This is a genomic window from Croceitalea sp. MTPC5 (genome assembly GCF_036985505.1).
Classification (GTDB): Bacteria; Bacteroidota; Bacteroidia; order Flavobacteriales; family Flavobacteriaceae; genus Croceitalea.
Genome location: NZ_BTGQ01000003.1, coordinates 1 through 56,647, shown reverse-complemented (window position 1 = coordinate 56,647; position 56,647 = coordinate 1). Strand labels below are relative to the sequence as shown.

Below are 56,647 nucleotides of genomic sequence, written 5' to 3'. Positions count from 1 at the left end.
TTAGTAGCGCAAATATTACAACATCCAAACCGTTATTTAGAGAACTCGGTAAGCAATCCCTCTCCACTAAGTGGATACACCAACTTAAAAAATCGTTTATAGTTATTGGCGAAGACGATTACGGCCACTATTGCAATAAAGAGAATTAGTATCGGCCATAAGTTAATAGCACTTCTAAAAAGTGTATTACCAAAAATTAGCATTAGCGAACAGGTCCCCATAAAAAACATCCCGATAAAAAAATAAAACATCGATTTCTTCAATCGAGATGCCACCTCCTTTTTATGGGCATGGCTATTATGGATTTTCTTCATTAAACTCCTTTCAAAGTCATTGGTCAAGCTTTTACGATTTGCATTTTCAAGCACTGATTCGATAAAATCATCTTTGAACTCCAATCTTTCGTTTTCCATAGCTATTTATGTTGTTTCTTTCCAGATTTTCCGTGTGTTCTTTCTGGCCCTATGTAGAATCACTTTTACGTTTGCCCTAGTCCAACCCGTAACATCCATAATCGTATCGATATCCAGTTCTTGTAAATAGAAAAGCTCTAACGCCAAACTTTCTTTGGTATTTAATCGTGAAAGCACCTGTTGGATCTTATCATTATAATCTTCTGATATGGGCTCAAAATGTTCGTGCAAAATAGTGTCGTCGCCTTCGTCTACCGAAATAAAGGTTTGGGTCTTTTTGAGCGACCTTAACCTCAAGAAGGCCTCATTGACAACAATGCGATAAAACCAAGATTTAAACTTTGCGGTTCTTTTGAAGGCCTTAAGTCCATGGAACGCTTTCATAAAGGCATCTTGGGTAACTTCTTCAGCATATTGTTCATCTTTTACTATTGATAAGGCTATATTAAATGCCATGTTCTTGTAGGTTTTGATGAAATAGGTAAATGCATCAACATCGCCAGAGAGCACCTTATCAATATAGATTTCCTCCATATCAGGTCCTCTTCTTTTTACTTATAAAATTTATGGTGAAAAATGAAACGCTTAAAAAAATACCAATGGTAGCGGTTATCAAAAAACCTTTAAATAATTCAAGATCGTTGTCTAGATACCGTATGAGAAAACCGATAGCCACAAAAGCTATACTTAGACTGCTTGTAACAATCGCCAATTGCAACCACGGAAATATGAATTTAACGCCATACTCTTTTTGGGCCTTTAAAATGTCTGAAAATTTCTCTCCTTTTTTAATGAGATAGATGCGTTCCCTATCCCTAGCTTTTTGATAGAAATACCATGCTAAAAATAAAGCAGTGATGGCGGCTACGGCTATAATGCAAAAGACTATCGATTCAATCATAATGTTGCTGTTTAAGTGTATTGGAATGTAGTTTATTTTCTTTCTGCCGTCATTTCCATTCCAGAACCTTTCATGAGCAGCCCGGTAACGGTACCTTTTTCATCTATCAGAAACTCAAGGTCATGGGTTTGGCCATCATCAATGAATTTGTGTTCTTCATAACAGTTGATCTTTACTTCTTGACCTTGGGAACCGCCATACAATTGTGCATCCTTTACGCGTATTGTCAAAACAAACTCTGGGGAGAATTCATACTCGCCTACATACTGGTTTAAGGCAGCCTCAGAAAGAGCTATCCTATTATTTTTTAGGTCAACTTGATTTTGATAGTGATTATAGCTCAACACCCTTGAAAGCTTCCATTCTTCTTTTTCAAGGAGCCATAAATGTGAATATGTGGCTTGCGTTTGTCCAAAACTATGCGAGCCATTTTGTATGGCACCATAAAGTTCTTCACCCCTGTACAATGGAAAAACCGCAACACTCCCTTTATTCAAGACCCTTTTCAAGACATTCGATCCGGTGCTGCATAAGTTATTTTTTATTGAAGCGATGAACTTTTTGCGTGATTTGGTAATACCATCCTTGTCGTGGTAGAATTCGATATCGTCCATAGTTAGTTTTTCTATTTGAGGTAGGTTACATTGATTGAACCCGACTTCGAATAGTAAACTGTCCTTTGCCATTAATACTCGATATAAATCGGTATTTTCTTGAGCTTGCGAATTTACTTTTACGACTGTCGCAATGAAAATAAGTGCTATTAACGTTTTGAACTTCATGATTTCTTTTTTAAAGTTTAGATTATTCTTTACCCTTAGGATACAGATTTGAGTTGAAAGGTTACATCTGGTAGTAATTATTTGTGTGTAATTGTATTTTGTTTCACAGGTTATAATCAAAACTTATTGTTAGAAAGAATGCCGTATCTCGTTTGAAGTGCTATTCCAAGTTGATTTACAAGACTGATTTTTTAGGCGATTACATAGCGTAAAACTTTGTGTATCTTGGCTTTTCAGAGTAAGACTTCCTTAAAAAATAAAAAGACCCTATGTCCGAATCCCATAAATTGTCAGAAGCATTTAAGCTCTTTGATAAAGCCAATAGCAAAGACCCGAATACCGTGATTATTTCTAAAAAATCGTTTCCAAAAGAGTTGTTATACGCTCAAAGAATGACTGAAACGCTTTCTGATTTTGCACCTGAGGCCTCAGAGGCCATGAAACTCACCGCACGTTGCCAACATATTAGCCGTTGGGAAATTAGCCGTAGTTCTTATGAAATGAATCGTTCAGGATATTTGAAATGGCGACAAGAATTGAAAAAATTCCATGCCGAAAAGGCAAGGGAGATTCTTTTAAAAGTAGGTTATGATAAAGAAACCATAGCCCAAGTTGAATTTCTTCTTTTAAAAAAACAATTGAAAAAAAATAAGGAGACCCAAACCCTAGAGGACGTTATCTGTCTAGTTTTTCTAGAATATTATCTTGAACCTTTCGCAACGAAACATGATTCTTCCAAAATAATCGATATTTTGAAAAAGACGTGGCGTAAAATGTCTGAAAAAGGACAAAAGGCTGCCCTCAACATACCATTTTCCAAAAAATCTTCTGAATTGATCCGTCAAGCCATTTCAACAACATAAAAAGGTTTTGATTCCTTTATGGGATTACTATTCAGGGCGCTACGCAAGAAACCGTCAACGATTCCGTCATGTATGTCGAAGCAAACCGTATGATACAGACCATCAATTTTCAAAATACTCTTTTGAATATTGGTATTAATGGTGCCTCCCTAGAATGTAGAACAAAAAACGAAGGTGAAAGTGGTACGGGGTATTCCATATAAGAACATATATCAGTCATATTGATGATAGATTATTCATAAATTCGGTACTTGGGGGCTAAAACCAATGACACTACAAATTATAATTTAAAGAGAATTGAAACGGATGGAGCGCAATGAATTGTACCCTGTTTTTCTAAAAGTGAGCAATTTAAACGTATTGATCGTGGGTGGCGGACTGGTAGCTGAGGAAAAGTTGACCTTTCTTTTAAAATCAAGTCCAAATGCCAAGGTGACCATGATCTCCCCCATGTATCGTGAAGGTACGATACGACTTGCCACAAAGCATCAAGTTACAATGCACCACGGCAAATACCGTCAAAAGTTTTTAAAGAACAAACATGTGGTGGTCGCTACAACCGATGTACCAAGTGTTAATGAAAAGGTATATCACGATTGCAGAAAGCATGCTATTTTGGTCAATGTAGCCGATAACCCACCCCTTTGTGACTTTTATATGGGGGGCATCGTTACGAAGGGCAATGTGAAAGTGGCGATTTCCACCAATGGCAAGTCCCCTACAACCGCAAAACGGTTACGACAATTTTTTGAGGATGTGATTCCCGAGAATATTGATGATCTCGTGAAAAACCTTAACGAATATCGCAAGACCATTAAAGGTGACTTTGAAGAAAAGGTGGAAACACTGAACGAGTTCACTAAGGGCTTGGTCAATAAAAAAGAAAGCAATGAAAATAAGGATCAAAAATAATTCGATACGGCTCAGGTTGACAAAAACCGAAGTGGATATGTTCGCCAAGACGGGAAAATTTACGGCGACCACGCAATTTGGAACGAAAACACTTACCTATGCCTTGAAAGCTAAGCCAAACATCTCAGAGGTCGAAGCCGATTTTGTAGGAGATGGGATTGTTGTTTACTTTCCAGAAGCTGCAAGCAAAACTTGGGCGACAAGCAACCGCATTGGCTATGACAACAACGTCGATTGGAACGATGAAACGAAACTTTCGGTATTGGTGGAAAAAGACTTTACTTGCCTTGACAATACCATCGAAGACCAGTCAGATAACTATCCAAATCCCAGATTAAAAAACAATTGAACGCCGTACTGAAAACTTTGAGCTAAAAAGCTATTGCTATGTACGAATACACTCTGGCCATGCGGCCTATTTCTGATGAAGTGAGTGATACGCTATAAAGTAAATAAAAGCATTGCATGTCATATTGATATTTCAGGCCCCAATGAATTGCAGACTTGTGCAACCCAAATGAAGCCCTTAGAAAACCTCATCTTCCAACTCTAGAATAAAAGCGGCGTTACAGGTAATGGAACACATTTCAGTATCTTAGTCAAACAAACCTAGTATCATGTGTTTTCGTTTATTTGGCCTTTTTATATTTTTCTTTTCGTTTTCTTTAGTAAAGACCTTTGCCCAACAACCGAACTATTGGCAGAACGAGCCCATTGTTCTTGATTTTTCCGTCGATGCCACTTCTGAAACAGCACCTATTAACCCGTTTACCGATTATCGCTTACAGGTAGATTTCACCCTTGGCAGCACTAGTTTTTCCGTACCGGGCTACTATGCCGCCGATGGCGATGCCGCGCAGACAAGCGCCTCGATAGGAGGGATTTATCGAGTCAAGTTCGTGCCTGACTCCCCAGGGGAATGGCAATATAGGGTCTCTTTTAAACAGGGCAAGGATATTGCCATATCGGCTGATGTCTATTCTGGAGATCCCATAAGACCGCACGACGGAAAAATGGAAAAATTACAGGTGCAACCAGCTAGGGAGAACGGTGGGTTTTTTACCACGAGAGGTAGGCTAATGCATCATTCAAGCGGCTATTTTCATACCCAAGATGGACAACCTATATTAAAATTCGGCGCCAACTCCCCAGAAAATTTTTTGGCATATGCCGATATTGACGGTACCTACTCGTATGATTCAGAAAAAAATTTCTTAAAGCAATGGCAAGCCCATGTCAAAGATTGGAGGGAGGGAGATCCTACTTGGCAGAACGGAAAAGGCAAAGGGATCATTGGTGCCCTCAATTACCTCGCATCAGAGAAAATGAACGCCATTTATGCCCTTAGTTTAAATATTGAGGGGGATGCCAAAGATGTATGGCCTTTTCTCAGTCATGAAAGAAAAGATTTTTTGCGGTACGACGTCAGTAAGTTGGCCCAATGGGACCTCATTTTTTCACATGCCGAAAAACTCGGTATCATCATACAATTGGTTACCCAAGAAAAAGAGAATGAACTCCTATTGGATAATGGGGATACCGCCCACGAGCGAAAACTGTATTACCGTGAACTTGTGGCACGATTTGGATACCACAAGAACATCATTTGGAATATGGGGGAAGAAAACGGTTCCGCGCCATGGTGGCCCCAAGGCCAAAGCGACCAACAACGTTTTGCCATGATACGCCATTTAAAGGATATTGATCCCTATAACAACCCTATTGTCATCCATACCTTGCCCGAAGAAGGACAAAGGAGCCCCATTCTTGACAAGCTTGTTGGTTTTGATAGGCTTGACGGAATTTCCATGCAGGTTTCCAACATAACCGATATTCACGAAGACATTAAAAAATGGATTGCCATATCGCAAAAATCCGAGAGATCTTGGGTCGTAAGCATGGATGAAATTGGCCCATGGCACACAGGCACCCCTGATGATGCCAATAATACCCGATTGGATTCTTTGCGAACCGAAGTATTGTGGTCTACATTGACCGCGGGCGGCGCTGGGGTAGAATGGTATTTTGGTTGGTTAAGGCCCCCAAATGACCTTAATGCCGAAGATTGGCGAAGTCGTGGCAAAGTCTGGCAACAAACTGCCATTGCCAAAGATTTTTTTGAGACCCTTCCCTATACCGAAATGGTCAATCTTGATGACAAGCTTAAAGGGAGTCCTGCCTATTGCTTTGGTCGAGAAGGCGATGCTTATCTTATTTATATAAAACATGGGGGTAAGGTGTCCCTTGATCTGACTGGTTTCCGATCCGATTATGAAATCCATTGGTTTGATCCACGTTTGGGGGGCAAATTGCAAAAAGGTTCCGTACGGCGTGTGGTCGGTGGTTCATGGTCAGATATTGGAAATCCGCCTTCAAAGAAAAATGTAGACTGGGCCGTGTTCCTCAAAAGAGTGCCCGATTAAACGCCCAATAACCAAATAAGCCAATGAAAAAACATTGTGTCCAAAAAATGGCACCCCTATTGGTTAGTGTCATTTGGGTCATGGCCTGTACTACCGGTACCGATACGTTGCCCATGGTTTTTCCGGACAAAGAATGGCAACAACGAAAACCCGAAGAACTGGGTATCGATCCAGTCAAGTTGCAAGACGCCTTAGCCTATTTGGCCTCAGAATCAGGTGAGGATGGTCTCGAAGAAGTATTTATAGTAAGAAACGGCTATGTGATTTACCAAGGGGATAGTGTGCATAAAAAGCACAACATATACTCTAGCAGTAAATCGTTTACCAGCACCGTATTGGGTCTTTTGAGCGACCAAGGAATCGTGTCTGAAGAAACCTATGCCAAGGAAATCGATACCGCCCTCACCGAATGGTACCCCGACCTCAAATTAAAGCATTTTTCCAGTATGACCTCAGGCTACAGTGCCCAAGGTGATAGCAGGTGGAATGAACCCAGCAAAGATTGGTCTTGGACGCCGTTCGCTATAGATTGGCCCTCATTTTCACCCGGAAACCAATATGCCTATTGGGATGAGGCACAAATGATGTTCGGTAGGCTATTGACCGTAAAAAGTGGAAAAACCTTAAAATCCATTTTTATGGATGGTATCGGTAACCATATTGGTTTCGGCGATTTTGAATGGTGGGGGGATTCGCAATTTGAGGGAATTTTTTTAAATAACGGGTGTACCGGGGTGACCATAAATGCGGAACAGCTCGCGAGGTTTGGACACTTTTATTTGAACCGGGGACAATGGAACGGTAGGCAATTACTTTCTGAGGAATGGATTGAAAAAGCCACCAAAAATCAAGTTTTTGCAAAAGAGGTCGCCGACACTGATCGCAATACCGTTGATGGCCGCGGCTGTTACGGATATAATTGGTGGGTAAATGGAAAAATGCCTAACGGTACATTTCATATGCCCGATGCCCCTCAATCCCTTTTTTATGCAAGCGGATTGCACAACAACATGTGCTTTGTCATCCCAGAATGGAATATGGTCTTTGTTCGAAAGGGAGAAGATGGAAACCCAAAAAAGGGAAAGCCTTACGTCTATAATGAATTCTTTAAAAGAATGGCATTGGCCGTCTCGGAGCTTCATTAATTCTTAAAAGTGGATATATTATCCTGGGAAGAGATCACCTTTTGCTTCTCCGAACTTTTGATATAAAATATTACAGCTTTAAAAAAACATTCCCCCTTTAAAAGTAAAAGGTTTATCCTGAATGTGCTATTCAAATGGGAGGCGGGGTAAGCACGTTACTATAAGGTTATGCTAAACCCTTAGTAGGTAATCAGGCAATAAAAAGTGCTTAAATTACTGCTCTTTTTATTTTTTCTTGTCCAAAGTGTTTTTCCCAACATTGTAGGCATAAGTAGCATAAAGTACATATTGCAGGGTGACGCCATGAAACTCTTTTTGAGATTTGATATCGATGGCAGTTACCAATGCAGACGTCGGCTTGTTCAAATTAAAGAAATTAATATTGCTATCAGCCAAATCATACCTCATACCTCCTTTTGTATACTTCTTTCCGCTTTTTGTATACTTTTTTTAGCTTTTTGTTAAACAATTTTGTACCAGAAATTAAAAGTAATGGTACCAAAACAGCTACATACAATAACCAAATCGACAATGACGCAGTTCATTGCCGGTTTTTTTGTTTTGTACCTATTTGCAAACCTCAGCTCAAATAATTTATCTACTTACCACAGCGAGGGTTTTACCATTCACCAGATCACTCAATCCTTCTCGAACGTCTTTATCGTTGAACAATACGATAAGGTTTTGATGATAGATGCCGGTAATCCGGAAAAGGGGGATGTATTGGCCTCAAAATTAATGGACATCGGCATAGATCCAGCTGACATTGATTACCTGATTTTGACCCATGCCCATCCCGACCATGCCGGAAATGCCCAATATTTTAAAGAAAATTACGGGGTCAAGTTATTGGTCGGCACCGATGAGATGGAAATCGTAAAAGCTCAAGGTAAGGATAACCATCTATGTCCGCGCGGACCATTAGGTCTCTTAATACAACAGACGCACGCCAAGGCAACCTATAAAAATTTTGTGCCGGATATTCTAGTCAAAGATAGTTTTGACCTTGCCTCAATTGGTTTCAAAGGATTGGTTCATACCCTGCCTGGGCACACTCCCGGTTCGCTATATATCGAGATGAACAATATCATTTTTGTAGGTGACTTGATCCGGGGGCAGGTTTTAAACAAAAAGAAGCCGGCATACCATCTTTTCATGTGCGATTTGGCGGATAATCTAAAGAATATCAGAATGCTTGCCGATAAAGCCCATATAAAATGGTGGTACCCTGGTCATGGAGGACCTCTATCGGCCCAAAAAATAAAAGAATTTATAAGAAGTAATTGACACAAAAACAACATCAACAAAGAAAAGTAAAATGAAAAAAGTTATGAAAATTACAGGAATCAGCCTGTGCACCTTGGTGGCCCTATTCGGTGTCTGGCATTTCACACAGGGCCAGTCCATTGCACCTTCACAAAAAGTATCGCCAAACTTTAAAGGACGTTTCTTGGCCATCTCCGATGCCGATATGATAGCGGGTGCCTATGCCAATGGGGAATTGAATAAAGTGCCCGGTATTGAAGATGAATTGGTATTGTTCGATGATAAGGAAAATACATCAAGCTTGACGGAACCATTACACATTAGCAATTCGGTCATCTCGTGGCCAGCTATCCTTGAATGGAACCCCAAGTATCAATTTGCCTATATCGCAGAGACCCGGGCCGTTCATAAGGGAGAGGCTCAAAAAATGAAGAACGTGTTTACCGATTTTCCGATTGGAAAGAAAATCACCGTTGTCGATTATTCCAATCCCACAACACCAAAGGTCGTACAAGAGAAACAGATTGGTGAAAACATTCAGGGAGTTAGCATCAATGCAAGCGGAACGCTATTAGTATCAGGCTCTACTGAAAAAGGAAAAGAATTGGTGGTTATGGGATTAAAGGATGGGCTCGTTCAAGACGTGCAGTCTTTCACCCATGAAGGTATTTCTGCGAAAGACACTGGCAATGGAGGCATACGAACTATAGAATTCCATCCTACCAAGAATATCATCGCCGTCAACCTCAACAATACCGATTTGGTATTTTTCAAGATTATCGAAAACAATGGTACGGTTACCCTCTCACAACTGGGCGACACCATGGAAGTGGCAAAGCGCTGGAGCGTAGGCAATTGGCATCCCTCAGGTAAATATTTTATCCTTTCCGATTTGAGATGGGGCGATGGGTTGGGCCAAATCACCCACGGAAAGGGAAAGTTGGTATCCATCGGATTCGATGAAGGGGGAAACCATACGATAATCGATAAAGAAAAGGTCGGTCTTAGCCCAGAAGGGTTCGATATCAGTCCTGATGGCAACTACGCGGTCACGGCCAATATGAGACGAACCTGGGCACCCAAAAAAGGATTCTGGTTTGTACCTGCACGCAAGGAGTCGTCACTGTCACTGGTGAGAATTAATCCAAATACCGGCGAATTGACCAAGGTGGGCAAAGATTATGGCTTTGAGGGGGCTCTGCCCGAAGATGCCGTCTTTGACCAAGACAACAACACCATAGCGGTCGCGGTATATCACGACCGCAACGAAGAATTTCCCGAAGAGGGATGGATTGACTTTTGGGAACTCAAGGATGATCGATTGATCAAAACGGAAAAACAATTAAAAGTGGCCCGCGGGGTACACAATCTCTTATTAATCAAATAAAAATTGCTATGAAAAAGTTACAATTAAAGGTATTAGGTTTATTAATGGTGTCGGCCCTGTTCGTTGCCTGTAGCGACGATGACGATTCGACCCCAGAGGTAGTCGAAAACAACGGACAACGGAATTTAGAGACCGCCATGGAATTCTTGGATGGCTTCGAACAGGAAGATACTGCCATCTTCAATGTATTTTCAGATGATTATGTTGGATTTAATAGATTTAACCCCAGCGGGGCACAAGACCCTGTTGTACTGCCCAATGCCCAAGCACAAATTGATTTTTTTACTACCATATTTCAAGTGTTCGATAACATTTCGTTTATCGAAAGGCGTTTTACCATATCTGAAGATGGCAATTCCATCTTTTTTCAGGCCATTTCAGACAGTTGGACATTTGTACCTACCGGGGCACCTTATAACCAAGTCTATGTCTTCCGTTTAGATTTTAACGAAGCCGGAGAGGTGACCACCATTGAAGAGTACATCAATTGGGTAATCAATAGTGAAGTGGCATTTGTACCTCTGGGCAGTTGCCAACAGGTTCTTTGTCAAAACCAATAGAAAATGAAAAAATGGGCCAAAATAACCCTGATCGGTTTTAGTAGCTTGGTGCTGGTAGCACTCGGTAGCTATAGCTACCTGATGTGGGACACCCCTTATGAAAAACTATCCACAAAAGGTTTGGCGTTTGCCACTAGTGAAAGAATACCCCTTGTGAGTACCCCTTTTGTACAAGACACGACAAATCAAAAAAATATTGTAACCGATGGTATTTGGTTCGCGGACCACACAGGAAGGAAGATGGTGCTTAGGGGATTGAACCTGGGCGGCGGAACCAAACTTCCCAAGACCCCCAACCTTCCCTCACATGTGGAAGAAGGTTTTTTCAATGCCACCGATATCTCTTTTGTAGGCAGGCCTTTTCCTTTAGAGGAAGCTGACGAGCACTTAAGACGGATAAAGCATTGGGGTTTTAATCTCATTCGCTTTTTGGTTACCTGGGAGGCCATAGAACATAAAGGCCCCGGAATATATGATCAAGAATATCTGAGTTATGTAAGGCAGGTTATTTTAAAGGCAGGCGATTATGGGCTGAATGTTTTTATTGATCCCCACCAAGATGTTTGGAGTCGCTTTTCAGGGGGATCAGGTGCACCAAAGTGGACATTTGACAAAGTAGGATTGAATGTCACTAAATTTAAAGAGAGTGGCGCTGCCGTGGTGCACAATACCCACGGCGATCCTTACCCTAGAATGATATGGCCAACAAACTATGGCAAGTTGGCTACCGCTACGATGTTTACCTTGTTTTTTGGGGGCAATGATTTTGCGCCCAACGTTACCATAGATAGCATTCCAGTACAAGAATACCTGCAAAGTCATTTTATCAATGCGATGAAACAGGTGGCGCTTCAGGTAAAAGACCTTCCCAATGTAGTTGGTTTCGAAACCATGAACGAACCCAGTATGGGATATATCGGGCAGCATCTTGAAGATTGGTCATTTGTGAAAAATGGGGATTCACCCAATTTTTATGAAGGTATGGTAGCCGGTGCAGGACATACCATGGACGTGGAATATTGGGCGATCAATACCACTGGCTTTGAACAGGGCCCCAATGTCAAGATCAACCCCAAAGGCATCTCTGTCTGGAATGAGGGTCATGAACCCATATGGAAACGTCATGGGGTTTGGGGGTTCGATGACCAAGGCAGCCCAATGTTGTTGCAGCCGGACTATTTCAAGGTCAGTGATCCGAATGGCACTTATTTTAAGCCTTTTGTAGACCGCTATTCTGATACGATCCGAGCTGTGGATGACCGTCTCTTGATCTTTGTGGAACCACCTTTGACCACTGAAATGCCTTCTTGGAAAGGAGAGAAAACGGGACATTTTGTCAATGCTACCCATTGGTACGATGTTGTCGCCCTTTTTACCAAGAAATATGTACCCTTTTTTACTGTGGATGAAGAGGATCTAAGCTTGGTAATCGGCAGAAAAAATGTGCGCCAATATTTCGAGGGACGAATGGCAAAAATCAAATCGGAGACAGAGCATACCATGGGTGCTCGACCGACCATCATAGGGGAATTTGGTATACCCATGGATTTGAACAATGGAGAGGCCTACGCCACCAGTGATTTCACGGAACAGGAAAAAGTGTTGGACCGGAGTTTCAACGCCATAGAAAATGAATTACTCCACTATGCCCTTTGGACTTATGTGGAAGACAATACGAATGAAAGGGGAGACCAATGGAATGGTGAAGACTTGTCCATTTTTTCAGAAAGCCAACAATCCGATACCTCGGACATCAATTCAGGGGGTCGTGCATTGAACGCCATGTTACGTCCGTACCCACACAAAACAGCTGGCATACCGCTGTTCCATCAATTTAACATGGAAGCGGGAGAATACATTTATAAATACCGGGCCGACACATCAAGCAAGCTACCAACCGAGCTATACCTACCTGATTGGCACTATGGTCAAGGTTTCACTATACATCATTCGGGAGGAACACTTGCGTATGACAAGGGAAACCAATTACTCCTACATTATGCCGACACCGTCGGAGAAAATATAGTAATAATTAAAAAATTGTAAAAATGAAAATCCTAAGAATAACACTGACGATAATAACGGTATGGGCCACTATTGGTATGGGCAATTTACAAGCACAGGACCAAGACCCCCCTTTGGATAAAGGAAGTTTTGGAGTCAGTACCAACCCTACCTATTTTGCCCTGGGCGGCTATAGTATAAGAGGTATTTATCATCTACCAAAACGATGGTCATTTGGCCTTAATGTCGAAGCGGGCTTTGAATTGCCCGATGATTTTAGGGACCTCTTCTTCAATGACAATCAGGCCATTGACGTGGATTGGGATTATTTGATGGCCGTTGAGGCGCGCTATCGCTTTAACAAAGAAAGCTATGATGCCGGATTTTACGTAAATGGTAGTGTAGGCTTTGAAGGCTGGACGGTCAATGAAATTTCTTCTGATGCCGACACCTCTTTCGACAATTGGTTCTTCTCATTTGGGGTTGGTTATACCTGGTATCCCTTCAAAAAGAAAAACTTCAATATTGGTGTGAATTACAATATCATTTTTATCTTGAACAACTCCGATGAGCAATTAGTGGGCGATACCGTTTTTAATATCGAGCGTGTAGTGCCTCCTACATTTATTCCGTCCAATATTCTTATTGGTTGGAGGTTTTAAATATAAAAACATGTCGAAAAAAAGAAATATCACCCATATCCCGAAATTCATTGATCTTTGTAAATTAGCCGATGTAGAACCTTTGCATCCCCTCATTGGCATTATACGTCTTGAAGATATTCCGGCCTACGCCAAGGAATTAGGCACACTATCCCTCGGGTTTTATAGTATAAGCCTCAAAAAGAAATTGAAGGGATATATTGAATATGGTAGAAAGACCTATGATTTTCAAGAAGGGGTATTGGGTTTCGTCGGGCCGAACCAAGCCATCTCATTTGATCAGTGTGACGCCAAGGAGTCGATAGGTTGGGAACTGTATTTTGATCCTGAGTTATTGGCCCATTCAAAATTAGCCGACGAAATCAACAGTTATGGTTTTTTCAACTATGAGACCAGTGAGGCCTTGCATGCCTCTAAAAAGGAAGAAGAGCAAATAGAGCAGATCTTTCAAAATATTTATGATGAATACATCCTTCCCATAGATCAGTTCAGTAAAGAGGTCATTCTATCGAATATTGAATTGTTGTTGACCTATAGTAAGCGCTTTTACAAGCGGCAATTTATAACCAGAAACGATGCGGATTCATCCATAGTGGCCACTTTTGAAAAAGAACTAAAGTCTTATTTTTCACAAAATGACTTACCAGAAACGGGTATTCCAGAAGTGAGCTACTTTTCAGGTAAACTCAACCTTTCTTCAAAATATCTTAGTGATATGTTGAAAGACCTTACAGGAAAGACCACTAAAGAACATATTCAGTTTCAATTACTGGAAAAGGCGAAACACCTCTTATTGGGCAGCGATAAGTCCATTTCAGAAATTGCGTATCAATTGGGTTTTGAATACCCTCAGTATTTTAGCCGTTTTTTTAAAGAAAAGACTGGTGAAAGCCCAAAGAATTTTAGAAAATGTCCTTAAATATAGAATGGGCATCTAAAATAGAAGTCCTTAATTTTTGAAGAAATAATATATTTTGGTTTATATAGTAGCAATTTAAAGGGCAAGAGAATCTTTGGGGTCGTTTAGTGCTTTCATCTATTCCGATTTTAAGGTTTTAGGCACCACCATTTGAGATTGGGGATAATGTATCCAACATATCACATACTTTCTCAAAAAATGCGTAGTGTACGAAACAGTATTAAAATGGGTTCAATCCGTATCAAATAATACCAAGCTTAATTCAAAATAAGATTTACATGAAAATTGTGCGCAAATGAAAAAAGCTTCAAAAGTCAATAACTCTTGAAGCCCTATAAAACTTGGTGGAGAATACCGGAGTAACTGCGTTGCTCCAAAGAATCTCCCGTCCTGCAAATGCAATTGGCCATTCTTATCAGCATGGGCCTTTTAAAAGCAAAAAAGCCGCTCAAATAAATTTAGCGGCTTTCTTTGTTTTAAAACACAATACCAATTGCGCTTGATCGTGGAGAATACCGGAGTCGAACCGGTGACCTCTTGCCTGCCAGAAAGAGGATTACTATACTATATCGAATCAAAAAATCACATATTTATTTGTTTTTCAGTATTTTAAAAAATTTTATGTTTATTTGATTTCAATTAAAACCACCTATTTGCGTGCAAATTGCGTGCAAATTTTTTTTACCTTTGATTAGGATGAATACTAATATAAAACTTTCTTTAGATACGCGTAGGAAGAAAAAAGATGACTCCTATCCTATTATTTTACGGTTAACCCATTTTCGAAAAACAACTTCCATAAGCTTAGGTCAATCAATAAAAAAGGAATTTTGGGATAATAAAAACGAGAAAGTTAAAAGAGCATTCAAAGGAACTTCATCAGTTAGTAAACTAAATAATCAACTCTTAAAAGAAAAGACCAGAGCGGTCGACATAATTAATGACCTGAACGAAAAGGACGAGCTTAACTTTTTATCCATTTTGCAGCTTAAGAAGAAGATTGTAAAAACCGCATCATTGGATTCATTTTTTAAGTTTAGCGAGGATATTGTCGATGAGTTAAAAGCAGCTGAACGTTATGGTAATGCAAACACATACTACGCGGTAATTAAGGTATTGGAGAAATTCGTTGATGGAAATGATATCAAATTCAACGAAATCAATTATGATTTTCTCAAAAGATTTGAGAACTGGCACTTTTCCAAAGGTAATTCTGTTAACAGCCTATCGACGTATATGAGAACAATCAAAGCGGTCTTTAACAAGGCCATTAAGTCTGATGTTGTTTCCAGAGATGCTTATCCTTTTACACATTATAAGATTAAAACTACTCCTACAGAAAAAAGAGCGCTTGACATTAAAAGCATCAAATCAATTATGCTTTTAAAACTGGAAGAAACGGATAGTCTGTTTCACTATAGAAATTATTTCCTTGCCTCTTACATGCTTTATGGTATTTCCTTTATGGACTTGGCTTTTTTAAGGGTTCAAAATATCATTGACAACCGAATTAAATTCCAAAGAAAAAAAACATCAAAACCGTATGATATTAACATTACGCCTCAGTTAAAGGAAATCCTCTCGTTTTATCTTAGGGATAAAGAGAGGTCTGAGTTTATATTTCCAATAATTAAAAGAGCCACATTTGAACTTCAATATAAAGACGTCTTATGGGCACGGAAGAGATATAATAAAGGACTTAAAGAAATTGCAATAAAATGCAAGATAGAACAGCGGTTGACTTCATATGTATCTCGTCATAGTTTTGCAACCCAAGCTATGCTGCAGGACGTTCCCTTACAAGCTATTTCTTCAATGCTTGGCCATAATCGACTATCAACTACTCAAATATATCTGAAGTCCCTACCGAATAATATACTAGACAATTATAATCAGAAGTTGGTTAAACTGTAGCCTTAACCCTTTCTAGTCCCAAATCCTTACCTTTAACTTCAGCGCATGGATCCTGGCCTATTTTTGTAGCGTTTGGGAAGATAAGCGTTGAACAAAAATAGGATAGGGCGCTGTCCTACTTTTGGCCATTATCCTCCAACCATTTTTGGTATAGTACCTTTGCCTCTGGGTTTTCTTTAAAGAATGTCCCGTAGTGTTCAATGGTATCATGCTGACCTTTTAAATAAGCAGCCTCTTCCTTCTTGGCTATCCTTGATACCTGATGGATTGAAAAACCAAGGACCAAAAGGACCGCGACCAACAACCCCCAAGTAAGTTTTATGGCCCAACTGGGCAAGAGAACGGACCGCTCTACTTTATGAAGAATCCTTTCCATCAGTCTTTGTTGTTCCTTAATGTTGTTATTTTGGTTGTTGTCATACTCTTTTAGAAGAGCATTTAACCCGCTGGTATCTGGCCTTAATGGATGGTTTTTGAAATCCTCATGAACCTTTTCCAATCGGCTGATACTCTTTTCAAACCCGTTGATCTCCTCTGTCAACAGTTCCGCTATTTCATCCAGTTTTGCCATGATGTTATGTTTAGATTCCTATTCCTGTGTCCCTGACCACCTTGATGGCCAATTTGATGGTTTTCTTTATGATGGTCTGGGACAGACTTGTTGGGACATTCACGGTCCTGCCCAAAAGCTGCATGCTCCTGTCCTTGGCAATCCGCTGTGCCATATTTCTTTCAAAGTTCATGTGACGGGCGATCCGGCCCATGGACATGGACCGGTGCACCTCGCTTCCCTTGAGATTGGTTCCCTTATGCTCAAAACGGAAACCCTGCAATTGGTTCTGCCTGTTAATGCTCGGGATGACCTTTACATTGTTCTGCTCCATGGACTTGATGTACTGGTCAAAGTCCCTTGGCCGCTCCCTGGCCATGACCTTTTCATGGATCTTCTGTATTTCAGAGCGGACATGTTGCATCCGGTAGAGTTTTTCCTGCTGTACCTCCCTTACCGTGGTCAGGTCCATTTGTTTGGCCACCCGCTCCGCTACTTGTTGGCTACGCTTCCCGATAAAACTGTCGTTATAGGCCTTCCCCTGAAAGTTTATCCGGTTGGCATACAGGTGGACATGCACATGTTCCTTGTCCCTATGGACAAAGGCAACGGCCTGATGCTGCTTGAGGTTCATTTCCTTAAGGAACCTTTCGGTCATTTCCTTGAGCTGTTCCCTTTCCAGTTTCCTCCCGTCCTCAATGGTGGGACTCAGCACAAAGCTCAGCGTGTTCTTCCGGCACAGTTCGTTCTGCTCTTGGATGACCTTGAACTCCTCGGTAATCTCCCGAGGGGTCTCCCCGGCCAGATATTGGCTGTGGACAATCTCCGATCCTTTCTCCTGGTTCATCCCATAGCTCATCGAGGCTGCAGTGTGCGATATGGATTTGCCCATGCCAATCATTTCTTAAAATTTAAAAGGTGTTGTCGTATCTCTTTGGCCAGTTGAGCAGTTTCCTCTGCCAACTTGGGGTTCCGCTTCCGGAACATGTTCGTGATTAATTTGAAGTTCCGCTGGTATTTGACCAATAGTTTATAGGCCTCTATCTGTTCGTCCGTCATCCGCTCCACTATCCGGTCTTCGAAGGCCGCACGGCGGCAATACTCACTGATGGAAAGACCGCTCTTCCGGGCCTTGATCTTCAGCAGTTTCTTCTCGTAGACCGAGCACCGGAACTGGACGAACTCTTTCTTCATTTTTCCATCATCTTTTGCGACCTTCGGGAGCAAAAGCAAGATTTGTCATGACAATGACACATCTTGAATTCGTTGCCGAACTTCATCCTTCGCGCTTTTTACCTTCCATTCGTTCATGTCCTTAAAATCCTCATAGAGAAATGACATATCCCTGCTGTTCGGGCACTTTTCCAATAACAGTTCCGCCATCCCCAGTCCCGTTTTGTCCCTATCAAGAAACAGCTCCACATTTTCATATTCCCCTATCTCTGTGGTCATCCGTTTTACAAAGGCCGTGGTGTTCAATATCAAAAGGTCATGGCTATTCCCGATATCCGGTATCAGCTCCATTAGGGTCAGCATATCGAACATGCCTTCTGTAATGGCCAATTTCTTGAATCTCTTCCCGATCATCGAAACATCCTTTGGCGATGTGGACCCTTTCCAATATCTGTTTCGCAGCTCCCAGCCTCCCGACCTGTTCCTGAGTCCGATGGCAAAGTATTTTCGACCACCTATTCGATAATGGATTTCCTTGCAAAGTTTTCTTGCGGTCTTGGTCGAGATCTTTCTGGAGCTCAGATAGTTTTGTAGGGCCTGGTGTTCGATTTCCTTTACCTCGATGATTTCAATAGGATTGGCCTTATGTTCAGTTTTGGTTGGATTCGACCGCCGGTGAAAAGAAAAATGGTCCATATTTCCGGACAAACGCTCCAATGCCTCCTTTACCGAACAGTTCTCCATTTTCATGACCAGGTCTATGGTACTGCCCCCTTCGAAGGTCCCGAAGTCTATCCAATAGTTTTTCTTCAATGATACCTTGAAAGAGGCTTGGGTCTCGCTCCGGAACGGGCTGAGGAACCAAGCTTCTTTTTCCGTTTTCCGGACTGGAAAGTGCCCCGACTTGGCCAGCGTGGAAACGATGTCAATGTTGCGGGCTTTTTCGCAGTCCATTCTCTTTTCCTTCATGGTTCTGTTTTTAATCGATTTTTGATGATTTGATGACAAATCTCTGGGAGACCCTGTAAATACTGGTTGTTCCCCCGTCATCACTTTGTCATCGTTTCATCACTTTTGTTTTTTTCTTCATTGTCCCTGTCATCATTTTTTATTTTGATGACAGAATGATGACAAAGTGATGACAGCCTGAACCCTTATAAACACTGGGCTTATATCAATCTGTCATCAAATCATCAAAATTTTGGATCAAAAAATTCTTTTTTATGGTAAAGTACCTTCCCTTGGCGTCCTCGATGTTGATCTCACCGGTGTTCCAGATGGTAATCTTTTGGTACTTATTGGAATTGGGCTGGTTGTCCAGTTTCCAATCATTTTTTAGCAACCGCCTCAGTTGGGTAAGGTCGGTCTTGACCCGTGTGCGGTTGAGCATGTGCAGGGCATCGATGGGACAAAGGTCCACATAGTCCATCTCGAACTTTTCCATGGCACTGAGCAATAGGCTGGCCAGTTCCTTCTCCACCCTGTTCCGGTTATTGTTCACCAGTTTCTTCAGTGCTGTGGTATAAACCTGTTTGGGCGTGAACCACATTCGGGTTCTTTGTTTTGTGCTGTATTCCCTTTTTGACAGGAAATCCAAAAAAGCGGGCACTTCCTTGGACAACTGGTCCAAGAAATCGGTGTCCTCCCTTTTAAGTGAAGGAATCTTCCTAACCCAGAACCTGGTCTCATGGGCATCGATCTTGATAAAACTGTCCTCGTTATTACTACAGAGGATGAACTTCCCGAAGAACTCCACTTCCCGTTTGTCCTTTCCCTTGGCCTCCAGTTTGTTCCGGTTGGTGGTGCTCAGATATTTGATGCGCTCAGTAAGCTCCTCTTTGTTGAACAGTACCTCGTCAACGCATATCAGCAGCTTGTTAGCCCAGTCCGCATTGAATTGGCTTGCAAAGCTGTCATTGGTCAGATAGGTAAGGTTGTTTCCAAAGATTTCCTTGAGCCATTTGAGGAACGTGCTTTTCCCGGTGTTCCTTTCCGTGGAGACCAGACAGAGGATGGGGAGCACCTGCACCGGTCTTTGGTACAGGAGTTTCAGATAGTCCAATCCCAGCTCCAGCTGGTTGCCGAAGATATGCCCCAAAAAGGCCCGTGTCCTTTTGATGCTTCCCTCTTTCGGTTGGTGCGACAATGGGGAATAGGTGTTGTAGAAACCATGGTGCTCCTTTTTAAAATCCACATGGCAGGGAATACAGGCGAACCCATCATATTTGGGCACCTTGCCCAGATAGTCCTTGCCATGGTCCTGCTTGATGATATGCTCGTTCCAAGGGACCAGCTGCTCGTTGAAATGTCCGGAAATGGTCGGAACCCTGACCAACTTGTAAAAAGTGGTCCCGACCCTTATGTATGGTACTGTTTCCATATTGGTGCTTTTTGGAATTTTGTGATTACTTCCACTTTTGGTGAATCCACAAATAATTTAAAAATGATTCCGTGGCTAAGGATTTGAATCCACAATCGTATCGCTTTCCGGCAATGGCTTACGTTGGTTCTGTAGCAACCAACTGACTATCTTTTCCCTTTCAAAGAATATCAGTTTTCCATTGGGCTTGGAGTGCGGGATATGCCCCGCAGCGGTAAGCTTGTACAGATAGCTTCTTGATATGCCGGTGTAATCACAGGCCTCATCAAATGTGAGCACCTCTTTGTTGGCTATCATTAGCCTTTCCAAACGGTCGAGCCGTTCGAGTATCAAAAAATTGTCCATTTTGTTTCTTTTTATAGATTAAAAATGAACAAAAGCGCTTTTGTTTTCTTTTGAAGAATTCTTTGGATAAAGATAAAGAGAGGATTAGGGAAAAGTAAGATTGGACGACATATTTTATTCACAAATATCTGATTTACTGTTTTTTACATCAAAATAGTTCAGATTAAATAGCATTGATGAATCCTTAGATTTATTTGGTTTTATTTGATACCAAATCAAGCTATTTTTAATATGGGCAAATAGGTGGTTGAATAGAAGAAATTGGGGTTATCAACAATTAAGACTAGCAGAAGTTGAAAACTGGTGCTATAGAAGAGGTGGATTTTTGTGTTTGTTTATTTCAAGTTTTAATGCCTCTGATAGAAAGCTAAACATTTCTGGGAAAAACTGTTCTAAAATTCGTTCTTATTGTGATACTCATGAATATCAATTAAAACGGGTAACTCAATGAAAACAAAAAAACAAACCATCCCTTTAAATACTGGATTTAAAATACGGCTAAGAAAACTGTTAAACCAATAAATTTCATTCAATCTGCTTACAAACAAACTTTAATGATGATATTCCCTTATTTTAGTTATATACTACTAGAGGATAATCAAAAGCATTCCAAAATGGGCCGTAAGTTTTACAAAAAACCCCACAACTGGCGTTGGCAACGACTTTATGAATTGAAGAATTCCCAGACTTCTTTGGAGCAAGAACTGGAACAATACCATTTAGACAAATCTGGAGGCCATGTCCATGATATGTACTGGAACAACCTAAGGGACCCTTTGGCCGCTTTGAATGGTTATATTCCCGGTTTCCACTGTTGTGTTGATTGCTATTATAGCGACATTGGCATGGGAAGCCAAGAAGATATCTGCGAATACAATTATCAAAGGGTGTACGAGAAGGTCATCAGCCAGGAAAGGACGGTTCAGAAGTTAAACATCGGTGATATGCTGCCTTGGGATTCACGTCTACAAGAACTTCAAAAGACTTTGGTGCCGGGGAACCAAATCGAGGAAAGACTGCACTCCTATTTTAAGGATTTAAATAATCTACCAGACACTATGGACAAGACCGTGGAATACCTACGAAAAGCGATTGGTGATCTATCAAATATCGAAATAATCAGAAAGGCGGTAGGCCCAGAACATGGGGAGTTTATTGCAAAGTGGTGCAGTTTGTTGTCCCCTTTTTGGTTGAGAGGTCCTGAATCTTGGACACCGGAAAGCGGAGCACACATCCTTGATCACCTTTTCACAGCATACTATGTGCCCAGTTTTCTCAATGAACAATGGTTCCCAAATCACAATGGCGGCTTTGGAAGAGACTACATTCCCTTCAAGTGGATATGCTGGTACTTGATTATTGGACAAGGTGGAAGTCTTAAGAAGGCGTCAGAATACTTTGGATGGAATATTTCCAATAAATTCCAGCACTTTCTTAAAGACGCACCCAACACCGATTACCCCATGGAATCATGTCTCTATGCAGAAATACGAAGGTTGGGAGGGAACCAACAGGACTTCATGCGCATTATGTACAGTCGTTCACTGGTGATTGACCCGACGGAACGGACGTCCGATGAGCCTTATCGCAGATTTTGGAAAAACACGGTGGTATGGTTGATTAGAAACCGAGAGTCAATAAGCGACGAGGAAAGCAACCTAATAATTGATTGGGCTCTTCATCGATATACCGAAGCGACTCGTAATGGTATTGAAGCGGAATTTACATGGAAGGGGAGGACGGTAAATAACGTGCTCGCGGCCAGCGAGGAATATTTGGCCTCCCGATACTTGCCCTCATGGATAGGATACCAATGGGAGGGGCATTATTGGATTGGACCTTTACGGACGGGAAGGACAATACATGGGATTTTGTGGAACTGACCAACGGCAAACAATTGTATGAAGAAGGACGGATTATGCGTCATTGTGTGGGAACCTATGCAGGAAGGTGCGCCTCGGGCACTTCGGCAATTTTCTCCCTGAAAAAGAATGGAAACAGGGTCATTACAATCGAGATAAGTCCAAAGTTCCGCATATTGGTACAGTGCTTGGGCAAAGGCAACAGAAGACCTTCGGAGGAGGAATCCAAAGTGACCAAGCAGTGGTTGTCAAGTGTCTGTAGCAAAGATTTATAGGGAAATTTTCCACTTAAAAGATGACATTTGCTACATTTGGTTATATACCATAAAAACAAGATGAAACCAACCCTTTCCACTCTTCTAGTCATTCTCCTTTTTAAATGGTCCGGTGCACAGGAACTGCCCTTGGATAAACTTGACGAAGCTATAGCCGTCTACACCTCCAAAGTTGAAGATGCAGCCTTGTTGAACAACTGTGGCCATGCATTTGATGGCCCCGCCTTTCTATTGAAACAGGCGGAGAACAATTGGCTTGATTTTGCACTCTATATCAGCAGTAATTCCAAAAGCTCCATCGGCAGGGAAATTTACAGCCGATACGTCTTGTTGGGCCAATTGGACAACACCCATTTTGCCAGGGAAAAGGTCGAGGAAATCCTACAAGAAATCTCAAAGAACGTTTCCCGTAAAGGGGTAAACTACAAATTGAGCATACTTAAATCGGATGAAATCAATGCTTTCGCCACTCTTGGTGGCTATCTCTACATCACCACCGGACTATTGGACTTTGTGGATTCCTATGACGAACTGGCCTTCATCATTGGTCATGAAGTTGCCCACGAGGACCGATTGCACACCCAGCGTAAAGTGACCAAGCTCACACTCTCCACTGATCTAGGGGATATGACCCGAATGGACGGTTTTACGGAAATAGCCAGTAAAATCAACAGAACACTGGCCCCGCCCTTTGATCAAATTGACGAATATGAGGCCGACAAAGTCGGCTTTGAGCTTGCCAAGGCCGCAGGGTACAATGTTAACCGATTTGCGGATTTTTTCAAAAAATTGGAGCGATATGAAAAACAGGATTTGCTAAGAAAGCTTACTTCGACACACCCCTTTGCAGAACATAGAAAGAACTGCATACACTCCTATATAGACAACAATAGATAAAAGAGATGTATTTAATTTACAATACGCGGTCGATACCCCTTGAGCCGGGGAAAAAGCTGACCATTGGAAGAAATGGACACGGTGCGGAGATTGAAGTGGACGGTAGAAGGGTCTCCCGGGAGCATGCCCAAATTGAACGAAGATCAGAAGGGGTCTTTATCATCGACTTGGAGAGTGCCAATGGTACCAAGGTGAATAAAAAACGCCTGCAGCCTAATGTTTGGTCAAGTTTGAAACCAGGGGACATGGTCAATATCGCTTCTTTAACCTTTTACCTTTCCACTGAAAAACCTACCAAAAAAAAGGAACAAGAAGAAATTGAAAGACAAGGTCCATTCGATTTCAAACAAAAAATAATGGCGAAAGGGATTTTAAAAGTTGGACGCCAAAAAAGTAATGACCTTGTTTTGGAAGACCCTACGGTGACCCGTGAACATGCCCTGCTGTCATATTCCCAGGGAAGTTTTTGGGTTGAGGACCTAGGGTCTACCAATAAGACCTATCTAAACGGAAAAGAAGTAAGGACCAAGACAAAGCTGAACGACAGTGATACTATCACCATATCCTTTTACAGCATAACACTTGGTAACGGTCCCAGAGACCTAAGAAAAATCAAAAGTGCCATTATGGCCCGTGCCATACAAAAAAAATACCCGAACAACAAAATCGGGCTCCAAGATATGTCACTGGATATCCATCAATCCAAGTTCGTGGCATTGATGGGTCCCTCAGGTTGCGGAAAATCAACTTTATTAAAATGTCTCAATGGGGAGAATCCCGCCACTTCTGGGGAAGTACTGATTCATGGACTTTCGCTGACAGAAAATTTTGGCTTAATCAAAAAAAAGATAGGATACGTACCACAGGATGATATTGTCCATAGGGAACTGACCGTTTACAAGACCTTGTTCTATGCCGCCAAATTGCGTTTGCCGGATGATACGACCAATGAAGAAATCAATGAAAGAATAGACAAGGTAATCTCCGATCTAAATCTGGACCAAGACAAAGAGAAAGATATTCGGACTATAAAAGTAGGTAGTCTATCTGGCGGTCAACGCAAGCGTGTCTCCATTGCCGTGGAACTTTTGACCGAACCTACTATCCTCTTTTTGGATGAACCCACCTCTCCACTGGATCCTGAAACTATAGAGGGTTTCTTGACCAGCTTAAAAGAATTGGCACACAATGGGACTACTATAGTCATGGTCACTCACAAACCAGAAGACCTCAGTTATGTGGATGAGGTCATATTTCTGGGAGTACAGGGGCATTTGGTCTTTAAAGGATCAGCGGATTTATTGACAGCCCATTTTGAAGTGGGCAATATTGTAGAGGTTTACAGCAAAATGAGCGATTTCGAGGTGGTTGGTAAGTTTTATCAAAAACCGCCCAAGCAAAGTGTGCCTAGGACGATTAACCAGGAAATCAAAAAAGAGCGGAAAGACTCCCATTGGCTGCAATTGTTCTGGCTGATTTCCAGGTATTTCAGAATCAAGGTCAACGACAGGGAGAACCTCGGACTTCTCTTGGCACAACCTGTTATTATAGGGGGGCTTGTTTGTTTGGTCTTTGACAAGTTCCAGGTAGGGGTGCTGTTCTTGATGGCCATTTCAGGGATTTGGTTCGGAGTCAGTAATGCCGCCAAGGAAATTGTCGGGGAACTCCCCATTTACAAAAGGGAGCGCATGTTCAATTTGGCCATCAATACATATATTCTTTCCAAATGGGCGGTTCTTGCGCTCATCGCACTGATTCAGACCCTGATTTTTGTGGGCATTGTGTATGTTAACTTTAAATGGAATTCCCACCCCGACTTTGAAGAGATATTTCTTCGCTCGTTTTGGGGAAGCGCGGCATTCATGTTCTATATCTCCGTTTCGGCGTCACTCATAGGGCTTTGGCTCTCAGCGACCTTCAACAATACAGAAAAGGTGATGACAGTGGTACCCATTGCATTGATGCCACAGATTATGTTGGCAGGGGTAATGACCAAAATAAACAATACCCTTGTGGAACTGTTGAGTTTTTTCACTCTGGGAAGATGGGGCACCGAGGGATTGGCACGGGTACAGGACAAAGTATCCCCGAATTTGGAAGGCACTGTCGATACCACACAATCCGTAATTGCTACAGTGGCACTGCCCCCTCCTGCCAACGGGGTACGGGATGCCCCCTCCTCAGCCCTTCGAATATTGGACCTTTATAATGAAAAACTGGTGGACCAAGGAAAATTGATAGGAAGTCTCTTTGATGGGTTTGATAGGAACCTTCTAGCCATCGCCATTCTCAGCATGCTTTTTTACCTGCTGATTTTCGTATCACTTAAAAAGAAGGATGCCCTATGAAAATAACAACCGAAATAAAGGCAACAGTCCTGTTTGCCGTCCTTTCTGTCATTATCTCATGTGCCAAGAGACCGGAATTCGTGGCCATCGACAACATTGCCATTTTGAATTCCAAAAATGACACCCTTATGGTAGGGATGGACTACATTGTTTACAACCCAAACAATGTCAGGACAAAATTGCGCCAATCCAGTATGGAAATCTACTATAGGGACTCGTTGGTGGGCAATGGATTCTTAAAGGAACAGATTGCGCTAAATGCAAATGATACCATAGGAATCCCTGTAAGCTGCAAAATAAGCCTAAAAAGGTTAAGCACATTTTATCCCGAACTGCTTACCTCGGACTCTTCGACTTTTGAGCTCAAGGGAAACGGAAAGGTCAGCTTTATGTTGAACTCTTTCAGTATAGGATTGGATGACCAAATTCATCTTAATACCAAAGAAGCTATTCTGACCCAGATTGAGCAAAACTTGGACTATGGTAAAAATTTTAAGTTACGCTCCATATCCAGTGACAAGCTACCTTCTTTAAGAAAAACGCAACTCAGACTCGAAATGGAGGCCATCAACCAAATGCCCATTGCATATCAAATCGATAGTTTGGAGCTGGGCTTTTATCTGGATAAGGCTAAAGAATCCGTAGCACATTGGACGTTGGAAGAACCATATGATCAGAAACCCATGGGGTCACAAATAATTCCTTTACAGGTTACTTTTAACAATCTGGACTTGTTGAAACAAATGAAATTCTCTTGGCTGACCGATCAAAAAGTGAATTTTGTTATTTTGGGGGAGGCACAGGTACTTATAGAGGGGTATAGGTTCAATGTGCCCATAGAAGACCTACTTGAAATAAGTTTTTAAGAAAGCCTTTTGACTAAATGACTGACCACGAACTTTTACGCCAGCTAAAATCAGGTAACGAGGAATGCCTTGGGCAGTTATATGCCCATTTGGGGATGGTAAAAAGCTGGATTTGCAGAAACAATGGGGACGAGGAAGATGCCCTCGATGTGTTCCAAGAAGCGATAATCGTCTTTTACAAGAATGTCATGTCGGGAAAATACGAGCAAAGAAGTAAAATAAGCACATACCTGTTTGAAATTTCTAAAAGACAGTGGCTCAACCAACTCAACCGAAGAAAGCGCCACGAACAACCTAGGGAAGCCAATGGTTTTGAAAGCAAGTTTGAAGAAGAACTGATCTATGAGGTTACCCACCCAGGGCCCAGATTAAAGGATTATTTGGGCAGGGCCATGTCACGCTTGGGGGAACCGTGCAAATCCCTTCTGGAAACCGCTATTTTTTTTGGCATGCGCATGGAGGATATCGCCGAAAGGTTCAACTATTCAAGCGCCAGGTCGGCAAGCCAGCAAAAATTAAGATGTCTCAAAAAGCTAAGGTCCAGCATTTCGTACGAGGACATAATCGCTTTAGAACAGTAAAATGATAGAGGAATTAAAGTACATAGCATTGATAGACAAATACCTTCGAGGTACACTGGCCCCATCGGAAAAAGATGAGGTAGAGGAATTAATGCACCACAATCCCGATTTTGCCAAAGAGGTAAGGGTCTATGAAAAAATATATGAGGGAATAACCAAGAAAGAAAAGGCAGAATTAAAGAACCGCTTACGAAAGTACTATAAAGAGTATCAAGAAAACCAAGAAACTCCAACTTCAGACCGACCAAACGGAAGATATCGAAGACTTTTCATTTATAGTGGGGCAATAGCAGCCTGTTTGATAATCGGTGGGGCCATTTTACTGTTCAATCAGTACGGCCCTTCAACATCAAACACCGAACCCACCGTGGTGGACGTGGATACAACATCCACAATGAAGACCGATTCCATTTTTGATCTGGATGAGGGAAAACTGGTCGAAGAAAATAAGCTGGATAAGCCAGATATTGATAGAGTGCAGGATAATGACAATCTGGTCAATCGAGAGAATACCGATGGTTTACAAAAACACGACAGTGTTCAAAATCCCAACACAGAGAGCGAGGTACAATTGGCTACTGGTGGTTACAAAACCCTTCCAAGCAGAGCGGTAAGAAAATATCAATCCTCTAGGTCCCTTTCCTATACTTTTCATGACGGTGTTTTCAAATTGTACGGTCGTCCATTGATGGGGAAATTGGAAGCCCTGTCCCTTAGGATTTTAAAGAACAAGGAATCTGGCTATTTTCTTAAGTATAAAAACGACTACTATGATCTGGAAAAAACAAAACGGAGGTTACCGTTGATAAAGGTTGATGCAAAGCGCAACAACAAGGGGGTGAATACACTTTTCAATAGACCCATTAAATCAGTTCCATCCCAAGAAGAGGTAACCGTGAACATTGTTGGCGTCCAAAATGCTTCAACTGTCCTATCGGAATTGTTGGTTAGGTTTGATAATGACAATAGTGGAGAACAAACATATTTTTTCAATAAAGAAGAACGGCAGTTGGAACTTATAATCCAAGCCGATCTGGATTTGGAAAAGGCAATGGTATACCGTGTGGAAGAAGCTGGACGATATTACTATTACCTGGTCCAGGACAGTCAAATTTATGCTTTGGATGAAGATGCAAAAGATGCGACGCCCTTAGTTACCGTTGATATTACCAAGAACAGATTGGCACGACTTTTTATAACAAGGGAACCCATAAAAACAGTAGTTTACGAAGAAAGATAAATGGGAATGGAAAAAAGAGACAAAATCCTTGCCCCGGCTCTCGTTCGCGGAAAATGGGGATATATCAATAAAGCGTGCGATTTTGAAATACCGCTCCAATTTGATAGGGCCTTTGGTTTTTATGAAGGCTTAGCGAAGGTAGTGCTTGGAGAAAAATGCGGCTTCATAAATACTGTGGGAGAATTCGTGATTCCTCCCATTTTTGACATAGATGGTTCCTATAATTTTTTTAATGATGGTTTTGTCAAGTTAAAACTAGAAGAGAAGTCCTTCATAGCAAATACAGATGGAGAAGAAATCGACGTAAGTAAATTTGAAGAAATTTATGGGTTTTCAGAAGGTCTGGCCGCGGTCAAAACAAATGGAAAATGGGGATACATCAATAAACTTGGCGAAATGGTCATACCCCCAAAGTATAGCACTACCTACGAATTTCAAGAAGGTTTGGCCGAAGTCGAATTAAATGGGAAATGGGGCTACATCGACAAAATAGGTAACGAGATCATTTCTTTAAAGTATACCGATGCCTCGGAATTTTCAGAAGGTTTGGCCCGTGTAGAATTTGGAAACGGTTATGGTTTTATAGACAAGAGGGGCAATGAAACAATTCCTGGCAAATATGAGCATGCCAGTATATTTTCTGAGGGCAGGGTTGCCGTGGCGAAAGATAAATATTGGGGATATCTTGATTCCCAAGGAAATCCCATTACTGAATTTAAATATAATGAGGAATCCCCATTCCATTATGTGCTCAATGAACCCCAAGCTTTTTCTGAAGGCCTGGCAGCGGTTCAATTCAGTAACAAATATGGTTTCATCAATTCAGATGGAATCGAGGTCATACCATTCAAGTTTTCTATGACTCATGGTTTTAAAGACGGGTTTGCTTTCGTTGTCAATTCCCTTGGAGGCTTTATAAATAGTGATGGGGATGAGGTAGTTCCTCTAAGGTACTGGGAAGCCAAAAGGTTTTCCTACGGTTTGGCCCCGGTCAAATTTGAAAAAAAATGGGGCGCGGTGAATACCGACGGCGATGAGGTCATTCCTGTAAGCCTTGATTATTTGGGAATTTTCAGAAAATGCAGCTCACCCTTTGAACGGATAAAAGAATAGAGGTCGTAAAAAAGATGACATTTTCATTTTATGGTTATACATGTATGTAAACATGAACCAAACAGAAGATGAAGACCTTAAATTACATAAGCTTTAAATTACCCCCACTTTTATTGATTATTTCCCTCGTATTCTGCTTCCTAATATCAGGGATGAAACATGGATATACCCAAAATGCACAAGAACAACGGTCAGTCATAGGATTTCACTGCTCTTTTTTCGGCAGACCAACAAAGTTGGTTTTGGAAATGGAGTTGGCCATAAAAAGATCGGAACATGAAAAGATCCGTAAGCTGCTTTTCTCGAATGATACCGGAAAAAGATATTTGGCGGTAGTGCTATGTGAGGCATTGGAAGAACAAAAAGTTATCAAATTGACCAATTTGGAGAAACTTTACGTTAAAGGTCTCTATGATTCGGAAAGCGAGGTATCGTTTTGTGCTGGTTGTGCATTTTTCGAATCGCACAGTTTTAGGGACTTGCTCGGAGAGCATACCCGGTTTGGGGAAGAAGCCAGGAAATGGGCTTTCAAAAAAGTAAGTAGATCAAACTCTAATTATAACCATAAAAGCTGAAATAATGAAAAAATTTGTTTTGATAGTATTCTTAATGGCCCTCGTTCCAAACATAGCCATGGCCAAAAGGGTCAGGGGTCTTTTCGGAAAAAGCGAACGCATAGAAAAAATTATGGATGTAGACATAAAGGGTTCGAATGGGGAAGATCTTTATTTAGGATATAAGACCACTTCCCAATTCTTCTTTATGGGAGTATACATAAAGGATGATGGCTACGTTTTGGGCATTAGGGGAAAGTTTGGATCGTACTATCCACTGGATAACCAACAACTTTTATCCTTTCAAGAAAACGGTAGTCTCCCGAATCCTATGCCGTCTTACGAAATACCATTTACGGATTGGCTATGGGGTTTTTCTCTTTGGATATTAATGGTAATATTGGCGGTGATTTGGTTCTTTCCAAAAAGCGGAAAGTCCCTTTTTGAAAGGGGTTGCACATACTATTTTGGGAAAAATGTCAAAGTGGACTATTCCAAGGCTTTTGCATACTTTCAAAAATCGGCAAAAAAGAAATATGCCCCGGCGATATTCAATTTGGGAATCATGCACCTCAAGGGCCAGGGAGTGCCAAAAGACATCCAGCAAGCCGTTCCGCTATTTGAACAAGCATCGGATATAGGAAACACCAATGCAAATGTGACATTGGGCAACCTCTACTATGAAGGGGTGGAAATTCCGAAAGACTTGGGCAAGGCGAAGGTATGGTTCAACAAAGCTTGTGGACAAGGCCATGATGGGGCATGCAAAATGGTGGCTCATATCCAAGAACAACATTGATTTTTAGTACATTTAGAAAACGACCGAACAAACAACAAAAAACCTATGATACTATCACATTATGAGTGGGACCCTGAAAAAGACCTAATCGCGGAAGGTGGATTTGCCGAGGTTTTCAAGGCACGTGATTTAAATACCGAAGGCAGGTATGTGGCACTAAAGATTTACAAAGAAGCCGTATCCAGGGGTACACAAGGGAGTACGGGACAGAAAAAGTACAGTCTGGAACAGGAGTTCTCCAAAATTGATGGGCTTTCTCATACGCATCTGATCACTTATTATGATCTCGAGTACATTGTCCACAAAGATGCCATGGGAAGAAATGCCAGCTATCCAGTTCTTATTATGGAATATGCTGGGGAGGGCACCTTAGCCCAGGCCATACAAAAAGGCCTGTCCCTAGAGGATTCCGAAAAAATCATTTTGGAAGTCGCCCAAGCCGTGGATTATCTTCATGGACAGGGTATCATTCATAGGGATTTAAAGCCTGGCAATGTTCTTTTCGGCAAGGATAGAGGCGGAAATAGAGTTTCCAAAATAACGGATTTTGGTATCAGTCAAGATGTCCTATCCGAAAAAACCATCCAACAGTCCATGACCGAGGGGGTAGGAACACCCCATTATATGGCCCCTGAGCAGTTCTTCAAAAAGAAGTTTGGATTGAATGGTGAAATCGGTGAACGAACGGACGTTTGGGCCTTGGGAATCATGTTTTACAAGATGTTGACGGGTAAATTACCTTTTGGTCATGGCAGTAAGGACTATGAACTGACCAGGGATAGTATCATTGGTGAAGAACCGGATTACTCGGAAGTTCCAGAAAAATATAAAGCCATTTTACGCACCAGTCTTGAAAAAAATGCCATAGATAGATTTTCCTCTGTCTCCGGCTTCGTACGTGCGGTGAACGAAATCGATGATGGCGAGGGCACCATTTTTATTCCTTCAAATATATCCAAGGACAAAGGTAAAAGGGGAAAAAGGAAAAAGGTCTGGCCTGCCCTGATAACATTCTTTTTGGTTTTGGGACTGGGCTTCGGGGGCTACGCTTTTTATCGCTCCAATAAGATAAATACGCTTTTGGCAGATGGGTGGAACCTTTATAAAGAAGGCAAATTCAAAGAGGCCTATGACATCTTTATTAAGGCCTCCGACTATGGGTCCGGAGAAGCCTTTTATTTCCTTTCCAGATTCAATCAAAATGGGTACGGGACAGAGGTCGATTACGAAAAGGGCTTTGAATATGCGGATATGGCCATTGATGCAGGATATGACCTGGCGAACTTTAATCATGGATGGGCCTATCAGAACGAACTCGGTGTGGATATGGACACGGTCGAGGCCAAAAAATTCTATGGAAAGGCAAAGAACAGCATTGTGACTCTAAGCGATGATGGCAACCCAGAGGCTCTAAATCTAAGGGGGTTAATGCACTTTTTTGGTTTTGTTATGGAAAAGGACGCGAGTAAGGCAAAACTGTATTATGAAAAAGCTTCTAGTAAGGGCCATCCAGCTGCAATCGAAAACCTAGCAATCCTCAATACGTCTGAAAAAAATTATAAGGAAGCGTTCGAGGGGTATGAAAAATGCGCGTCCATCGGCAGGTATTCTGGATATCGGGGCATGGCAAATATGTACAGGTTTGGTCAGTATGTGGCCAAAGATACTGTGAAGGCTTTGGAACTATTTACAATCGCTGCTGAGAACGAGGATATTATTTCCCAATTTAATCTGGGCATTTTCTATAAAAATGGAGTATTGGCTAAAATGGACCGCATAAAGGCAATACAATGGTTGACCAAAGCGGCAGATAAAGGACATTTGGGAGCTCAAAATGAATTGGGCACTTTATATTTCACCGACAAGAATTATCAAGAGGCCAAGAAATGGTTCCAATTGGCGGCCGATAAGGGAAATACGTTCGGAATGCACAATATGGGTCTTCTGCACTATTATGGATGGGGTATTACAAAAGACATAAAAAATGCAAAAGGTTGGTACCAAAAAGCCGCTGACAAAGGGTATGCCAACTCACAATACATGATGGCCAAAATCCTTGAATATGGGGAAGCGGATGGAACCATAGACCTGCCCAAGGCAATAAAATATTATGAGCTTGCCGCTGGTCAAAATCAAGGTTCAGCTCTTTACGCTTTAGGCAGATTATATTATGAAGGAAAAGGAATAAACAAGGATTACGAAAAGGCCAAAGAATTTTTTACCAAATCAGCGGCCCAAGATATTTTAGCTGCAGACTTCATGTTAGGCACTATGGCTGAAAAGGGTTTGGCTGGGCCTGTAGACTATTTGGAAGCCGAAAGAAGGTATCTCAATGTAGCTACTAAAGGCCATCTCGAAGCCCAAATAAAATTGGCTGACCTGTATTACGACCTCAAGTTGGGCAAGGACAAAAAAGGAAATGCTACCCCGTGGTATTTGAAAGCCGCAGAAAATGGTGACTTGCACAGCCAATACAGGGTGGCGGTGATGTATTACAATGGCAAATATTATTACGCTGCCAAAAAATGGTTCCAAAAGGCGGCCGATCGAAATCATGCCAATGCGCAAAGTTATCTCGGCTATATGTACGACAGTGGCCTCGGAGGGTCTAAAAACATGAAACGGGCTTTTGAACTATATCAAAAGTCTGCCAAAAATGGTGATCGAGTCGGAATGTATAACCTAGCCTCTTGTTACTATAGTGGCCTTGGAACCGGAAAAAACACCTATCTGGCAAAAACCTGGTTTCAACGATCTTGTGAAAAGGGGTATAAAAAAGCCTGTGATTGGGTTGTTAAAAAATATTGAAGAAAATGGAAATTCAACTACCGGTCCGTTGCAATGAAATAGGCAGTAGGGAATCAAATGAGGATACCATATACCCTGCAATTCCAACCAAGGATTCCCGTCTGTTCATGGTATGTGACGGTGTCGGTGGCCAGGCCAAAGGTGAATTGGCATCCCGTCTGGTGTGTAACGAAATGGCTTCCTTTATCAAAGATAACCCTTCCAGGGGAGTGCAAGATCCAGCCTATTGGTCGAAAGCCCTAGAATTTGTGGAAAATACCTTCCGTGAACATTTAAGAAACTTTCCGGAATCAAAGGGCATGGCAAGTACATTGAGTCTTTTGTATATATCAGACCAAGTTGGAAAAGTGCAGATAGCTTGGTTAGGTGATAGCAGGATATACCATATTCGTGATGGAGAAGTGCTCTACCGCACCAAGGACCATTCAGTTGTGGAGGCAATGTTGGATATGGGAGAGATTACGCCGCGGGAAGCAAGGAACCATCCCAAACGGCATATCATTACGAGGGCAATCAATGGCCTGAACCCATCCAAAGTAGATGTGAAAACCATCGAAAATCTTCAAGAGAATGATTTCTTTATGCTCTGTTCCGATGGAATCCTCGAGAATATAGACGAGGAAAAAATTGGAAAGTTGTTTAAAAAGGAAATTCCTGTTGAGAAAATATCAGCAATGATAACGGCCGAGGCAAAGGGAAACACGAAGGATAATTACTCCTTTTACCTAATAAAAATTGATAAGATATAGGTACTGCTTTGAGCCTTAAAAACTTCTATAGAAAATTTGAACCGATGAAAAATACGTATTTAAAAAATTCAGTCCTTATAATGATAGTTATGTTCCTTAGTTCCTTTGATTACCCTGTTGAACAACATCCAATCAATATTAAAAAGAGCGGCGATTCCATGGAACTGAATACAGAAGGATTATACTATGCAGAGTTCTTTGACTATATCTTTCGGGGGCATTTTGAAAACATTGAAATGACCAGGGAGGACATGGAATTCCTATCTTTATTCAGTCAATATCTAAGGGCTTTTGGAAAGCATTGCCCTCAAGCACTACCCTATGATAAAGTTGAGATTATGGAAGATGTTTGCGTTAGGGAACGAGTCAAAACCGATGTTTTCGGGGTGGAGACGGATAGGACATGCGTACAGTGGGAAACCGTGGGTACAGGAATCTATGCACGTCCTCAACTTTACGGGGCTTATTTGACCGTTCGTGACATACAGAACAGAAACGCACTAAAGACTACTATTGAGATTATGACCGATCCCAACGCCATGGGAAATACCGTTGATATGGCCCATAAAGCCAAAGGTCTGGCAACGGATATGACCATGATCTTCAATCTTAATCCCTGTTCCAGTCCCTCTATTGAGCGCCTTGAAGAGAATTTGCGATTGTTTGCATTGGACCGGCCGGCAATTCGAATGAAGGAGCGCAGCAAATATGAAAAAATAAAAAATTCAGGAGGGCCAAGTGGTGACCAAGACTTTGAAAGATTGATAGACGACCTAGTGGACGACCAGGCAAAAACTTGGGCATTCAATCGTTACGTTCCAAACAGTGTATCCGGTGTAAAAAAATATACAAATGCCAGAGGAAGACCCACAGAGCTGGTCGCAAATTATAGATACAACGGGTTCAAAACCAACAGTCCAGGAACTGTTAGGATCACCTTTGAAAAAGGTATTCCGAAATGTATCTATTTCTCCGATTTCCCGAATAATTGTAAAACACCAAATGCATCCATATTGGCTTCTTATGCGAAAGGAGAATATTCCAGGTAGATTTTTTGTGGAGATTCCTTTTTTAATGAAATTTATCAATATACTCCTATGGTTCAAAACATGAAAACCTGATTGAAAGAACATCTATGCCTCCATCCACTAGTAGTTGGAGAATGATATAAATGATATTCCCATTGGTTTTGGGAAGCAAAAAGTGAAAAAGAATCAGGATATTTACTCAAGTTTTAATGTAATGACTATTTGGGTTTTCTCTTTTCTTAAAACAAATTTTGAATTCCTTGAGAAGGTGACCATAATTCTCCAAAGACAAAAATAGACCATACAATTATGGATATACTGGAAAGAACAAAAGACTACGCTATCAGAAAACATAAAAGTGTAAATCAAAAATATGGCGAACATGATTATGATTTTCATTTAAACATGGTGTTTGAAACAGCTTTGAAATTTATACACTTGATAGAATTTGATGAACGGGAAAATGTATTGGCTGCTTGTTGGGTACACGATATTATTGAAGATGCAAGAGAGACCTACAACGATGTCAAGAGGGAGACAAATGAAACAATTGCTGAACTTGCTTATGCCTTGACAAATGAAAAGGGACGGACCAGGCAGGAGCGGGCCAATGACAAATACTATAAGGGAATCAGAGAGACCAAAAATGCTTCATTCATAAAGTTTTGCGATAGAATTGCCAATGTAACTCATTCAAAAAATAATGGTTCAAGGATGTTTGAAAAATACAAAGTTGAGAATGAGGCTTTTATAACCAAAATATTTGTTCCCGAATGCGAAGAAGTCTCTGAATACTTAAAAAAAATATTGGAGGAGTAATATGATATCAACTATAAAAAAACGGAACACTCACTTTTTTGTTTAAGATTGATATTTTTTAAGCTGATTCAATTAGTCCTACAAAAACGGTAAAAGTTGGCATTAAGGCTATTTTAATATCATATTTTTCTTTAATAGTCATCGTGAAGATTTAAAACATCAATGTTTTTATTTCGTAAAGGACTCGCCGAATCCGTTGAAATCTTTCCTTTTAATGGAAAGGTGTGTATAAGGGAGAACAGCCACAGTGGTGAACATTTGTTATACATCCCAAAGAATAAGGAAGAATATTAGTTGAAAAACCTGAGGTAGAAAAATCTTCTAAAAAGATTATTTCTATGGATAAGGAAAGAGAAATTGTCCCAAAAGCAACTGAAGGAAAAACTTATTGCACAATTAACCGAAACCTTCTTTTACAATGACAAAAATCCTATGGTAAACAATCATTTCTTTTTCAAGAAGTATGAGCTTAAATTGGACGAGGAATATTGGCCAGATTCGGATAGGTTATAAAGGAATATTTCTTAGAAACCTTACTCAAATATTTTTAAACCTTACACAGTGTTGTAGTCGTTCGTGCTCACCTAAGAATTGAACTTCTTTTTGAAGTTTTTTAAAAGATTTCTTGGTCCGAAGAATTTAAAGGAATCTGCTGGTTTTTCACTCCAGTCTTTCACAACGGGCGATTTAAGGAACGGTTCTCCAATAATTACTACTTTCCCAGAGTTAGTCTCAATGGTGGTTTCTTTCATGGTTTCGTAAATTCACCTTTTATGGGACATAGCTTTTTAAAGCTAAGAAGAAGTTAAGAATGTAATAGATGATGTGATACTCTTTCAAAAATATACTCCAAAGAGTGAAAAACATCAAAACAGACCAGTTTATATCATAAAAAACTAAGTTTAATTTGAAACCAAAATTGCGTGCAAATTGCGTGCAAATGAAAAAAGCTTCAAAAGTCATAAACTCTTGAAGCCCTTGTAAACATTAGTGGAGAATACCGGATTCGAACCGGTGGCCTCTTGCCTGCCAGGCAAGCGCTCTAGCCAGCTGAGCTAATCCCCCATTTGGCTTCGGCAAAGGAACTACTTTTTAATGCAATTTCAAAATAACGAAAGCTTAGTCTTTTTTTACGCTCAACACCAAAACGGGTATCGTGGCATAGAACTCTGATTTTAAGATGGTACTTTTCTCCCAAAGTTTCTTAAAGAAACCCCGCTTTCTTCTAAATACACAGAGTAAATCAGGTTGTTTGGTTTGAAAATGTTCCAATACCCCATGATAGGTAGTGGCATTTTCTGAAATGGTCAAGTTGCGGCTAACATCCAATAATGCCGTATTGATCTTTAAATCATCCTCAGTGTAACCAGGGGTCTTTACCAGCAATAAATTCACGTCTGCACTATGCTTGTTCATTATTTCAATAAGAGGGTGCAATACTTTACTCCTTTTTAAAATACCTGATTTGAAAGCGGCCAGAATATTCTTGATGGGCTGATATTTCGTGCCCTTCGGTACAATTAATGTTGGTATGTCGGTTTGCTTTATAATTCTACCCGAGGTATAGCCCAGGTAAAATTCTTCATTAATGTCATTGCTTCTTGGTGCAATAAGAATCAAATCAATATCGAGCTCTTTAGTAATTTTTATGAGTCCGTCGATAATATCACCGTTATATGAAGCAATGTTAACATCCACCCCCTTGGTATCCATTTCAGAGACCAAGGCCTTTATATTCTCGCGATTGGTAGCAGCTATTTTCTGCTCTACATTGCCTAAACTTCCGGCGCTCGCGGTAACTTGATAAATATCCATAATAAATACCTTAGCCCCAAAATCAGCGGCAAAGTCTACGGCATATTGCAAGGTTTCATGCGAGTTGGGCGATGTGCCCAGTGGAACCAATATATTGTTCATGGTCTGGTTATTAGTATTATACCCTAAATTTACGATTTAATCGAAATCAATTCATGATACGACGTGCAAAGTTATCTGAAATAAGTGATATTCTTACCATTACCAGGGCCTGTGCTACATACATGCAAGCTCAAGGAATATTTCAATGGAACGAGCATTATCCTACAAAAGAGGCTTTTGTGAAAGACTTGAACCGTGAAGAGTTGTATGTTTTGTTAAAAGACAGCAACGTAATCGGGGCTGTTGTGGTTTCCACACTTATGGACGATGAATACTTACCTATACAATGGTTGACTGAAAATGGTAATAACATTTATGTTCATCGCCTGTGCGTACACCCTGACCATCAAGGCAAGGGCTATGCGCAAAAACTTATGGATTTCGCTGAAACCCATGCTAGAACCAATGCGTATTGTTCCGTTCGTTTGGATACTTTCTCTCAGAACAAACGCAATCAGCATTTTTATGAGACCAGAGGCTATCAAAAATTAGGCGATATTTTCTTTCCCAAACAAAGTGAACATCCTTTTCATTGCTATGAACTTGTACTTTAGCGCCTCATGATCATTAAAACAGCGGTAACTTTTAAAAATATCAATCGTTTGGCCATACCTGCAACGATATCGGGTATTGCCGAACCTATCTTGTCCATTACCGATACCGCTATTGTTGGAAACATCCCTGTTGATGGCCTCGAATCTTTGGCGGCAGCCGGTATCGTCGGGTCGTTTCTATCGATGTTGATATGGGTACTGGGGCAGACCCGAAGTGCCATATCGGCCATCATTTCACAGTATTTGGGTGCCGGCAAAATCAAGGAAGTCGATGACCTACCTGCCCAAGCCATCTTTTTGAACATTGTACTAAGTTTGGTCATATTGGTAAGTACCATTTTTATAATAGAGGAAATATTCACACTTTTTGAAGCCTCAGGAAAAATCTTGGAGTACTGTATTTCCTATTATGGCATACGTGTTTGGGGTTTTCCATTGACCTTGTTCACTTTTGCCGTTTTCGGTATTTTTAGGGGATTACAAAACACCTATTACCCTATGATTATAGCCATTATAGGTGCTATTCTGAACATTATTCTCGATTTTATCATGGTATATGGAATTGAGGGTGTTATTCCGGCCATGTACTTAGAAGGTGCTGCCTGGGCAAGTCTCATTTCACAAGCAGTAATGGCTATATTAGTCTTCTTTTTATTACGTGCCAAAACCGATATCAGTTTAAAACTCCGTTTTCCTTTCAATAAAGAGTTGAAGCGATTGATATTCATGAGCCTTAACCTTTTTGTTCGGGCCTTAGCGTTAAATACCGCATTGATAATAGCCGTTCGCGAGGCAACTGCCTTAGGCAACCGTTTTATCGGGGCGCATACCATAGCCATCAACTTATGGCTGTTTTCCGCTTTTTTCATTGACGGTTACGGTGCAGCAGGTAACAGTATGGGCGGCAAGCTCTTAGGGGAAAAAGATTATGATGGACTCTGGTTATTGGCAAAAAAAATCATCTTATATGGCATGGTAGTCAGTATCATTTTGATGCTCGCAGGATTTGTTTTCTACTATCCTTTGGGACGTATTTTTTCTAACGAAGCGGTTGTGCTGCAAACCTTTTACGCTATTTTCTATATCGTCATTTTAAGCTTGCCCATGAATACCTTGGCATTTGTTTTTGACGGCCTGTTCAAAGGATTGGGCGAAATGAAATATTTAAGAAATGTATTGCTATCGGCTACGTTTCTCGGGTTTTTACCATCTTTATATCTAGGCAAATATCTAGGATGGGGATTTTATGCCATTTGGATCGCCTTTATCGTGTGGATGGCCATTCGAGGGGGTGCCTTGGTCTGGAAGTTTCGAAGGAAGTTTAGACCGTTGTTGCAAAAAACGTAATTTAGGGTAGTTCTAATTCAAGGGTCAGAGATAGTAATCAGTAATCAGTAATCAGTAATCAGTAATCAGTAATCAGTAATCAGTAATCAAAATTAACCTTTAACCTTTAACCTTTAACCTTTAACCTTTAACCAAAGTATGTCAACAACCCGGCCCAACGGAAGTTTATACACCAAAATCGAAAACAACATTGCGACCATCGAGTTTGGTCATCCTGCGAGTAACTCCTTTACTTCAGAATTATTGAAAAGACTCACTACTGAAATCGATAAAATATCGGCACATCCTGAAGTTTCCATAATTGTCTTAAAATCTGAGGGGGAACGCGCCTTTTGTGCAGGGGCTTCTTTTGACGAGTTGGTGGCGATTTCGGATTTAGGGGAAGGGAAGACTTTCTTTAGCGGTTTTGCCAACGTCATCAATGCGATGCGCAACTGCACACAACCTATCATTGGTAGGGTTCAAGGGAAAACCGTTGGTGGCGGTGTAGGTTTGGCTGCTGCCTGTGATTATGTGTATGCTACCGAATCGGCGTCCATAAAACTCTCTGAAATTTCCATTGGTATTGCTCCCTTGGTCATCGCACCCGTAGTAGAACACAAAATCGGGAAAGATGGCCTTGCCGAATTGGCTTTAAACCCCACCGAATGGAAAAATGCCTATTGGGCCAAAGAGAAGGGCTTGTATTCAAAGGTCTATGATTCCATTGTTGAAATGGATAAAGCATTAGATCATCACACCTTAAAATTGGCTTCCTATAATATAGAAGCATTGTCCGTTATGAAAAAAGCACTTTGGGAAGGTACGGCACATTGGTCTGAACTCTTATTGGAACGCGCAGAACAATCTGGTAGATTGGCCCTATCTAAAGCGACAAAAGAGGCTTTAGCCAAGTTCAAAAAATAAAATTACCTATCTTACCCTCTAACAACCAATAAATTAAGATTATGAAAAAGTACGCAACCGAAGTCAAATGGGGTGTTATTTTTACGGTTTCCGCCTTGTTATGGATGGTGGTTGAAAAAACCCTAGGTTGGCATGATGCCCATATTGACAAACATGCCATTTACACCAATCTTTTTGCGGTCATCGCCGTTGCCCTATTTGTTTTTGCCTTGATAGAAAAACGTAACAAAGATTTGGGGGGTAAAATGACCTGGGTACAAGGTTTTGTCTCGGGTATTATTATCAGTGTCGTTGTGGCAATTTTAGCTCCCCTTTCACAATACATTACCCACGAGTTCATCACTCCCGATTATTTTCAAAATGCCATTACCAACGCAGTTGAAAATGCAGGAATGACCCAAGAAAATGCGGAAACATTTTTCAATTTTAAAAGTTACGTAATTCAAGCAGCCTTCGGCGCTTTAGGTATGGGCATCGTCACTTCGGCTATTGTAGCCTTATTTGTAAGAAAAAAATAAAATTCTTGAATATTCGTTGTTATGCTATCGCCTTTGTAACGTCTTAGTATTTAATAATACCGTTTTAATAGCTAAACAATGGACATTCTTTCGATTTTAAATAGTGATTTGGTACTGCCAACATTGGCCTTGCTTGTCATTGGCATCTATATTTTTACACGAATTCGAAATAATAGAAGATTCAAACGATAAGGTTTCCGTTCCATTAGCTTAGATATCCCAGCTGTTCTCGATAATTGCTTTTTCTTATCTTACCCGTTAAATGGAGCAAGATGAAGACATATATCCTACTTTTCATAACGACCATTGGTCTACTCTTTTTCTGGGGTTGTAAAGACCAAATAAAGCCGGTGCCCAAATTGGAAATAAAATCCAACAAAGAACAAAACTACTATCAAGGCGAACCTCTGAAAGTTGCTGTAATCGGTCTGGTGCATACCCATGTGCATTGGATTTTGGGTCGAGAAAAGTGGGGCGATATTGAGATTGTTGGTATTGTTGAACCCAATCGCAAGCTCGCCCAGGCGTACAGTACGCAGCACGGTTATTCAATGGATATCGTTTTTGATACCATGGAAGAACTCTATGCAACTATACAACCTGAAGCCGTCACCGCTTTCAATACCATTTACGGACACCTAGAAGTCGTGGAGTTCTTCGCCCCAAAGGGAATCCATATCATGGTTGAAAAGCCTTTGGCCGTCAGTTGGGAAGATGCCCAAAAAATGGCAAGCCTTGCAAAAGAAAACAATGTTCATTTGTTGACCAATTATGAAACCTCTTGGTACGGTTCCAATTACGATGCGTACGATCGGGTAACCCAAAAAAACGAAATTGGCCCTTTGCAACGTATGGTATTCCATCATGGTCACCCCGGCCCGATAGAAATCGGTTGTAACGAAGAATTTTTAGAATGGTTGACCGACCCCAAACTAAATGGTGGTGGGGCACTTACCGATTTTGGGTGCTATGGTGCCAATTTAGCCACTTGGTTCTTAAAGGGCGAAAAACCAAAGTCAGTGGCTGCTATTACCAGAAATTACAAGCCGGAAAAATATCCTGATGTAGAAGACGATGCCACCATCATTCTGAACTATGAAAGCACACAAGTCATTATTCAAGCTTCATGGAACTGGTCGCATAATCGAAAAGATATGGAGGTCTATGGTAAGACAGGGTATGTCATCTGTAAAACTGGAACGGATATGGAAGTCTTGCTAAATGAAGAAAACGGTCCAGGGAACTTTAAAGCTGATGATCTCGAAATGGGCATTCACGACCCGTTTGCATTTTTGAACAACGTAGTAAAACACCATCACACTCTTGATAAATTCAGTGTTTCTTCTTTAGAGAATAACCTTATCGTCATGCAAATACTTGAAATAGCCAAAGAAGCTGCGCGTACCGAAAAAACTATGGCTTGGGATAAATTCTTCAATTAAATTTATATATAATATATATTTTATATATTTACAGAGGATTAATGGAAAAATCTATGGGTACTATAAAGAAACTTATTGAAATAGATAAGTCTCTTGTTACAAAACTGAAGGTGTTATCTGCTTTTGAAGACTTAAGCGTGAAGGCTCTTATGGAAAAGGCCATTCGAGAATTTGTGGCGAAAAAAGAAATCGAAAGAGTAGAAAATCTTTCAGATGAAGAGAAAGAAGACCTAGGTCTTCTTCTTTTAATGCAACAAGTGGACAAAGAAGATTTCGTCTCTGAAGAGACAATTTTTAAGGCACTTGATGAATGAAGATTCACTATTTATCGTCAGCACTAAAAGACATTAAGAAAATTAAGGATAAAAAGACCAAAGATAACATCAAAAGGATTTTCCTTCAGATAAAAGAAGTTGAATCTTTAAAAGAGCTGGGCAACCTAAAAAAAATGTCGGGTCACCCTAGTGCCTATCGCATAAAAATAGGTAATTATAGACTAGGATTTTATTACGAAAATGATGTTGTCAAAATTGCAAGAATTGTTAAACGCAACGATATTTATAAATTATTTCCATAATACAATTGCATAGCTTCAATATTCCAAAAGGTAAAAAAGTATACTTCGCAAGTGATAACCATTTGGGGGCGCCTACCCATAAAGAAAGTCTCCCTAGGGAGAAAAAATTTGTCGCTTGGTTGGATAGCATCAAAGAAGACGCTGTTGCAATTTATTTGATGGGCGACCTTTTTGATTTTTGGTTTGAGTATAAAAAAGTGGTCCCAAAGGGATTTACGCGAACCTTAGGCAAGCTCGCCGAGCTTTCTGATTCAGGCATTGCCATCACCTATTTTGTGGGTAACCATGACCTTTGGATGGACGGTTATTTTGAAGAAGAGCTGAATATTCCCGTTTTTCATAAACCGCAACAAATTTCCATCAATGATACTTCTTTTTTCATAGGACATGGAGATGGCCTGGGCCCTGGAGATAAAGGTTTCAAACGAATGAAAAAGGTGTTCACAAACCCTTTTTGTAAATGGTTGTTCCGTTGGTTGCATCCTGATCTGGGGGTACGATTGGGGCAGTACATGTCAGTCAGCAACAAAATGATATCCGGTGATGAAGATGCCAAATTTTTAGGTGAGGATAAAGAATGGTTGGTACAATATGCCAAACGAAAACTGGAAAACCGGCATTATGATTATTTTATATTCGGGCATCGGCATCTTCCTCTAGAAATCAAGTTAAATGACCAATCTACCTATATCAATCTAGGGGATTGGATCAATTATTTCACGTATGCCGTTTTTGATGGGGAAAAACTATCATTAGTGCAATCAAAAGGGTAAGCTATTCGTTTTATAAAAAAACAGCCCTCCTCTCGACAGCTGACCCAGATAAATGAATTCGCCTTTCTGGTTACGATTGGGGGACTGTATTTCTAAACTACACTTATCAAAAGTGATAACAAAGTATAAGTCGGTTTATTCGATAAAGTGATACAAGAAATTAAAGCATTCAAAAAAATGCCTTTTTAAAGTGATAGGTCTTTTTCGTGGGCTTCAACATCTTTTGACAAATCCAATCGCCGAAAAGTAGGCGAAACCAATGCCGTTGTGCCTACGGTCAATAAAGTCATACAACCTCCAAAAACTACTGCGGTAACGGTACCCAATACTTTGGCCGCCAAACCACTTTCAAAAGCACCTAACTCATTTGAAGATCCCACAAAAATGGAGTTCACTGAGGCCACTCGGCCTCGCATATTGTCGGGAGTCTTCAACTGCAGAATCGTTTGACGAATGATCATACTTACCCCATCTACGGCACCACTTAAAAAGAGTGTGATCACTGAAAGCCAGAAGAGTTTCGAAATGCCGAATACAATGATACAGATACCAAAGGCAAAAATTGCCCACAATAATTTACGGCCCGCATTTTTATGAAGCGGAAAACGGGTCGAGCCCAGCATCGTAATCGAAGCACCTACTGCAGGTGCAGCCCTTAAAATACCAAAACCCTCTGAGCCTACATGCAAAATATCTTGGGCATAAATGGGGAGCAATGCTACGGCCCCACCAAAAAGTACCGCAACCATATCTAAGGTCAATGCCCCAAAAATGGCTTTACTACTGAAAACGAACTTCAAACCATCTTTTAGGCTTTGAAAAACTGGTTCCCCTAGTTTCGGATTCAAAATAGGTTTCCTCGAAATTTGAAATAGGAATAGTAAGGCCAATATAGAACATCCGAAAATAATGCACATTGACCAGTGCACCCCAATCCAGCTAATAGCGAAGCCCGCAAAGGCAGGTCCGAGTACAGCTGCCATTTGCCATGTTGAACTGCTCCAGGTGGCTGCATTCGGGTATATCTTTTTTGGTACCAACAATGCGATTAATGAAAATATGGTCGGGCCTATAAAGGCACGAACCAATCCACCCAAAAAAACCAGGATATAAATTGCATACAATATCGTCTTAGAAGCATAATTTGTTTCTACGTAAGGATGGGTGATCAGAAACAGCCCCAAACCCACCACTGAAAAACCTAAGATACATTTCACTAAAAGATTTCGTTTCTCACTTTGATCTACAATATGGCCCGCAAATAAGGCAATACTGACTGCGGGAATAATTTCCATCAAACCTATAATACCCAATGATAGCGGATCTTTGGTCAGGGAATACACTTGCCATTCAATGACAATGAACTGCATAGACCATGCAAATACCATAGCAAAACGCACCCCTAAAAAGATATTGAACTCTTTGAAACGTAACGCTGCGTAGGGGTCTATCTTGTTTTTCATATCAGACCGTAATTTCTATTCGGTTTTGTTCTGGGTCAAGTACCACACTTTCGTAATAACCATCACCTGTTGTTCTGGGTTCACCAACAATGGTATACCTATCTTTACGAAGGCGTTCGGTCAGTAAATCCACTTTTGTTTTGGTACCTACGGAAATGGCAAAATGGGTCAGCCCCATAAATTCTTGAGCACCTTTTCTAAAATCTTTAATGTCAGGGCGGTGCATTAGCTCTAAATGACTACCGGTTGTAAAACCCAAAAAATATGAGGTGAACTTTTTTGTGGGATTATGGTAAATTTCCCCTGCCTTTGCCTCAAAATAAGTCTCATAAAAGTGCTTCATTACTTCTAAATCAGTTACCCATATTGCGATATGTGCTCTTTTCATGGATTTATCTCAGGTCTTTCAATTTCAATTGAAGATTTTTAGCACCCTGCCATTCATTTTCGTCTAAAGTAAATGCAATATCGAAATGATTCGTTTTTTTAACCTGACTTAGTTTATCACCAAGATTGAACCCAATCGCTGCGATAGGGTTTGAACCTTTTTGCGTAACGGTTAATTTTAAATGCTTTGCATCTTCACCCACTCCTTTACCATAACCAGTATCCTGAACATTTTGTGCCATAAAAACCGGGGTCATGTTACCCGGTCCGAAGGGAGCAAATTGTTTTATAATACGCATTAGTTTCGGTGTAATTTCGCTTAATTCCATTTGGGCATCAATATGTTGTTCCCGAACCAAAAATTCTGGGGCAATGCTTTCTGCTACCACTTTTTCAAATTTTGCCTTGAAATTTTCATAGTCTTCCTCTAAAAGTGTAAGCCCCGCAGCATACTTATGACCCCCGAATTGTTCGATGCAATCAGCACAACCTTCCAAGGCATTGTAAACATCAAAACCCTTTACCGAACGAGCTGATGCTGCCAATTTATCGCCGCTTTTGGTAAAAACCAATGTCGGACGGTAGTAGGTTTCTGTCAACCTTGAAGCAACTATTCCTATCACTCCTTTATGCCAATTTTCATTATAGACCACCGAGGTAAAGCGTTCTTCTTCTTTGTTTTCCTGAATTTGTGTGAGTGCTTCTTTGGTGATTTCTTGGTCTAAAGACCTTCTATCAAAATTGTATTGCTCTATTGCCGCTGCAAATTTTTCCGCCTGTTTTAAATCTGTTTCGGTGAGCAGATTGACAGCATGTTGCCCATGTTCCATTCTGCCAGCGGCATTAATGCGTGGCGCAATGATAAAAACCACATCGGTAATGGTAAGTTCCTTTTTTTTGACCTGATTGATAATGGCCTGAAAACCAACTCTAGGGTTGGAGTTGATGACCTGCATTCCATGATATGCCAAAACGCGATTCTCGCCTGTGATAGGCACTATGTCTGCGCCAATTGCCGTGGCCACTAAATCTAAATACGGTATCAAATCGGTTATTGATTCCCCTTTTTGAGTGGCTAAGGCCTGAATTAGTTTAAAGCCCACTCCACAACCGCACAATTCATCATAGGGGTACTGGCAATCATCTCGCTTCGGGTCAAGAATTGCGATTGCGTCGGGTAATTTTTCTCCCGGACGGTGGTGGTCGCAAATAATAAAATCAATACCCTTTTCTTTGGCATAAGCAACCTGATGAATTGCCTTGACCCCACAATCCAAGGCGATAATCAACGAAAAACCATTGTCGTCGGCAAAATCGATGCCTTGTAATGAAACCCCATAACCCTCGCCATACCTATCGGGTATGTAGGTAGCTACATTGGGATGTTCTTCTAACAAGTAGGATGAAAGTAAGGCAACCGCGGTGGTACCGTCAACATCATAATCGCCATAGACCAGAATATTCTCATTCGCCTCAATTGCCTTTTCAATTCGCGCAACAGCAACGTCCATATCTTTCATCAAAAAAGGATCATGAAGGTCACTTAACTCAGGGCGAAAGAATTTTTTGGCCTCATCATAGGTCGAAACCCCTCTTTGTAATAGTAATTGGGCAACGAGATCATCTACCTTGAGCTCCTTTGAAAGTCTTTCAATTTCTTTAGATTCTGGAATAGGCTTAATGGTCCAACGCATGGTTTTGAAGTTCAAACTCAAGAATCAAACTCAAGTTCAAAGACGATGTTTTTTGTTATTTTTTATTCTTGATTATTGTTGCAATAATTTTGATTAATTGCTCTACTTCATCCAAAAGTTCAGCACTACTCTTAGTATCCCCATAGTGAATCTTATTAAGCACTTTTAGATTTACTCTTGATTCCTTTAGCTCTTTGAGGGAAATAGAGGCTTTATTTACATAATCCCTATTCGAATTCGTGCCTTGTGCTTCACCAAAGTTCAATGTTGAACTGCCTCCAGAACGTAACAATTGATTTCCATAATACTGTCCCGTCATGTCAGATGGTAAATCCCTACTGAACAGGGCAACTTTTGCTGCAAATTCAACTAGTCTATCTTCTAAATCAAACTTTTTTTTCAACTTTACTTTGCTTGAACTTGCATTTGACACTTGAGCTTGAACTTTTTAAGCTTTATGAAAAATCGTTTTAATCTCCAATTCGGCAAATCTTCTGAACATTTCCATAACACCACAATACTTTTCAACCGATAAATCTATCGCGCGTTGCAGTTTTTCTTCATTTAGGTTCGGCCCGTAAAAATGATATTCAATGACCACATGGTCATAGTATTTCGGATGCTCATCGGTTAAATTTGCAATTGTCTCGATACTAAAATCATCGACCTCAAGTTTCATTTTTTTTATAAGCGATGCTACGTCCAATCCTGAACAACCTGCCAAGCCAGAAAGCATTAAGGCCTTTGGTCGCAGGCCTTTCCCCTCGCCACCATCTTCGGGCGCCGCATCAATGGTCAAATCAAGTCCTGAAGGATTATTACTTTCAAAGGCCATTCCGCCTTTCCATTTCGTACTGATATGATTCGTTGTTCCCATAAATTTTTGTTTCTTGTAGGGAATAAAAATACGATAAAAGAAACCAAATGGCTTTAGTACAACCCCTTGATCCAAACCACGATCCCGACACCAGAAAATTGGCTGAATTCTTTAATGAAACCTTGGGTTTCTGCCCAAATTCCGTGTTGACCATGCAGCACAGACCGGCAATTTCAAAAGCCTTCATCAACCTGAACAAAGCGGTGATGGCCAATGAAGGTCGCGTTACCTCAGCACTAAAAAGAATGATTGCCTGGGTAAGTAGTAATGCTACAGGTTGTCGCTATTGCCAAGCGCATGCGATACGAGCAGCGGAGCGTTATGGGGCAGCACAAGAACAATTGGATAATATTTGGGAGTATCGAACCCACCCCGCATTTTCTGAAGCGGAACGTGCTGCCTTGGATTTTTCCTTACAGGCATCACAAGTGCCCAATGCCGTTGATGCAGAAATCAAAACACGTTTATATCAATATTGGAATGAAGGTGAAATCGTAGAAATGTTGGGGGTAATTTCCCTTTTTGGATACCTAAACCGTTGGAATGATAGCCAGGGTACCGATATTGAGGAAGGGGCCGTCGAAAGTGCCAACCAATATCTAGGAAAACATGGCTGGGAAAAGGGGAAGCATGATGGTTCGAGATATTAGGTGTTAGGTGTTGGGTGTTGGGTGTTGGGTGTTGGGTGTTGGGTGTTAGGTGTTAGGTGTTAGGTGTTAGGTGTTAGGCAAAAGAAAAAAATGGATTGAAGCCTGAAACATTCAGTAGATTAAGAGCCTCTATCGGTCAGTAAGACTTGGGTTATTCGCTCTTTTAACTGGGGCTGTACTTCTTGCTCAAACCAGGGGTTCTTCGTTAACCAAAACCGATTTCTGGGTGATGGGTGTGGCAATGGAAAATAAATGGGCAAATACTTTTCATACGCCTTCACCGTTTCGGTCAGGTTCTTTTCCATTGCTTCTTTTAGATAATACTTTTGAGCGTAAGTTCCGATTAAGATGATCAACTTCAAATTCGGCATACCATCCCAAAGTTTTTGATGCCAAAGTGGGGCACACTCCGGTCTTGGCGGTAAGTCGCCTCCCTTTCCTTTGCCCGGATAACAAAAACCCATGGGTACTAAGGCTATTTTTGTTTCATCATAAAAGACCGTATTGGAAACCCCTAACCATTTTCGTAATTGCTTTCCACTTGGGTCATCCCAAGGAACTCCCGTTTCATGGACTTTGGTACCTGGTGCTTGACCAATAATGATGATTTTCACATCGTAATGGGCGGTAACTATAGGTCTTGGCCCTAAAGGCAGGGATGCCGAACAGACTTTACAAGCTCTAATATCAGAAAGTAATTTTTCCATATTTGTCTAAATGTATTAAAAAGCCAGGTATGTGATTTTATGATTTGTTTACACCACCAAAGCGTATCAACTAGTATTGATGCCTTCACATCATAATACATCAAAATCTTTGGTTATTCTAATCAGGACAGGGCATTGCAATATTCTAGCATTCAACTTTTAAAAATACAAAGCACTCAACTTGGCTTCACGAAGGCCAATTTCGGTAAATGTGGAAAGTCATTTATCCACCAAAAAAGATGGGCTTCAAAAATATTTGATTTCCTATTAAAAACTGAAACCCAAAAAATATTCAATTGGCTAAGGGTTGCCATCCCGCCCTAAGATCTTTGAGATCTTTTGTTTCAAAATCGGCTGGACTTCTTTTTCAAACCATGGGTTTTTGACACGCCAAAACCGGTTCACCGGTGATGGATGTGGTAGCGGAAAATAGGTGGGCAAGAACTTTTTATAATGGGCCACATTCTCGGTGAGGTTCCGTTCTGAACGTTTTTTCAAATAACAGTCTTGGGCATACTTACCAATAAGAAGTGTCAACTGTACCCCTTGTAATGTTTTCCAAACTTGATCATGCCAAAGGGGAGCACATTCTTTTCTTGGGGGCAAGTCACCCGTTTTACCTTTCCCAGGATAACAAAAACCCATGGGTAGGATCGCAAAATTATCGGTATCGTAAAATTGGTCTTCGTTGACCCCCAGCCATTTCCTAAGGGTCTTGCCGCTAGGATCATCCCAAGGTTTGTTATGTAAGTGCGCCAACCTTCCCGGGGCTTGGCTCAATAACACGATTTTTGATTTTCCTGAAAAGGAAACAATAGGCCTAGGGCCTAAGGGAAGATGTGCTTTACAGACCTCGCAGGCACGTATTTCTTTAAGTAATTGCCTCATTTTTTACCTTCCACCACGATAACGAATTCCCCTTTTGGGGGCTTTTGGGCAAAATGCGCAATGATTTCACTCACGGTGCCCCGAATGGTTTCCTCATACATTTTGGTCAGCTCCCGAGACACGGAAATGCCCCTATCGGCTCCGAAATACTGCGAAAACTGGTTCAAGGTCTTTACTAATTTATGGGGAGATTCATAGAAAACCATAGTTCGTGTTTCTTGGGCTAAAAGCTCCAACCGGGTCTGTCTTCCCTTTTTTACCGGAAGAAATCCTTCAAAAACAAAACGGTCGTTGGGCAAGCCGCTATTGACCAAAGCGGGTACAAAGGCTGTTGCCCCGGGCAAACATTCCACTTCAATATTATTTTCGACACAGGCACGGGTCAATAAAAAGCCTGGGTCTGAAATGGCGGGTGTTCCAGCATCAGAAATCAGCGCCAAGGTCGCCCCTGCTTTTAACTTGGTAATGAGGTTTTCTATGGTGCGATGTTCATTGTGCATATGATGACTCTGCATCTGCGTTGTGATTTCATAATGTTGTAAGAGCTTACCACTGGTACGTGTATCCTCTGCCAAAATCAAATCGACTTCTTTTAGAACGGCAATTGCCCTAAACGTAATATCTTGTAGATTACCAATTGGTGTTGGCACCAAAAATAACTTTCCCATTGGCTATGTTACGGTCTAACCTTTTTTCCTAAAAAATAAGAGCCCAACACTGCAAAGAATGCAATGACCGCACCCATGTGTTGCCCATCATTTACCATATAGTGCGCAAAGAAGGCCAATACGGCATTATAGAAGAATCCGGCATAGGCCCATTCTTTAAGCGATTTTGAAAAGTTGCCCCAAACGGCTACCAATCCTGAGATTTTCGCAATTGCCAACGGATAAATGAGATAGGTTGGGTATCCCATACTTTCATAAAAGCCAGCTATGGCTTCATGGTTAAAAAAATAATTATAAACTGAAAACAGCATGATGAGCGTCAAAAGTGCGGTTGACACCCAATAAAAAACCTTGGTTACCATAGAGACATTTTGTTGAGTGAACTAAATGTAACCAAAAAGTAGCGATTATGAGAACCTACGTTCGATCAAGGCCACAAAACGTTCGGCATACTCCTCTTTACCCTGCCAGTCATCGTATTCCGGTTTTACCATATTATTGACAAAGGCCAGCGAACGCTCGGCCGTATCAATGGTGGCAAGTTGGGAAAGAACCCTTGTATAATCTTCCATATTATTGTTGAACAGATGTTTGACGAACGCCAGTTTATCGTTCAATCCGATTTTAAGGTCCTTCGTTGGCCTGTCGTTCAACGATTGGTGCTTCGATACCGTGTTCTCTTTTGTAGCAACGGGGGAGATGACATCCTTATCATTCTTCATCGGCTCTGGCTTTGCCATAAAATCGCCAAAAATATATTCAATGGCCTCGCTGGGCATTTCTGAAACCATGCCCTTGATGGTATCCATTCCGGGGGTGATGATATCCTCTTCATGCGGATTGTTCTCAGGCACCGTTCTATTCTCACTCATTACCGCCCCGGCCAACTTCTCGAAACGGGTCGCAAGCACGTTTTTCGATACATCTACCTCAACATCGTTCAATTTTTCATCTATAAACTTTAAAACGGCCAGTTTTTCATACAATTCCTTAGCCATATCATACAATTCGGTGAGCTCTTTATCTTCACGGGAAGTGATGATATCAGTAGAAAGTTTGACCAATTCTTCCCTTAACTTTCTTTTCATGTTTCTAACACTTTAATTATAAATGTACTGCCTATTCTTCTTCGTATTTGAGAACAAAAGGTTAAATTTTTGTTGCCCTAAAAAGGTATTTATTTTAATTACTTTTATCCTCGTATCAATTAAAACGCACAAACCCCTTAATTTCGTTTAAAAATACGATATGTTTCTTGAAAACACGGTAAACCACAAAGAACAGTTCGGATGGATTGAGGTCATCTGCGGTTCTATGTTTTCAGGTAAGACGGAAGAGCTTATTAGAAGGCTCAAACGCGCCCAATTCGCCAAACAAAAAGTAGAGATTTTCAAACCACAGGTCGATGTGCGCTATAATGAAGAAATGGTGGTGTCACATGATGCCAATGAAATACGTTCTACCCCCGTACCGGCCGCAGCCAACATTCGATTGTTGGCCGATGATTGTCAAGTCGTAGGCATCGATGAGGCCCAATTTTTTGATGATGAGATCGTAACGGTATGCAATGATCTGGCCAATCGCGGCGTTCGCGTCGTCGTTGCGGGGCTCGATATGGATTTTAAGGGAAATCCCTTCGGACCGATGCCGGCCCTAATGGCCACCGCGGAATATGTCACCAAGGTACATGCCGTTTGCACCAGAACCGGTAATCTGGCCAACTATAGTTTTCGAAAATCCAACAACAATAAGCTGGTATTATTGGGCGAAACGGAAGATTACGAGCCACTCAGCAGGGCGGCTTTCTACAAAGCCATGTTAAAAGAAAAAGTGAGGGATATGAATGTTGATGCCGAAGAAATAAAAGCGAATAAAAAGGCGGCAAATGAGTAACATCGGCGAGACCACCCTTGAAGTTGACCTTTCTGCACTAGAACACAATTTCAATTATCTAAAATCAAGATTAAAACCAAAGACCAAGTTTTTAGCAGTCGTCAAAGCCTTTGCCTACGGCAGTGATATGGTCATGGTAGCGAAAAAACTTGAGGCCCTCGGCACCGATTATTTTGCGGTTGCCTATGTAAAAGAAGGGGTGCTGTTGCGTGATGCAGGTATCACAGCACCTATTTTAGTATTACATCCCCAGCCCGTTAATTTTACAGAACTCATAGATCGCTGTCTTGAACCTAGTTTATATTCCCCCAGAATTCTGCGGCTTTTTTTAGAAGTCGCCAAAGACAAGGCACAAAAAGACTATCCGGTACATTTGAAGTTTAATACCGGGTTGAACCGATTGGGGTTTTGGGAGACTGATGTCGATTATATATTACAAGTTTTGACCGGTAGGGACGAACTGCATATTAAGACTATTTTTTCACACTTGGCTGCGTCAGAAGATGAAAGTGAACGTGAATTTAGCATTGCGCAGATCAATTCCTTTAACAGGATAGCAAATGAATTAAATGAAAAATCAGGCACCCCTTTTCTAAGGCATATACTAAATACTTCCGGTATTTTAAATTACCCAGAAGCACAATTTGACATGGTTCGTAGTGGTATCGGATTATATGGTTACGGAAATGATGCCAAAACGGATACCCAGTTAAAACCGGTTGCCTGTTTAAAGACCCTTATTTCACAACTGCACAAAATCGAACCGGGTGAAACCGTGGGTTACAATAGGGAATACAAATCTGACGGCTATCGCATCACAGCGACCTTGCCCATAGGGCATGCCGACGGAATCGGCCGGCAATATGGCAATCAAAAGGCAGCGGTTTTGGTCCAAGGAAAAAAAGCCCCCATCATCGGAAATGTATGTATGGATATGATCATGATCGACGTAACGGGCATTGATTGCAAAGAAGGTGATGAGGTCATTGTTTTCGGAAGGGAACTATCGGCAGAGTCTTTTGCAAATTCGAGCGCAACCATCTCGTATGAACTATTAACCGCTATATCAGAGCGGGTTAAAAGGGTGGTGGTTTGAATTACCCGTAGCAAGGCCTTAACATTTCATTTAGTTTTTTTGTACCTTGTGAACTATATTAACCACTTAAACTATAAACACAATGCTTAAGGAATTTAAGGAATTTGCAATGAAAGGAAACCTCGTGGATATTGCCGTAGGTTTCGTTATGGGTGCTGCTTTTAAAGAGGTAGTGACCTCATTCACGGGAGGGATCGTTTCTCCCTTGATCGGATTAATTTTTGATTCTGACTTTAAAGATTTACGTATGAAACTAAAAGATGGCACATTGAACGATGCAGGGGAAACAGTAGGGGAAGTCTTTTTAGAGTACGGTACATTTTTAACGAACGTCATTGATTTCATTATTGTGGCCTTTGTCATGTTCTTGGTGGTCAAAGGGGTGAATAAAATGAAGAAAAAAGAGGAGCCCGCTCCAGAAGAGCCAAAAGGCCCGACCCAAGAAGAATTGCTTATGGAAATTCGCGATGCCCTTAAAAAATAATTGTTCTTAGAGGTTCTTATCTAAGAATACCGCTACATCACGCTAATTTTTAATTAAAAACCCCTTGCTGGAATTCTGGTAAGGGGTTGTTTTTGACAAAAGGTTTTAGGGTTTTGGTATCTTAGTTCGGCATATAAAAGAAATATGATCAATGATCATATACAATTGTTGGCATTAATTTGAGAAAATGAACAAATTCCTAACAATATTCTTCCTTACCATATCCTGTTTGTCTTTTGGACAAGCCGAACAGAGTATATTTAATCAAGACAAGGAAACTGTTCTCGAATATTTTCGGACAGAAACGATAAACGGAAAACTTGACTTTGAGTTAAAAATGAAAGACGATGAAGCACCATTCTATCGTGTTGGAAATATTTTATATAACAGAAAGGATTTTGGAATTTTACTTTGGGCTCAAGCTATTAAACAAACTGAAAAGTTTTCAATAAAAGAATCCATAAAATTATGGGAAGAAATAAAACAAAGAAAACTAACTAAACCAGAAAAACGAGCTTTCAAAAAAGGGTTTAGTATGGAATTGAAAAAAACGGAAACACCCAAACAATCGGAATCAAAAATCGACTCTGATTTTATAGACTATATAAAAGCTAAATGGAACGGGCAGCTATTTGAAAAAGTGGAATTGCCAAAATTCAATGGAATAAATGAATTTTATACACAATTGGGAAAACGGAATGAGGAAATACTATCTGATAAATTTCTTAAAGTTCCGAGTTCAGACTTTTTGTTTGCTCATTATCTTGACATAAAACTCAAATGGAATTCTTTCAATCGCGGAACTGATAAACTTTCTATTGAACAAGTAATATCAAAAACGCTAGAGGAAAATCCCGAAAAGAATGAAATGCTTGCTTTTTATTACAAAACGATTTTTGCAAGTGTTTTAAATAATCAAAGAAATATAGAATCTTACGAAAAGAATATTGACTTTGAAACATTAGGTTTGAACAATCAAGAGAGTTCAATATTGTTTTTATGTGCAATGAGACACCTAGGAAATCAAATGTCTGGATATTCATCAACAAATTTTCCTGACAACTGTTTTCGTGCAGATTTATTTCTAACTAAAATACCAAAGTTTAATGGAAAGTTATACTATGAATTCGATATAACTGAATTTGATGATTTTCCAATTAAAGTAGATAAAAGATATCCGAAAGTTAGCTTCAAACAGAGATTTATTCCTGAATTTGAAAAAGCAAAAACGGATTATATGAAATGCTTAAATAATAAAAACTAATGCC

The 56,647-nt window shown here is 40.8% G+C and carries 61 protein-coding genes and 1 tRNA gene; 39 read left to right on the top strand and 23 right to left on the bottom strand.

The genetic code is table 11. The features are described 5' to 3' along the window. Positions 1-32 precede the first annotated feature (32 nt). From AACM45_RS10195 to AACM45_RS10180, 4 genes are read right to left on the bottom strand one after another with little or no spacing between them, the layout of a single operon-like run. On the bottom strand, positions 33-413 hold the full coding sequence (locus AACM45_RS10195; RefSeq protein ID WP_339142462.1) for a hypothetical protein: 381 nt from the start codon (positions 411-413) through the stop codon (positions 33-35). A gap of 6 nt (positions 414-419) precedes the next feature. Further along, the gene (locus tag AACM45_RS10190; protein WP_339142461.1) at positions 420-947 is read right to left on the bottom strand and encodes an RNA polymerase sigma factor; all 528 of its coding nucleotides are present in this window, start codon (positions 945-947) and stop codon (positions 420-422) included. A 1-nt stretch (position 948) separates the two neighbouring features. Continuing rightward, a complete protein-coding gene (locus tag AACM45_RS10185; RefSeq protein WP_339142460.1) occupies positions 949-1,314 on the bottom strand; it encodes a hypothetical protein in 366 nt (121 codons plus the stop codon). Positions 1,315-1,346: 32 nt separating this feature from the next. After that, the gene (locus AACM45_RS10180; protein ID WP_339142459.1) at positions 1,347-2,096 is read right to left on the bottom strand and encodes a DUF3471 domain-containing protein; all 750 of its coding nucleotides are present in this window, start codon (positions 2,094-2,096) and stop codon (positions 1,347-1,349) included. Between the two features lie 269 nt (positions 2,097-2,365). On the opposite strand from AACM45_RS10180, the gene AACM45_RS10175 reads away from it, so the two are divergent. The 5 genes from AACM45_RS10175 (at position 2,366) to AACM45_RS10155 (ending at position 7,439) form a co-directional block, all read left to right on the top strand. Beyond that, a complete protein-coding gene (locus tag AACM45_RS10175) occupies positions 2,366-2,959 on the top strand; it encodes a DUF4202 domain-containing protein (RefSeq protein WP_339142458.1) in 594 nt (197 codons plus the stop codon). Positions 2,960-3,265: 306 nt separating this feature from the next. Continuing rightward, the gene (locus AACM45_RS10170; protein WP_339142457.1) at positions 3,266-3,871 is read left to right on the top strand and encodes a precorrin-2 dehydrogenase/sirohydrochlorin ferrochelatase family protein; all 606 of its coding nucleotides are present in this window, start codon (positions 3,266-3,268) and stop codon (positions 3,869-3,871) included. Beyond that, positions 3,849-4,220 (top strand): DUF7009 family protein, encoded by a 372-nt coding sequence (locus AACM45_RS10165; RefSeq protein ID WP_339142456.1) that lies wholly within the window; start codon positions 3,849-3,851, stop codon positions 4,218-4,220. Before AACM45_RS10170 ends, AACM45_RS10165 begins: the two co-directional genes overlap by 23 nt. 268 nt (positions 4,221-4,488) lie before the next feature. Beyond that, positions 4,489-6,294 carry a DUF5060 domain-containing protein gene (locus tag AACM45_RS10160; protein WP_339142455.1) on the top strand — a complete coding sequence of 602 codons (1,806 nt, stop codon included), beginning with the start codon at positions 4,489-4,491 and terminating at the stop codon, positions 6,292-6,294. 23 nt (positions 6,295-6,317) lie between these two features. Continuing rightward, complete coding sequence (locus AACM45_RS10155) at positions 6,318-7,439, top strand: serine hydrolase domain-containing protein (RefSeq protein WP_339142454.1); 1,122 nt, start codon at positions 6,318-6,320, stop codon at positions 7,437-7,439. A 225-nt stretch (positions 7,440-7,664) separates the two neighbouring features. Here AACM45_RS10155 and AACM45_RS10150 read toward each other — a convergent pair whose 3' ends face one another. Then, positions 7,665-7,847: a hypothetical protein gene (locus AACM45_RS10150; protein WP_339142453.1), complete on the bottom strand. Its 183-nt coding sequence runs from the start codon at positions 7,845-7,847 to the stop codon at positions 7,665-7,667. A 123-nt stretch (positions 7,848-7,970) separates the two neighbouring features. Between AACM45_RS10150 and AACM45_RS10145 the strand changes: the two genes are divergently transcribed. From AACM45_RS10145 to AACM45_RS10115, 7 genes are all read left to right on the top strand, one after another. Beyond that, complete coding sequence (locus tag AACM45_RS10145) at positions 7,971-8,726, top strand: MBL fold metallo-hydrolase (protein ID WP_339142452.1); 756 nt, start codon at positions 7,971-7,973, stop codon at positions 8,724-8,726. Positions 8,727-8,769: 43 nt separating this feature from the next. After that, complete coding sequence (locus tag AACM45_RS10140; RefSeq protein ID WP_339142451.1) at positions 8,770-10,092, top strand: hypothetical protein; 1,323 nt, start codon at positions 8,770-8,772, stop codon at positions 10,090-10,092. Between the two features lie 8 nt (positions 10,093-10,100). Next, positions 10,101-10,652, top strand: a complete 552-nt coding sequence (locus AACM45_RS10135) for a nuclear transport factor 2 family protein (RefSeq protein WP_339142450.1) — start codon at positions 10,101-10,103, stop codon at positions 10,650-10,652. A gap of 3 nt (positions 10,653-10,655) precedes the next feature. After that, entirely contained in the window at positions 10,656-12,698 is a 2,043-nt protein-coding gene (locus AACM45_RS10130) for a glycoside hydrolase family 5 protein (RefSeq protein ID WP_339142449.1), read from the top strand. A gap of 2 nt (positions 12,699-12,700) precedes the next feature. Beyond that, positions 12,701-13,318 (top strand): outer membrane beta-barrel protein, encoded by a 618-nt coding sequence (locus AACM45_RS10125; RefSeq protein WP_339142448.1) that lies wholly within the window; start codon positions 12,701-12,703, stop codon positions 13,316-13,318. Positions 13,319-13,328: 10 nt separating this feature from the next. Further along, positions 13,329-14,237 carry a helix-turn-helix domain-containing protein gene (locus tag AACM45_RS10120; RefSeq protein WP_339142447.1) on the top strand — a complete coding sequence of 303 codons (909 nt, stop codon included), beginning with the start codon at positions 13,329-13,331 and terminating at the stop codon, positions 14,235-14,237. 696 nt (positions 14,238-14,933) lie between these two features. Beyond that, positions 14,934-16,151 (top strand): phage integrase SAM-like domain-containing protein, encoded by a 1,218-nt coding sequence (locus tag AACM45_RS10115; RefSeq protein ID WP_293298324.1) that lies wholly within the window; start codon positions 14,934-14,936, stop codon positions 16,149-16,151. Positions 16,152-16,266: 115 nt separating this feature from the next. Here AACM45_RS10115 and AACM45_RS10110 read toward each other — a convergent pair whose 3' ends face one another. The 6 genes from AACM45_RS10110 to AACM45_RS10085 all read right to left on the bottom strand — a co-directional run bounded on the left by AACM45_RS10110 (position 16,267) and on the right by AACM45_RS10085 (position 20,599). Continuing rightward, entirely contained in the window at positions 16,267-16,722 is a 456-nt protein-coding gene (locus tag AACM45_RS10110) for a DUF6730 family protein (protein ID WP_339142446.1), read from the bottom strand. Positions 16,723-16,732: 10 nt separating this feature from the next. Continuing rightward, positions 16,733-17,593: a relaxase/mobilization nuclease domain-containing protein gene (locus tag AACM45_RS10105; protein ID WP_339142444.1), complete on the bottom strand. Its 861-nt coding sequence runs from the start codon at positions 17,591-17,593 to the stop codon at positions 16,733-16,735. 5 nt (positions 17,594-17,598) lie between these two features. Continuing rightward, entirely contained in the window at positions 17,599-17,895 is a 297-nt protein-coding gene (gene mbpA, locus AACM45_RS10100) for a mobilization protein MbpA (protein WP_339142443.1), read from the bottom strand. Positions 17,896-17,940: 45 nt separating this feature from the next. Next, positions 17,941-18,843, bottom strand: coding sequence for a CHC2 zinc finger domain-containing protein (locus tag AACM45_RS10095; RefSeq protein ID WP_252080901.1), 903 nt, complete (start codon positions 18,841-18,843; stop codon positions 17,941-17,943). Between the two features lie 205 nt (positions 18,844-19,048). After that, the gene (locus AACM45_RS10090; protein WP_252080902.1) at positions 19,049-20,254 is read right to left on the bottom strand and encodes a primase-helicase family protein; all 1,206 of its coding nucleotides are present in this window, start codon (positions 20,252-20,254) and stop codon (positions 19,049-19,051) included. A 75-nt stretch (positions 20,255-20,329) separates the two neighbouring features. Then, positions 20,330-20,599 (bottom strand): helix-turn-helix domain-containing protein, encoded by a 270-nt coding sequence (locus tag AACM45_RS10085; RefSeq protein ID WP_252080903.1) that lies wholly within the window; start codon positions 20,597-20,599, stop codon positions 20,330-20,332. Positions 20,600-21,213: 614 nt separating this feature from the next. Here AACM45_RS10085 and AACM45_RS10080 point away from each other — a divergent pair. The 14 genes from AACM45_RS10080 to AACM45_RS10015 all read left to right on the top strand — a co-directional run bounded on the left by AACM45_RS10080 (position 21,214) and on the right by AACM45_RS10015 (position 36,538). Continuing rightward, positions 21,214-22,482 carry a hypothetical protein gene (locus AACM45_RS10080; protein ID WP_339142438.1) on the top strand — a complete coding sequence of 423 codons (1,269 nt, stop codon included), beginning with the start codon at positions 21,214-21,216 and terminating at the stop codon, positions 22,480-22,482. Continuing rightward, complete coding sequence (locus tag AACM45_RS10075; protein WP_339142437.1) at positions 22,398-22,736, top strand: PcfJ domain-containing protein; 339 nt, start codon at positions 22,398-22,400, stop codon at positions 22,734-22,736. Before AACM45_RS10080 ends, AACM45_RS10075 begins: the two co-directional genes overlap by 85 nt. Before the next feature lie 60 nt (positions 22,737-22,796). After that, positions 22,797-23,633, top strand: a complete 837-nt coding sequence (locus AACM45_RS10070; protein ID WP_339142436.1) for a M48 family metallopeptidase — start codon at positions 22,797-22,799, stop codon at positions 23,631-23,633. A 5-nt stretch (positions 23,634-23,638) separates the two neighbouring features. After that, positions 23,639-25,981: an FHA domain-containing protein gene (locus tag AACM45_RS10065; RefSeq protein WP_252080905.1), complete on the top strand. Its 2,343-nt coding sequence runs from the start codon at positions 23,639-23,641 to the stop codon at positions 25,979-25,981. Further along, positions 25,978-26,847 carry a hypothetical protein gene (locus tag AACM45_RS10060; RefSeq protein WP_252080906.1) on the top strand — a complete coding sequence of 290 codons (870 nt, stop codon included), beginning with the start codon at positions 25,978-25,980 and terminating at the stop codon, positions 26,845-26,847. Before AACM45_RS10065 ends, AACM45_RS10060 begins: the two co-directional genes overlap by 4 nt. Positions 26,848-26,864: 17 nt before the next feature. Continuing rightward, the gene (locus AACM45_RS10055; protein WP_252080907.1) at positions 26,865-27,428 is read left to right on the top strand and encodes an RNA polymerase sigma factor; all 564 of its coding nucleotides are present in this window, start codon (positions 26,865-26,867) and stop codon (positions 27,426-27,428) included. Between the two features lies 1 nt (position 27,429). Beyond that, positions 27,430-28,668: a hypothetical protein gene (locus AACM45_RS10050; protein ID WP_339142435.1), complete on the top strand. Its 1,239-nt coding sequence runs from the start codon at positions 27,430-27,432 to the stop codon at positions 28,666-28,668. Between the two features lie 6 nt (positions 28,669-28,674). Continuing rightward, positions 28,675-29,781, top strand: coding sequence for a WG repeat-containing protein (locus AACM45_RS10045; protein ID WP_252080909.1), 1,107 nt, complete (start codon positions 28,675-28,677; stop codon positions 29,779-29,781). Positions 29,782-29,933: 152 nt separating this feature from the next. Next, positions 29,934-30,356, top strand: coding sequence for a hypothetical protein (locus AACM45_RS10040; protein WP_252080910.1), 423 nt, complete (start codon positions 29,934-29,936; stop codon positions 30,354-30,356). Between the two features lie 4 nt (positions 30,357-30,360). Next, the gene (locus tag AACM45_RS10035; RefSeq protein WP_252080911.1) at positions 30,361-31,134 is read left to right on the top strand and encodes a tetratricopeptide repeat protein; all 774 of its coding nucleotides are present in this window, start codon (positions 30,361-30,363) and stop codon (positions 31,132-31,134) included. Between the two features lie 45 nt (positions 31,135-31,179). Beyond that, a complete protein-coding gene (locus AACM45_RS10030) occupies positions 31,180-33,942 on the top strand; it encodes a serine/threonine-protein kinase (RefSeq protein WP_252080912.1) in 2,763 nt (920 codons plus the stop codon). A gap of 5 nt (positions 33,943-33,947) precedes the next feature. Continuing rightward, entirely contained in the window at positions 33,948-34,691 is a 744-nt protein-coding gene (locus AACM45_RS10025; RefSeq protein WP_252080914.1) for a PP2C family protein-serine/threonine phosphatase, read from the top strand. Positions 34,692-34,780: 89 nt separating this feature from the next. Continuing rightward, positions 34,781-35,740, top strand: coding sequence for a hypothetical protein (locus tag AACM45_RS10020; protein ID WP_339142431.1), 960 nt, complete (start codon positions 34,781-34,783; stop codon positions 35,738-35,740). A gap of 288 nt (positions 35,741-36,028) precedes the next feature. Then, positions 36,029-36,538, top strand: a complete 510-nt coding sequence (locus AACM45_RS10015) for a phosphohydrolase (RefSeq protein WP_252080917.1) — start codon at positions 36,029-36,031, stop codon at positions 36,536-36,538. 991 nt (positions 36,539-37,529) lie between these two features. Here the strand turns inward: AACM45_RS10015 and AACM45_RS10010 are convergent. Next, a tRNA-Ala gene (locus AACM45_RS10010) sits at positions 37,530-37,603 on the bottom strand. Between the two features lie 54 nt (positions 37,604-37,657). Next, entirely contained in the window at positions 37,658-38,455 is a 798-nt protein-coding gene (locus AACM45_RS10005) for a universal stress protein (RefSeq protein ID WP_339142430.1), read from the bottom strand. Positions 38,456-38,508: 53 nt separating this feature from the next. Here AACM45_RS10005 and AACM45_RS10000 point away from each other — a divergent pair, with 53 nt between their 5' ends. The 8 genes from AACM45_RS10000 (at position 38,509) to AACM45_RS09965 (ending at position 44,572) form a co-directional block, all read left to right on the top strand. Continuing rightward, a complete protein-coding gene (locus tag AACM45_RS10000; RefSeq protein WP_339142429.1) occupies positions 38,509-39,009 on the top strand; it encodes a GNAT family N-acetyltransferase in 501 nt (166 codons plus the stop codon). 12 nt (positions 39,010-39,021) lie between these two features. Then, on the top strand, positions 39,022-40,356 hold the full coding sequence (locus AACM45_RS09995) for an MATE family efflux transporter (protein ID WP_339143116.1): 1,335 nt from the start codon (positions 39,022-39,024) through the stop codon (positions 40,354-40,356). 138 nt (positions 40,357-40,494) lie between these two features. Further along, the gene (locus AACM45_RS09990; protein ID WP_339142428.1) at positions 40,495-41,262 is read left to right on the top strand and encodes an enoyl-CoA hydratase/isomerase family protein; all 768 of its coding nucleotides are present in this window, start codon (positions 40,495-40,497) and stop codon (positions 41,260-41,262) included. Positions 41,263-41,303: 41 nt separating this feature from the next. Then, a complete protein-coding gene (locus AACM45_RS09985) occupies positions 41,304-41,780 on the top strand; it encodes a DUF4199 domain-containing protein (RefSeq protein WP_339142427.1) in 477 nt (158 codons plus the stop codon). 272 nt (positions 41,781-42,052) lie between these two features. After that, positions 42,053-43,222: a Gfo/Idh/MocA family protein gene (locus tag AACM45_RS09980; RefSeq protein WP_339142426.1), complete on the top strand. Its 1,170-nt coding sequence runs from the start codon at positions 42,053-42,055 to the stop codon at positions 43,220-43,222. Between the two features lie 41 nt (positions 43,223-43,263). Continuing rightward, positions 43,264-43,536, top strand: coding sequence for a hypothetical protein (locus tag AACM45_RS09975; protein WP_339142425.1), 273 nt, complete (start codon positions 43,264-43,266; stop codon positions 43,534-43,536). Beyond that, a complete protein-coding gene (locus tag AACM45_RS09970) occupies positions 43,533-43,799 on the top strand; it encodes a type II toxin-antitoxin system RelE family toxin (RefSeq protein WP_339142424.1) in 267 nt (88 codons plus the stop codon). The genes AACM45_RS09975 and AACM45_RS09970 overlap by 4 nt, the downstream gene beginning before the upstream one ends. Positions 43,800-43,804: 5 nt before the next feature. Then, entirely contained in the window at positions 43,805-44,572 is a 768-nt protein-coding gene (locus tag AACM45_RS09965; protein WP_339142423.1) for a UDP-2,3-diacylglucosamine diphosphatase, read from the top strand. 185 nt (positions 44,573-44,757) lie between these two features. Here the strand turns inward: AACM45_RS09965 and AACM45_RS09960 are convergent, their stop codons facing one another. Genes AACM45_RS09960 through AACM45_RS09940 form a run of 5 tightly spaced genes read right to left on the bottom strand, consistent with a single transcriptional unit; the run spans position 44,758 to position 48,993 of the window. Continuing rightward, complete coding sequence (locus AACM45_RS09960) at positions 44,758-46,035, bottom strand: MFS transporter (RefSeq protein WP_339142422.1); 1,278 nt, start codon at positions 46,033-46,035, stop codon at positions 44,758-44,760. A 1-nt stretch (position 46,036) separates the two neighbouring features. After that, complete coding sequence (locus AACM45_RS09955; RefSeq protein WP_339142421.1) at positions 46,037-46,423, bottom strand: VOC family protein; 387 nt, start codon at positions 46,421-46,423, stop codon at positions 46,037-46,039. 4 nt (positions 46,424-46,427) lie between these two features. After that, complete coding sequence (recJ, locus tag AACM45_RS09950) at positions 46,428-48,116, bottom strand: single-stranded-DNA-specific exonuclease RecJ (RefSeq protein ID WP_339142420.1); 1,689 nt, start codon at positions 48,114-48,116, stop codon at positions 46,428-46,430. A 55-nt stretch (positions 48,117-48,171) separates the two neighbouring features. After that, entirely contained in the window at positions 48,172-48,549 is a 378-nt protein-coding gene (locus AACM45_RS09945; protein WP_339142419.1) for a four helix bundle protein, read from the bottom strand. 15 nt (positions 48,550-48,564) lie between these two features. Further along, on the bottom strand, positions 48,565-48,993 hold the full coding sequence (locus AACM45_RS09940; protein WP_339142418.1) for an OsmC family protein: 429 nt from the start codon (positions 48,991-48,993) through the stop codon (positions 48,565-48,567). A 47-nt stretch (positions 48,994-49,040) separates the two neighbouring features. Between AACM45_RS09940 and AACM45_RS09935 the strand changes: the two genes are divergently transcribed. Further along, positions 49,041-49,643: a carboxymuconolactone decarboxylase family protein gene (locus AACM45_RS09935; protein ID WP_339142417.1), complete on the top strand. Its 603-nt coding sequence runs from the start codon at positions 49,041-49,043 to the stop codon at positions 49,641-49,643. 119 nt (positions 49,644-49,762) lie between these two features. Here the strand turns inward: AACM45_RS09935 and AACM45_RS09930 are convergent, their stop codons facing one another. From AACM45_RS09930 to AACM45_RS09910, 5 genes are all read right to left on the bottom strand, one after another. Beyond that, positions 49,763-50,350, bottom strand: a complete 588-nt coding sequence (locus tag AACM45_RS09930) for a uracil-DNA glycosylase family protein (RefSeq protein ID WP_339142416.1) — start codon at positions 50,348-50,350, stop codon at positions 49,763-49,765. Between the two features lie 300 nt (positions 50,351-50,650). Continuing rightward, positions 50,651-51,238 carry a uracil-DNA glycosylase family protein gene (locus AACM45_RS09925; RefSeq protein ID WP_339142415.1) on the bottom strand — a complete coding sequence of 196 codons (588 nt, stop codon included), beginning with the start codon at positions 51,236-51,238 and terminating at the stop codon, positions 50,651-50,653. Next, positions 51,235-51,906: a 16S rRNA (cytidine(1402)-2'-O)-methyltransferase gene (rsmI, locus tag AACM45_RS09920; protein WP_339142414.1), complete on the bottom strand. Its 672-nt coding sequence runs from the start codon at positions 51,904-51,906 to the stop codon at positions 51,235-51,237. The genes AACM45_RS09925 and rsmI overlap by 4 nt, the downstream gene beginning before the upstream one ends. Positions 51,907-51,914: 8 nt before the next feature. Continuing rightward, the gene (locus tag AACM45_RS09915; RefSeq protein ID WP_339142412.1) at positions 51,915-52,268 is read right to left on the bottom strand and encodes a DoxX family protein; all 354 of its coding nucleotides are present in this window, start codon (positions 52,266-52,268) and stop codon (positions 51,915-51,917) included. Between the two features lie 45 nt (positions 52,269-52,313). Further along, positions 52,314-52,994 (bottom strand): hypothetical protein, encoded by a 681-nt coding sequence (locus AACM45_RS09910; RefSeq protein WP_339142411.1) that lies wholly within the window; start codon positions 52,992-52,994, stop codon positions 52,314-52,316. 160 nt (positions 52,995-53,154) lie between these two features. Between AACM45_RS09910 and AACM45_RS09905 the strand changes: the two genes are divergently transcribed. The 4 genes from AACM45_RS09905 to AACM45_RS09890 all read left to right on the top strand — a co-directional run bounded on the left by AACM45_RS09905 (position 53,155) and on the right by AACM45_RS09890 (position 56,643). Further along, positions 53,155-53,799 (top strand): thymidine kinase, encoded by a 645-nt coding sequence (locus AACM45_RS09905; protein WP_339142410.1) that lies wholly within the window; start codon positions 53,155-53,157, stop codon positions 53,797-53,799. Then, the gene (alr, locus tag AACM45_RS09900; RefSeq protein WP_339142408.1) at positions 53,792-54,895 is read left to right on the top strand and encodes an alanine racemase; all 1,104 of its coding nucleotides are present in this window, start codon (positions 53,792-53,794) and stop codon (positions 54,893-54,895) included. Before AACM45_RS09905 ends, alr begins: the two co-directional genes overlap by 8 nt. An 82-nt stretch (positions 54,896-54,977) precedes the next feature. Beyond that, positions 54,978-55,379 carry a large-conductance mechanosensitive channel protein MscL gene (gene mscL / locus AACM45_RS09895; RefSeq protein ID WP_339142406.1) on the top strand — a complete coding sequence of 134 codons (402 nt, stop codon included), beginning with the start codon at positions 54,978-54,980 and terminating at the stop codon, positions 55,377-55,379. 187 nt (positions 55,380-55,566) lie between these two features. After that, a complete protein-coding gene (locus tag AACM45_RS09890; RefSeq protein WP_339142404.1) occupies positions 55,567-56,643 on the top strand; it encodes a hypothetical protein in 1,077 nt (358 codons plus the stop codon). The last annotated feature ends 4 nt before the right edge of the window (positions 56,644-56,647 follow it).

Excerpts from the sequence above, each read along its gene's own strand:
- AACM45_RS10195 (WP_339142462.1), bottom strand. The coding sequence starts at position 413 with ATGGAAAACGAAAGATTGGAGTTCAAAGATGATTTTATCGAATCAGTG.
- AACM45_RS10190 (WP_339142461.1), bottom strand. The coding sequence starts at position 947 with ATGGAGGAAATCTATATTGATAAGGTGCTCTCTGGCGATGTTGATGCA.
- AACM45_RS10185 (WP_339142460.1), bottom strand. The coding sequence starts at position 1,314 with ATGATTGAATCGATAGTCTTTTGCATTATAGCCGTAGCCGCCATCACT.
- AACM45_RS10180 (WP_339142459.1), bottom strand. The coding sequence starts at position 2,096 with ATGAAGTTCAAAACGTTAATAGCACTTATTTTCATTGCGACAGTCGTA.
- AACM45_RS10175 (WP_339142458.1), top strand. The coding sequence starts at position 2,366 with ATGTCCGAATCCCATAAATTGTCAGAAGCATTTAAGCTCTTTGATAAA.
- AACM45_RS10170 (WP_339142457.1), top strand. The coding sequence starts at position 3,266 with ATGGAGCGCAATGAATTGTACCCTGTTTTTCTAAAAGTGAGCAATTTA.
- AACM45_RS10165 (WP_339142456.1), top strand. The coding sequence starts at position 3,849 with ATGAAAATAAGGATCAAAAATAATTCGATACGGCTCAGGTTGACAAAA.
- AACM45_RS10160 (WP_339142455.1), top strand. The coding sequence starts at position 4,489 with ATGTGTTTTCGTTTATTTGGCCTTTTTATATTTTTCTTTTCGTTTTCT.
- AACM45_RS10155 (WP_339142454.1), top strand. The coding sequence starts at position 6,318 with ATGAAAAAACATTGTGTCCAAAAAATGGCACCCCTATTGGTTAGTGTC.
- AACM45_RS10150 (WP_339142453.1), bottom strand. The coding sequence starts at position 7,847 with ATGAGGTATGATTTGGCTGATAGCAATATTAATTTCTTTAATTTGAAC.
- AACM45_RS10145 (WP_339142452.1), top strand. The coding sequence starts at position 7,971 with ATGACGCAGTTCATTGCCGGTTTTTTTGTTTTGTACCTATTTGCAAAC.
- AACM45_RS10140 (WP_339142451.1), top strand. The coding sequence starts at position 8,770 with ATGAAAATTACAGGAATCAGCCTGTGCACCTTGGTGGCCCTATTCGGT.
- AACM45_RS10135 (WP_339142450.1), top strand. The coding sequence starts at position 10,101 with ATGAAAAAGTTACAATTAAAGGTATTAGGTTTATTAATGGTGTCGGCC.
- AACM45_RS10130 (WP_339142449.1), top strand. The coding sequence starts at position 10,656 with ATGAAAAAATGGGCCAAAATAACCCTGATCGGTTTTAGTAGCTTGGTG.
- AACM45_RS10125 (WP_339142448.1), top strand. The coding sequence starts at position 12,701 with ATGAAAATCCTAAGAATAACACTGACGATAATAACGGTATGGGCCACT.
- AACM45_RS10120 (WP_339142447.1), top strand. The coding sequence starts at position 13,329 with ATGTCGAAAAAAAGAAATATCACCCATATCCCGAAATTCATTGATCTT.
- AACM45_RS10115 (WP_293298324.1), top strand. The coding sequence starts at position 14,934 with ATGAATACTAATATAAAACTTTCTTTAGATACGCGTAGGAAGAAAAAA.
- AACM45_RS10110 (WP_339142446.1), bottom strand. The coding sequence starts at position 16,722 with ATGGCAAAACTGGATGAAATAGCGGAACTGTTGACAGAGGAGATCAAC.
- AACM45_RS10105 (WP_339142444.1), bottom strand. The coding sequence starts at position 17,593 with ATGGGCAAATCCATATCGCACACTGCAGCCTCGATGAGCTATGGGATG.
- mbpA (WP_339142443.1), bottom strand. The coding sequence starts at position 17,895 with ATGAAGAAAGAGTTCGTCCAGTTCCGGTGCTCGGTCTACGAGAAGAAA.
- AACM45_RS10095 (WP_252080901.1), bottom strand. The coding sequence starts at position 18,843 with ATGAAGGAAAAGAGAATGGACTGCGAAAAAGCCCGCAACATTGACATC.
- AACM45_RS10090 (WP_252080902.1), bottom strand. The coding sequence starts at position 20,254 with ATGGAAACAGTACCATACATAAGGGTCGGGACCACTTTTTACAAGTTG.
- AACM45_RS10085 (WP_252080903.1), bottom strand. The coding sequence starts at position 20,599 with ATGGACAATTTTTTGATACTCGAACGGCTCGACCGTTTGGAAAGGCTA.
- AACM45_RS10080 (WP_339142438.1), top strand. The coding sequence starts at position 21,214 with ATGGGCCGTAAGTTTTACAAAAAACCCCACAACTGGCGTTGGCAACGA.
- AACM45_RS10075 (WP_339142437.1), top strand. The coding sequence starts at position 22,398 with ATGGATAGGATACCAATGGGAGGGGCATTATTGGATTGGACCTTTACG.
- AACM45_RS10070 (WP_339142436.1), top strand. The coding sequence starts at position 22,797 with ATGAAACCAACCCTTTCCACTCTTCTAGTCATTCTCCTTTTTAAATGG.
- AACM45_RS10065 (WP_252080905.1), top strand. The coding sequence starts at position 23,639 with ATGTATTTAATTTACAATACGCGGTCGATACCCCTTGAGCCGGGGAAA.
- AACM45_RS10060 (WP_252080906.1), top strand. The coding sequence starts at position 25,978 with ATGAAAATAACAACCGAAATAAAGGCAACAGTCCTGTTTGCCGTCCTT.
- AACM45_RS10055 (WP_252080907.1), top strand. The coding sequence starts at position 26,865 with ATGACTGACCACGAACTTTTACGCCAGCTAAAATCAGGTAACGAGGAA.
- AACM45_RS10050 (WP_339142435.1), top strand. The coding sequence starts at position 27,430 with ATGATAGAGGAATTAAAGTACATAGCATTGATAGACAAATACCTTCGA.
- AACM45_RS10045 (WP_252080909.1), top strand. The coding sequence starts at position 28,675 with ATGGAAAAAAGAGACAAAATCCTTGCCCCGGCTCTCGTTCGCGGAAAA.
- AACM45_RS10040 (WP_252080910.1), top strand. The coding sequence starts at position 29,934 with ATGAAACATGGATATACCCAAAATGCACAAGAACAACGGTCAGTCATA.
- AACM45_RS10035 (WP_252080911.1), top strand. The coding sequence starts at position 30,361 with ATGAAAAAATTTGTTTTGATAGTATTCTTAATGGCCCTCGTTCCAAAC.
- AACM45_RS10030 (WP_252080912.1), top strand. The coding sequence starts at position 31,180 with ATGATACTATCACATTATGAGTGGGACCCTGAAAAAGACCTAATCGCG.
- AACM45_RS10025 (WP_252080914.1), top strand. The coding sequence starts at position 33,948 with ATGGAAATTCAACTACCGGTCCGTTGCAATGAAATAGGCAGTAGGGAA.
- AACM45_RS10020 (WP_339142431.1), top strand. The coding sequence starts at position 34,781 with ATGTTCCTTAGTTCCTTTGATTACCCTGTTGAACAACATCCAATCAAT.
- AACM45_RS10015 (WP_252080917.1), top strand. The coding sequence starts at position 36,029 with ATGGATATACTGGAAAGAACAAAAGACTACGCTATCAGAAAACATAAA.
- AACM45_RS10005 (WP_339142430.1), bottom strand. The coding sequence starts at position 38,455 with ATGAACAATATATTGGTTCCACTGGGCACATCGCCCAACTCGCATGAA.
- AACM45_RS10000 (WP_339142429.1), top strand. The coding sequence starts at position 38,509 with ATGATACGACGTGCAAAGTTATCTGAAATAAGTGATATTCTTACCATT.
- AACM45_RS09990 (WP_339142428.1), top strand. The coding sequence starts at position 40,495 with ATGTCAACAACCCGGCCCAACGGAAGTTTATACACCAAAATCGAAAAC.
- AACM45_RS09985 (WP_339142427.1), top strand. The coding sequence starts at position 41,304 with ATGAAAAAGTACGCAACCGAAGTCAAATGGGGTGTTATTTTTACGGTT.
- AACM45_RS09980 (WP_339142426.1), top strand. The coding sequence starts at position 42,053 with ATGAAGACATATATCCTACTTTTCATAACGACCATTGGTCTACTCTTT.
- AACM45_RS09975 (WP_339142425.1), top strand. The coding sequence starts at position 43,264 with ATGGAAAAATCTATGGGTACTATAAAGAAACTTATTGAAATAGATAAG.
- AACM45_RS09970 (WP_339142424.1), top strand. The coding sequence starts at position 43,533 with ATGAAGATTCACTATTTATCGTCAGCACTAAAAGACATTAAGAAAATT.
- AACM45_RS09960 (WP_339142422.1), bottom strand. The coding sequence starts at position 46,035 with ATGAAAAACAAGATAGACCCCTACGCAGCGTTACGTTTCAAAGAGTTC.
- AACM45_RS09955 (WP_339142421.1), bottom strand. The coding sequence starts at position 46,423 with ATGAAAAGAGCACATATCGCAATATGGGTAACTGATTTAGAAGTAATG.
- recJ (WP_339142420.1), bottom strand. The coding sequence starts at position 48,116 with ATGCGTTGGACCATTAAGCCTATTCCAGAATCTAAAGAAATTGAAAGA.
- AACM45_RS09940 (WP_339142418.1), bottom strand. The coding sequence starts at position 48,993 with ATGGGAACAACGAATCATATCAGTACGAAATGGAAAGGCGGAATGGCC.
- AACM45_RS09935 (WP_339142417.1), top strand. The coding sequence starts at position 49,041 with ATGGCTTTAGTACAACCCCTTGATCCAAACCACGATCCCGACACCAGA.
- AACM45_RS09930 (WP_339142416.1), bottom strand. The coding sequence starts at position 50,350 with ATGGAAAAATTACTTTCTGATATTAGAGCTTGTAAAGTCTGTTCGGCA.
- AACM45_RS09925 (WP_339142415.1), bottom strand. The coding sequence starts at position 51,238 with ATGAGGCAATTACTTAAAGAAATACGTGCCTGCGAGGTCTGTAAAGCA.
- rsmI (WP_339142414.1), bottom strand. The coding sequence starts at position 51,906 with ATGGGAAAGTTATTTTTGGTGCCAACACCAATTGGTAATCTACAAGAT.
- AACM45_RS09915 (WP_339142412.1), bottom strand. The coding sequence starts at position 52,268 with ATGGTAACCAAGGTTTTTTATTGGGTGTCAACCGCACTTTTGACGCTC.
- AACM45_RS09910 (WP_339142411.1), bottom strand. The coding sequence starts at position 52,994 with ATGAAAAGAAAGTTAAGGGAAGAATTGGTCAAACTTTCTACTGATATC.
- AACM45_RS09905 (WP_339142410.1), top strand. The coding sequence starts at position 53,155 with ATGTTTCTTGAAAACACGGTAAACCACAAAGAACAGTTCGGATGGATT.
- alr (WP_339142408.1), top strand. The coding sequence starts at position 53,792 with ATGAGTAACATCGGCGAGACCACCCTTGAAGTTGACCTTTCTGCACTA.
- mscL (WP_339142406.1), top strand. The coding sequence starts at position 54,978 with ATGCTTAAGGAATTTAAGGAATTTGCAATGAAAGGAAACCTCGTGGAT.
- AACM45_RS09890 (WP_339142404.1), top strand. The coding sequence starts at position 55,567 with ATGAACAAATTCCTAACAATATTCTTCCTTACCATATCCTGTTTGTCT.